This is a genomic window from Asaia bogorensis NBRC 16594 (genome assembly GCF_001547995.1).
GTDB lineage: Bacteria > Pseudomonadota > Alphaproteobacteria > Acetobacterales > Acetobacteraceae > Asaia > Asaia bogorensis.
Genome location: NZ_AP014690.1, coordinates 817202 through 874122, shown reverse-complemented (window position 1 = coordinate 874122; position 56921 = coordinate 817202). Strand labels below are relative to the sequence as shown.

At 61.1% G+C, this 56921-nt stretch carries 55 protein-coding genes (2 of these 55 running past the window's edge); 21 read left to right on the top strand and 34 right to left on the bottom strand.

Annotation, left to right across the window (positions count from 1 at the left end):
* A protein-coding gene (locus tag Asbog_RS03910; RefSeq protein WP_062164147.1) for an NADH-quinone oxidoreductase subunit B family protein crosses the window boundary here: on the bottom strand, positions 1 to 369 show its 5' portion. Its footprint begins 114 nt before the window's first position; 369 of the gene's 483 nt are visible here — the first part of the coding sequence; its start codon is at positions 367 to 369; the stop codon falls past the left edge of the window.
* Positions 370 to 434: 65 nt separating this feature from the next.
* Between Asbog_RS03910 and Asbog_RS03905 the strand changes: the two genes are divergently transcribed.
* The 4 genes from Asbog_RS03905 to Asbog_RS03890 all read left to right on the top strand — a co-directional run bounded on the left by Asbog_RS03905 (position 435) and on the right by Asbog_RS03890 (position 3581).
* Positions 435 to 1112, top strand: a complete 678-nt coding sequence (locus tag Asbog_RS03905) for an NUDIX domain-containing protein (protein WP_062164146.1) — start codon at positions 435 to 437, stop codon at positions 1110 to 1112.
* A 122-nt stretch (positions 1113 to 1234) separates the two neighbouring features.
* Positions 1235 to 2041 (top strand): 3'(2'),5'-bisphosphate nucleotidase CysQ family protein, encoded by an 807-nt coding sequence (locus Asbog_RS03900; RefSeq protein WP_062164145.1) that lies wholly within the window; start codon positions 1235 to 1237, stop codon positions 2039 to 2041.
* A complete protein-coding gene (locus tag Asbog_RS03895; RefSeq protein ID WP_023978945.1) occupies positions 2038 to 3051 on the top strand; it encodes an L-threonylcarbamoyladenylate synthase in 1014 nt (337 codons plus the stop codon). The genes Asbog_RS03900 and Asbog_RS03895 overlap by 4 nt, the downstream gene beginning before the upstream one ends.
* On the top strand, positions 3051 to 3581 hold the full coding sequence (locus Asbog_RS03890) for a hypothetical protein (RefSeq protein ID WP_062164144.1): 531 nt from the start codon (positions 3051 to 3053) through the stop codon (positions 3579 to 3581). Before Asbog_RS03895 ends, Asbog_RS03890 begins: the two co-directional genes overlap by 1 nt.
* Positions 3582 to 3706: 125 nt before the next feature.
* On the opposite strand, the gene Asbog_RS14805 is transcribed toward Asbog_RS03890, so the two are convergent.
* Both Asbog_RS14805 and Asbog_RS03885 read right to left on the bottom strand, forming a co-directional pair.
* Positions 3707 to 3910: a DUF7830 domain-containing protein gene (locus Asbog_RS14805; protein ID WP_456303621.1), complete on the bottom strand. Its 204-nt coding sequence runs from the start codon at positions 3908 to 3910 to the stop codon at positions 3707 to 3709.
* A gap of 260 nt (positions 3911 to 4170) precedes the next feature.
* A complete protein-coding gene (locus Asbog_RS03885; protein ID WP_062164143.1) occupies positions 4171 to 4695 on the bottom strand; it encodes a hypothetical protein in 525 nt (174 codons plus the stop codon).
* A gap of 457 nt (positions 4696 to 5152) precedes the next feature.
* On the opposite strand from Asbog_RS03885, the gene Asbog_RS03880 reads away from it, so the two are divergent.
* The 3 genes from Asbog_RS03880 to Asbog_RS03870 all read left to right on the top strand — a co-directional run bounded on the left by Asbog_RS03880 (position 5153) and on the right by Asbog_RS03870 (position 10327).
* Positions 5153 to 6007 (top strand): ABC transporter ATP-binding protein, encoded by an 855-nt coding sequence (locus Asbog_RS03880; protein ID WP_062164142.1) that lies wholly within the window; start codon positions 5153 to 5155, stop codon positions 6005 to 6007.
* On the top strand, positions 6004 to 7386 hold the full coding sequence (locus tag Asbog_RS03875; protein ID WP_062164141.1) for a hypothetical protein: 1383 nt from the start codon (positions 6004 to 6006) through the stop codon (positions 7384 to 7386). The genes Asbog_RS03880 and Asbog_RS03875 overlap by 4 nt, the downstream gene beginning before the upstream one ends.
* Positions 7387 to 7534: 148 nt before the next feature.
* Positions 7535 to 10327 (top strand): M16 family metallopeptidase, encoded by a 2793-nt coding sequence (locus Asbog_RS03870; RefSeq protein ID WP_062164140.1) that lies wholly within the window; start codon positions 7535 to 7537, stop codon positions 10325 to 10327.
* Positions 10328 to 10470: 143 nt separating this feature from the next.
* Here Asbog_RS03870 and Asbog_RS03865 read toward each other — a convergent pair whose 3' ends face one another.
* Genes Asbog_RS03865 through msrB form a run of 3 tightly spaced genes read right to left on the bottom strand, consistent with a single transcriptional unit; the run spans position 10471 to position 11773 of the window.
* Positions 10471 to 10698 (bottom strand): hypothetical protein, encoded by a 228-nt coding sequence (locus tag Asbog_RS03865; protein WP_062164139.1) that lies wholly within the window; start codon positions 10696 to 10698, stop codon positions 10471 to 10473.
* A gap of 2 nt (positions 10699 to 10700) precedes the next feature.
* On the bottom strand, positions 10701 to 11342 hold the full coding sequence (gene upp, locus Asbog_RS03860) for a uracil phosphoribosyltransferase (RefSeq protein ID WP_023978953.1): 642 nt from the start codon (positions 11340 to 11342) through the stop codon (positions 10701 to 10703).
* Positions 11343 to 11374: 32 nt separating this feature from the next.
* A complete protein-coding gene (gene msrB, locus Asbog_RS03855) occupies positions 11375 to 11773 on the bottom strand; it encodes a peptide-methionine (R)-S-oxide reductase MsrB (protein WP_023978954.1) in 399 nt (132 codons plus the stop codon).
* A gap of 385 nt (positions 11774 to 12158) precedes the next feature.
* Here msrB and Asbog_RS03850 point away from each other — a divergent pair, with 385 nt between their 5' ends.
* From Asbog_RS03850 to Asbog_RS03830, 5 genes are all read left to right on the top strand, one after another.
* On the top strand, positions 12159 to 13097 hold the full coding sequence (locus tag Asbog_RS03850; RefSeq protein ID WP_062164138.1) for an SMP-30/gluconolactonase/LRE family protein: 939 nt from the start codon (positions 12159 to 12161) through the stop codon (positions 13095 to 13097).
* A gap of 181 nt (positions 13098 to 13278) precedes the next feature.
* A complete protein-coding gene (gpmI, locus tag Asbog_RS03845) occupies positions 13279 to 14817 on the top strand; it encodes a 2,3-bisphosphoglycerate-independent phosphoglycerate mutase (RefSeq protein WP_062164137.1) in 1539 nt (512 codons plus the stop codon).
* 7 nt (positions 14818 to 14824) lie between these two features.
* Positions 14825 to 16411, top strand: coding sequence for a murein hydrolase activator EnvC family protein (locus tag Asbog_RS03840; protein ID WP_146926477.1), 1587 nt, complete (start codon positions 14825 to 14827; stop codon positions 16409 to 16411).
* Positions 16412 to 16603: 192 nt separating this feature from the next.
* On the top strand, positions 16604 to 18145 hold the full coding sequence (locus tag Asbog_RS03835; RefSeq protein ID WP_083510935.1) for a S41 family peptidase: 1542 nt from the start codon (positions 16604 to 16606) through the stop codon (positions 18143 to 18145).
* An 81-nt stretch (positions 18146 to 18226) separates the two neighbouring features.
* Positions 18227 to 18715 carry an RNA pyrophosphohydrolase gene (locus Asbog_RS03830; protein ID WP_062164135.1) on the top strand — a complete coding sequence of 163 codons (489 nt, stop codon included), beginning with the start codon at positions 18227 to 18229 and terminating at the stop codon, positions 18713 to 18715.
* Positions 18716 to 18826: 111 nt separating this feature from the next.
* On the opposite strand, the gene Asbog_RS03825 is transcribed toward Asbog_RS03830, so the two are convergent.
* From Asbog_RS03825 to Asbog_RS03815, 3 genes are all read right to left on the bottom strand, one after another.
* The gene (locus tag Asbog_RS03825; RefSeq protein ID WP_231944689.1) at positions 18827 to 20599 is read right to left on the bottom strand and encodes an ABC transporter ATP-binding protein; all 1773 of its coding nucleotides are present in this window, start codon (positions 20597 to 20599) and stop codon (positions 18827 to 18829) included.
* Positions 20600 to 20680: 81 nt separating this feature from the next.
* Positions 20681 to 21952 carry a CCA tRNA nucleotidyltransferase gene (locus Asbog_RS03820; protein WP_062164134.1) on the bottom strand — a complete coding sequence of 424 codons (1272 nt, stop codon included), beginning with the start codon at positions 21950 to 21952 and terminating at the stop codon, positions 20681 to 20683.
* 69 nt (positions 21953 to 22021) lie between these two features.
* Positions 22022 to 22744, bottom strand: coding sequence for a DUF1285 domain-containing protein (locus Asbog_RS03815; RefSeq protein ID WP_371861663.1), 723 nt, complete (start codon positions 22742 to 22744; stop codon positions 22022 to 22024).
* A 98-nt stretch (positions 22745 to 22842) separates the two neighbouring features.
* Here Asbog_RS03815 and Asbog_RS03810 point away from each other — a divergent pair, with 98 nt between their 5' ends.
* From Asbog_RS03810 to Asbog_RS03790, 5 genes are all read left to right on the top strand, one after another.
* Positions 22843 to 23871, top strand: a complete 1029-nt coding sequence (locus tag Asbog_RS03810; RefSeq protein WP_023978963.1) for an AAA family ATPase — start codon at positions 22843 to 22845, stop codon at positions 23869 to 23871.
* A 2-nt stretch (positions 23872 to 23873) separates the two neighbouring features.
* On the top strand, positions 23874 to 24809 hold the full coding sequence (locus tag Asbog_RS03805; protein ID WP_146926475.1) for a DUF58 domain-containing protein: 936 nt from the start codon (positions 23874 to 23876) through the stop codon (positions 24807 to 24809).
* Positions 24806 to 27610, top strand: a complete 2805-nt coding sequence (locus Asbog_RS03800) for a DUF4159 domain-containing protein (protein WP_062164132.1) — start codon at positions 24806 to 24808, stop codon at positions 27608 to 27610. Before Asbog_RS03805 ends, Asbog_RS03800 begins: the two co-directional genes overlap by 4 nt.
* Positions 27607 to 29676 (top strand): glutamine amidotransferase, encoded by a 2070-nt coding sequence (locus tag Asbog_RS03795; RefSeq protein ID WP_062164131.1) that lies wholly within the window; start codon positions 27607 to 27609, stop codon positions 29674 to 29676. Before Asbog_RS03800 ends, Asbog_RS03795 begins: the two co-directional genes overlap by 4 nt.
* Positions 29677 to 29766: 90 nt before the next feature.
* Entirely contained in the window at positions 29767 to 30360 is a 594-nt protein-coding gene (locus tag Asbog_RS03790) for an ankyrin repeat domain-containing protein (protein ID WP_369794245.1), read from the top strand.
* Positions 30361 to 30531: 171 nt separating this feature from the next.
* On the opposite strand, the gene Asbog_RS03785 is transcribed toward Asbog_RS03790, so the two are convergent.
* The 4 genes from Asbog_RS03785 to Asbog_RS03770 all read right to left on the bottom strand — a co-directional run bounded on the left by Asbog_RS03785 (position 30532) and on the right by Asbog_RS03770 (position 35354).
* A complete protein-coding gene (locus Asbog_RS03785; protein WP_171840657.1) occupies positions 30532 to 32760 on the bottom strand; it encodes a beta-glucosidase in 2229 nt (742 codons plus the stop codon).
* A gap of 371 nt (positions 32761 to 33131) precedes the next feature.
* Positions 33132 to 34220, bottom strand: a complete 1089-nt coding sequence (locus tag Asbog_RS03780) for a site-specific DNA-methyltransferase (protein ID WP_023978969.1) — start codon at positions 34218 to 34220, stop codon at positions 33132 to 33134.
* Complete coding sequence (locus Asbog_RS03775) at positions 34220 to 34861, bottom strand: ribonuclease HII (protein WP_062164130.1); 642 nt, start codon at positions 34859 to 34861, stop codon at positions 34220 to 34222. The genes Asbog_RS03780 and Asbog_RS03775 overlap by 1 nt, the downstream gene beginning before the upstream one ends.
* A 199-nt stretch (positions 34862 to 35060) precedes the next feature.
* Positions 35061 to 35354, bottom strand: a complete 294-nt coding sequence (locus tag Asbog_RS03770) for a CsbD family protein (RefSeq protein ID WP_062164129.1) — start codon at positions 35352 to 35354, stop codon at positions 35061 to 35063.
* 263 nt (positions 35355 to 35617) lie between these two features.
* Between Asbog_RS03770 and Asbog_RS03765 the strand changes: the two genes are divergently transcribed.
* Genes Asbog_RS03765 through Asbog_RS03750 form a run of 4 tightly spaced genes read left to right on the top strand, consistent with a single transcriptional unit; the run spans position 35618 to position 44929 of the window.
* The gene (locus Asbog_RS03765; protein WP_062164128.1) at positions 35618 to 36931 is read left to right on the top strand and encodes an efflux RND transporter periplasmic adaptor subunit; all 1314 of its coding nucleotides are present in this window, start codon (positions 35618 to 35620) and stop codon (positions 36929 to 36931) included.
* 8 nt (positions 36932 to 36939) lie between these two features.
* Positions 36940 to 40119, top strand: coding sequence for an efflux RND transporter permease subunit (locus Asbog_RS03760; RefSeq protein WP_023978973.1), 3180 nt, complete (start codon positions 36940 to 36942; stop codon positions 40117 to 40119).
* Complete coding sequence (locus tag Asbog_RS03755) at positions 40116 to 43394, top strand: efflux RND transporter permease subunit (protein WP_062164127.1); 3279 nt, start codon at positions 40116 to 40118, stop codon at positions 43392 to 43394. The genes Asbog_RS03760 and Asbog_RS03755 overlap by 4 nt, the downstream gene beginning before the upstream one ends.
* On the top strand, positions 43391 to 44929 hold the full coding sequence (locus Asbog_RS03750; RefSeq protein WP_062164126.1) for an efflux transporter outer membrane subunit: 1539 nt from the start codon (positions 43391 to 43393) through the stop codon (positions 44927 to 44929). The genes Asbog_RS03755 and Asbog_RS03750 overlap by 4 nt, the downstream gene beginning before the upstream one ends.
* 95 nt (positions 44930 to 45024) lie before the next feature.
* On the opposite strand, the gene Asbog_RS14165 is transcribed toward Asbog_RS03750, so the two are convergent.
* The 21 genes from Asbog_RS14165 to rpmC form a co-directional block, all read right to left on the bottom strand.
* On the bottom strand, positions 45025 to 45198 hold the full coding sequence (locus Asbog_RS14165; RefSeq protein ID WP_023978976.1) for a DUF1328 domain-containing protein: 174 nt from the start codon (positions 45196 to 45198) through the stop codon (positions 45025 to 45027).
* Between the two features lie 87 nt (positions 45199 to 45285).
* Positions 45286 to 45699 (bottom strand): ASCH domain-containing protein, encoded by a 414-nt coding sequence (locus tag Asbog_RS03745; RefSeq protein ID WP_062164125.1) that lies wholly within the window; start codon positions 45697 to 45699, stop codon positions 45286 to 45288.
* A 73-nt stretch (positions 45700 to 45772) separates the two neighbouring features.
* Complete coding sequence (locus Asbog_RS03740; protein ID WP_062164124.1) at positions 45773 to 47086, bottom strand: MFS transporter; 1314 nt, start codon at positions 47084 to 47086, stop codon at positions 45773 to 45775.
* 356 nt (positions 47087 to 47442) lie between these two features.
* The gene (rplQ, locus tag Asbog_RS03735) at positions 47443 to 47868 is read right to left on the bottom strand and encodes a 50S ribosomal protein L17 (RefSeq protein WP_062164123.1); all 426 of its coding nucleotides are present in this window, start codon (positions 47866 to 47868) and stop codon (positions 47443 to 47445) included.
* A 38-nt stretch (positions 47869 to 47906) separates the two neighbouring features.
* Complete coding sequence (locus Asbog_RS03730; RefSeq protein ID WP_023978980.1) at positions 47907 to 48926, bottom strand: DNA-directed RNA polymerase subunit alpha; 1020 nt, start codon at positions 48924 to 48926, stop codon at positions 47907 to 47909.
* A gap of 156 nt (positions 48927 to 49082) precedes the next feature.
* On the bottom strand, positions 49083 to 49475 hold the full coding sequence (gene rpsK, locus Asbog_RS03725) for a 30S ribosomal protein S11 (RefSeq protein WP_023978981.1): 393 nt from the start codon (positions 49473 to 49475) through the stop codon (positions 49083 to 49085).
* A gap of 92 nt (positions 49476 to 49567) precedes the next feature.
* Positions 49568 to 49945, bottom strand: a complete 378-nt coding sequence (gene rpsM, locus Asbog_RS03720) for a 30S ribosomal protein S13 (protein WP_023978982.1) — start codon at positions 49943 to 49945, stop codon at positions 49568 to 49570.
* A gap of 223 nt (positions 49946 to 50168) precedes the next feature.
* A complete protein-coding gene (locus Asbog_RS03715) occupies positions 50169 to 50744 on the bottom strand; it encodes an adenylate kinase (protein ID WP_062164122.1) in 576 nt (191 codons plus the stop codon).
* A complete protein-coding gene (gene secY / locus Asbog_RS03710; protein ID WP_023978984.1) occupies positions 50741 to 52120 on the bottom strand; it encodes a preprotein translocase subunit SecY in 1380 nt (459 codons plus the stop codon). The genes Asbog_RS03715 and secY overlap by 4 nt, the downstream gene beginning before the upstream one ends.
* A 107-nt stretch (positions 52121 to 52227) precedes the next feature.
* Positions 52228 to 52713 carry a 50S ribosomal protein L15 gene (rplO, locus tag Asbog_RS03705; RefSeq protein ID WP_023978985.1) on the bottom strand — a complete coding sequence of 162 codons (486 nt, stop codon included), beginning with the start codon at positions 52711 to 52713 and terminating at the stop codon, positions 52228 to 52230.
* Position 52714: 1 nt separating this feature from the next.
* Positions 52715 to 52900, bottom strand: coding sequence for a 50S ribosomal protein L30 (rpmD, locus tag Asbog_RS03700; RefSeq protein WP_062164121.1), 186 nt, complete (start codon positions 52898 to 52900; stop codon positions 52715 to 52717).
* Positions 52893 to 53474 (bottom strand): 30S ribosomal protein S5, encoded by a 582-nt coding sequence (gene rpsE / locus Asbog_RS03695; RefSeq protein WP_023978987.1) that lies wholly within the window; start codon positions 53472 to 53474, stop codon positions 52893 to 52895. Before rpsE ends, rpmD begins: the two co-directional genes overlap by 8 nt.
* A 13-nt stretch (positions 53475 to 53487) precedes the next feature.
* Positions 53488 to 53850, bottom strand: a complete 363-nt coding sequence (gene rplR / locus Asbog_RS03690) for a 50S ribosomal protein L18 (protein ID WP_023978988.1) — start codon at positions 53848 to 53850, stop codon at positions 53488 to 53490.
* On the bottom strand, positions 53850 to 54386 hold the full coding sequence (gene rplF / locus Asbog_RS03685) for a 50S ribosomal protein L6 (protein WP_023978989.1): 537 nt from the start codon (positions 54384 to 54386) through the stop codon (positions 53850 to 53852). The genes rplR and rplF overlap by 1 nt, the downstream gene beginning before the upstream one ends.
* Positions 54387 to 54396: 10 nt before the next feature.
* Complete coding sequence (gene rpsH, locus Asbog_RS03680; protein ID WP_023978990.1) at positions 54397 to 54795, bottom strand: 30S ribosomal protein S8; 399 nt, start codon at positions 54793 to 54795, stop codon at positions 54397 to 54399.
* Between the two features lie 11 nt (positions 54796 to 54806).
* Positions 54807 to 55112 (bottom strand): 30S ribosomal protein S14, encoded by a 306-nt coding sequence (gene rpsN, locus Asbog_RS03675; RefSeq protein ID WP_023978991.1) that lies wholly within the window; start codon positions 55110 to 55112, stop codon positions 54807 to 54809.
* 115 nt (positions 55113 to 55227) lie between these two features.
* A complete protein-coding gene (gene rplE / locus Asbog_RS03670) occupies positions 55228 to 55794 on the bottom strand; it encodes a 50S ribosomal protein L5 (RefSeq protein WP_023978992.1) in 567 nt (188 codons plus the stop codon).
* Positions 55795 to 55804: 10 nt separating this feature from the next.
* Positions 55805 to 56125 carry a 50S ribosomal protein L24 gene (rplX, locus tag Asbog_RS03665; RefSeq protein ID WP_025840917.1) on the bottom strand — a complete coding sequence of 107 codons (321 nt, stop codon included), beginning with the start codon at positions 56123 to 56125 and terminating at the stop codon, positions 55805 to 55807.
* A complete protein-coding gene (gene rplN / locus Asbog_RS03660) occupies positions 56125 to 56493 on the bottom strand; it encodes a 50S ribosomal protein L14 (protein ID WP_023978994.1) in 369 nt (122 codons plus the stop codon). Before rplN ends, rplX begins: the two co-directional genes overlap by 1 nt.
* 14 nt (positions 56494 to 56507) lie before the next feature.
* A complete protein-coding gene (gene rpsQ / locus Asbog_RS03655; protein WP_023978995.1) occupies positions 56508 to 56789 on the bottom strand; it encodes a 30S ribosomal protein S17 in 282 nt (93 codons plus the stop codon).
* 13 nt (positions 56790 to 56802) lie between these two features.
* Positions 56803 to 56921: the 3' portion of a 50S ribosomal protein L29 gene (gene rpmC, locus Asbog_RS03650; RefSeq protein WP_023978996.1), read on the bottom strand. Its footprint extends 115 nt past the window's final position; the window shows 119 of its 234 coding nt (coding positions 116–234); its start codon lies beyond the right edge, outside the window; it ends in the stop codon at positions 56803 to 56805.

Here is a 56921-nt window from a genome sequence, read left to right as displayed (position 1 = left end):
CGCCTCCATGATACCGCCCAGCACGGCGTAATTTACCCCGAACGGCCCCATGCCGAGCGCACAATCGCCGATCGCCACAATGCCCTTTGGCCCCGGCATGGCCTCCCAGCGGGCCTGAAGCCCGGGCAGCATGGCGCGCGTCACAACGCCGGTGACGAACAGAAGCTCGGCATCATGGGGTGTATCGACAAAACGGATGTCGTGACGGGTCAGATCATAGGCCGCGCCCTGAAGGGCCTGCGCCTCGATACGACAGCCATCGCAGCCACCACCTGCCACGATATGAAGCGTGAGTGGACGCGGCGCGGGTGGCAGGGAATCACGGGGTCGCCATCTATTGGCGTCCAGCAGGGCGCGCAGAAAAATCATGGACAGTTCCGGTCATCTGGTTCGTTGTGAGTAAAACCATAAACCGGCTCAAGGAAAAACCCCGCATGGTTCTGGCCTTTGCGTCCCATATTCCACAAGACTGGCACGACGCCATTGCCAACGCACCCCATGTGCGTCGCTGGATAGAGGGCGTGGAACGGGAGTTCGAGGTTTCCTCTCTCACGATCCGTGATGCCGTGAAGTTCGGAAGCCGGATCGGCTTTGTCTTCGCCGAGGCGCAGGCCCGTCATGAGGGGGTTTCCGTACCCCGCTATGCCTTCCTGCGCGGGGACTCTGTCGGTATTCTCGTGGTGCTGCGTCATCCCGATCACCCGCCAGGAACCGTGCTTACCTGCGAGCCGCGCCTCCCGATAGCCACCGCAGAGTCCCTCTCCCTGCCCGCCGGAATGGTCGATGACGGCACAGTACAGAGCACCGCGCTGCGCGAATTTGCCGAGGAGACGGGCATCACATTGGCGCTTGCGGAAAAGGACCTGATCTCGCTCGGCACCGTCACGCTTTCACCCGGTGGTTGCGACGAACATCTCACGCTTTATGCGCTGGAAATCGATCTGGAGCCGTCGGAACTGGCCAGTCTCGACAATCGCGCGACGGGGCTGGAGGGCGAGCACGAGCATATCAGACTTCGCGTGTTACCCCTCGACGCCATACCGACCCTCCCGCAGCAGGACGCCAAGCTTCTTCTGGCCTTCCATCTGTATGGTGCCCGCCCGCACGGCTGACGCACAGACACGCGGGGCGTGCTCAGGCAAAATGCAGGCCGGATCATAGCGACGCGCAAAACAACGCGTCAGCGCCTCTTTTTGCTCATGACGATATCCTGAACTTCGGGTAAGCCGGATCCATGACCCAGACCGAAGCCCTTCCCCCTGATGCTGAAGCCCTGCTCGCCCTCGCCGCTCGCCTGGCCGATGAGGCCGCCACACTTATCAACGAAATTCGCGACCGGGGCTTCGAGACAATCATCAAGGCGGACAAATCGCCGGTAACTGAGGCCGATCAGGCGGCAGAGCGCCATATTCTGGCAGGGCTGCGTGCCGCTCGCCCTGATATACCGGCTGTGGGTGAGGAGGAGATCGCCAATGGCGCCTTTGCGGAGCCAGGCGAGATCTACTGGCTTGTCGACCCACTTGATGGAACGCGTGAATTTGCCGCAGGACGTGACGACTTCACGGTCAATATCGGGCTGATCTATCGCAACCGGGCTGTTCTCGGGGCGATGGCCCTTCCCGCTTATGGGCAACTCTATACCGGCCTCGTGGGGCAAGGTGCCTGGCGTCGTGACAGCAAGGGGATGACCCCTATTGCTGCGGTCGTGCCGCCCGAGAACGGGCTGCGTATCCTGGCTTCGCGTCACTACGCCGATGACCCGCGCCTCAAGGAATGGCTTGCCGGGCGAAAAATCGGAACGCTGGGCAATATCGGCTCGGCCGCCAAATTCGCGCGTGTCGCAGAGGGTGAAGCCGATTTCTACCCCCGCCTTGGCCCGACCATGGAATGGGACACGGCCGCCCCGCAGGCGATTGTCGAAGCCGCAGGCGGCCATGTGCTCGATGAAAAAGGCGCGCCCCTGCGCTACGGCAAGCCGGGCTGGTTCAATCCGCCCTTTCTCTGCACCGGACGCCACGCCACACAAGGGCAGGACGCATGACAGAAATTCTCAAGGCCGATCCTGAGGCCATCCAGCGCGCCGCGACACTTTTGCTTGATGGCAAGCTCGTGGCTTTCGGGACCGAGACGGTTTACGGTCTGGGCGCGCTGGCCACGTCCAACGCTGCCGTTGCTCATATCTTTGCCGCCAAGAACCGGCCGCGGTTCAACCCGCTCATCAGTCATTTCGCCAGCGCTGAAGCTGCTTTCGAGCATGTCGAGGCCAATGACATGGCCCGCCGTCTGGCCGAGATCTTTTGGCCGGGCCCCCTTACCATGATCCTGCCGCGCAAGAGCGGCTCGACCATCTGCGATCTGGCGACGGCCGGTCTGCCAACCATCGCGGTGCGCGTTCCACGCGGCAAGACCGCTCTGGCGCTACTTCAGGCTGTTGGCCAGCCAGTAGCAGCGCCCTCGGCCAACCCGTCGGGGCGTGTCAGCCCTTCCGATGCCTTTCATGTGCTGCGCAACATGCATGGTCGCATCGACGCCATTCTCGATTCCGGCCCCTGCTCGGTCGGGCTAGAAAGCACCGTCATCGACCTCTCTCGCGAGGTGCCTTTCCTGTTGCGTCCGGGCGGCATCACGCTGGAACAGCTTGAAGCCGTATGCGGCACGATCCGCAATCCGGACGATTACGCCACCAAGCTTCCCTCCTCCCCCGGCATGCTTGCCTCTCATTACGCGCCCGGCCTTCCGGTCCGTCTGAGCGCCGAGAGCGTGGATGAGCATGAGGCGCTTCTGGCCTTCGGCCCGGCCCTGAGCGGCGCGGGACTGGTTTACAACCTCAGCGAGCGCAGCGACCTTGAGGAGGCCGCTTCGCGCCTCTTTGCCGGGTTGCGCTTTCTGGATGGCGAGGGGCAAAGGCGTGGCCTCAAGACCATCGCCGCCATGCCGGTGCCCCGCCAGGGCCTTGGCCTCGCCATCATGGACCGGTTGCGTCGCGCTGCCAGCCCTCGACCGACGGCGTCGGGTGATGACGATGATGATCTGGAGAGCATGATCGGCTGATGTCCGGCTCGTTCGACCCCAAGGAACTCAAGGTTCTCTCGGATATCCTCGCTCTGGTTCTTGAAGAACAGGAAGGGCAGTCCATTGCCGCGCTCAATGCGCTGCGCTCGCGTGCGCGCAAGAGCGGTACGACAGGCGGTGCCCTCAAGAACCTCTTTGTCGCCATTGCGCCCAACCCACCACCACGCGCCAAGCCCAGGCCACGAACCACCAAGGCGGAGAGCGGCCCTGACGTGCTGGCGGCCAGACAGCAGATTGTGACGCTCACCAACAATCTGCGTCAGATGGACCTTGAGTTACGCAATTCACGTGCCCGTCTCGAATCCGTGCGTTCAGAGCTGTATCAGACCCAGCAATCCCGCGCTGAAATCCAGTCCAAACTATTGGCCCGCGATGCGCGCAAGCCTTTCTCCAGTACCTTGATCTGGTGCGGCTTCGCCGTCGGCATCCTTATCGGGATCGCCAGCACGCAGTTCATCCATTCCATAGTGGATGTCCCCCGCGTCGATCGCTCGATCTTCCTGCGCTAGGCTCTACAAGCAGCGTAATCGGAAACAAGACAGCCCCGCATTGCGGGGCGTCTCGGTCCAGTGTGCGTATAGCTGCTACGCGCCTCACCAAATCTGTGCACGTTATGGAGCGTCGGCCTCAGCCTTCAGCGGCTCACATGCGAGAGGGAACACTCTGCCACTCGCATCTTGTGCTCGAAATGACCATCCTGATCGGCATCCTTGTGAATTCTCGCGGGCGTTCCACATTCCGGGCAGGCATAGATATAGCCTTTTTTCCCAGTCCTCTCTCGATAAGTGATGGCATCAGCAGCGCTTATCGGATTCCCGTCTAGCTTGGCCACTTTCATTGCTCGGATCTCCAGACTTATGAATGGAGAAACTCTACCTTACACTGAGGAATCTTTTCATAGTGGGTGAGATCAACCTTCCGTTGGCGTGATTTACATGAACAGTTCATCCGCTCAGTTGCCGCCGGCTGCATACTGATCGCAACGCGTCCAGGCATCACTCTCGATCGCGATAAAATCCCAGGATCCAGTAAATCAGGTGCGGTGCGTCAGTGACTCAACCGCACTGTGCAGGCACGAATTTGCTTAGTCCTGCCCCCCTAATCCTGCACACCGCCCATGATGGGGGTCAGATGGGCGCGGCTCTTGCTCGTGCGGCGTGCCGGAGGGCGTGGCTGGCAAGAGACGAAATACAGCCCGATCACAAAAATCAGGTTGGTGATGTTGATGAACAGATCAACCAGCATGATCAGGCCACTGCCCGACACGCCATTCCACAGGGATACCCCAAGCCAGACGATACCGAGCGGCCTCATGCCCAGCAGGAAGCTGCGCAGCGGGTTGGCCTGACCGGCGCGTACCAGCGGGCGCATACGCTGGATCGCCATGTAGAAGCAGACGAACAGCACCCAGTTGAGGATGTTGAACATCGATCCGCTGAGTGATGTGGCACCTGTGAAGATCAGAATGGCAATGGCTGCCAGAAAGAACAGGATCGCACCAAGCTGGAGGCTCATCCCGAGTTCGGCAGCAGAAAGCCGTTCGGGCAACCTGTCGGATACAGGCTGGAAGATCTTATCGAGTAGCCAGAGATCGGCCTGATTGACGCGTTCGACAAAGGACATGACGCTGACTTACCTCGCCGCTACGGCGGGCGCATCTGTTTTCTGCGCCTCACCGTGCAAGGGCTAGGCCCTGAAGAAGAAAAGCCCCCTCCCACGCACCACCAGCGCCCCGTGTCGCAACCTGAAACAGCCCGAGCCGTGAAAAGCAGACCCGCGCAGACAGAGGCTCACGCCAGTGCGCGTTATGATCGCAATTGAGTGGAATGTGCTCATTCGTCCGGTACAGATCGTCATCCAGACTGCAAATTGAGGCATGGTTCGCCTCGACATAAGCGCACGAGAAATGAGTCTCTGCCCGAAAGTCAAAAGGCGCTGCTCCCGTTCGAGGTCTAGCCCGCGCACAGGAAGCGTTACTCCCAATAAATCGGCCCGACAGACTCCGTTTATCGGTTTTCTAACGGAACAATATGGAACATGATCGCAGTCAATCGACGCTAAACAGGGTGGCCGGATCGTCATGTTTCCAGTTGTGATAGAGAGCCTTTCCAAAAACTACGGCGCAAAGCGCGTGCTGGATCAGGTCTCTCTCACTCTGGAACCGGGCAGTATTACAGCTCTGCTTGGTCCCAACGGAGCGGGCAAGACCACCCTGATTGGTTGCCTGCTTGGCTTGCTGCAACCGGATTCTGGTTCGATCAGGGTCTGGGGCCAGTCAGCGGATGCGCTTACACCATCACTCCGTGAGCGGATTGGTTTTGTTCCGCAGACAATGACCGGCCTTACCTGGTTTCGCGTTCAGGAATTGCTCGATTATCTGGCGGCCTTCCATAACAGCCAACCACGAGCAGACGCAGGCAGTACAACGCAGCCATGCGAGGATAAAAGCTGGTCGCAATGGGCCAGCCTTGATCCGAAATCGCGTATCTCGGCTCTCTCAGGGGGCGAAAGACAGCGTCTGGCCATCGTGCTGGCCTTGCGCTTTTCACCCGATCTTATCGTGCTGGATGAACCCGTTGCCAGCCTCGATCCCCTCGCCCGCCACGATTTCATCGCCCTGCTGGCAGAAACCGTGAAGCAGCGCGGCGCAACAGTGCTGCTTTCATCGCATATCATCTCCGATCTGGAGCGGATCTGCGATCGCTTTGTAACACTGAACAAGGGCCAGATCATCAGTACGGTCGATTCCTGCCAATTCAACAGCCATATTCGCCATCTCGCCCAATGGCCCGACGCGCATCACGGACTTCGCGTCCTTGTCGATCTTCCTGACGGAAGTGTCTGGGTTGAAGGCTGGACACCCGCCCATGAAGCTCTTGGCCTGACAGTGCTACCCGGCGATCTGGAAGCCTTCTTTCTGGCGCTGACGCGATGAGGGATACCCTGCGTGCCATGAGGCTCTACGCCTCACCGATTTTCCTGCGCGAAAATCCCATGGTTCTGCTCGGACTGCTTTATGCCGTCATATGCTATAGTATCGCGGTCTGGCTCCGTCTGGCGCCACCGCATGTCGATGGCCTGCCCATGCTGGTCAACCTTGTCATGTCCGCCTGGTGGGTCTTGCTGCTGAGCGCGTTCAGTTCCGTCAACACCCATTACTGGCGTCAGATACGCTCACCCGTCACGTTCATGCTGCCTCGCCTGCAACACGGTGAGTATTGCGCAGTCCACGCGATTATCGCCATCGCCTTCACCGTTCTCTGCGCCCCGCCCCTCTTGATGGGGGCCCCTCTTCTCAACACGCTTTCCGTCGAGGCATTGGCTCTAGCCCTGTGGTCGGGCGCGGATCAGACAGGTCCCAAGTCGATGCGGCGCGCGACGCGCATCATGCGGCGTATTGTCTCGCGTATCGGGTTCATTCTGCTGCTGGTCCCAAAAATCCAGCTTCTGATCTTTACAGCCTCTTGGCCCGTAGCGCTCGGGTTGCTCCTGGCTGGTCTGGGCATTGCCCTGTACGAATACCGGTTTCGCGATTACCGCCTGGACCCACTGCCGGAAACCGGCTTAGTCGGCAGGGATCATTTCCCAAGGCTGCTGCAGCCTGTCATTTCCTGCCTCATGTGGCGGCCAGGCTTTCTGCCACATATCCCGCTGCAGGATCAGTTCCTGACAACACGACCTGTGATCGTCGCCCTTGTCCAGATTGGCGGCACCCTGATTTTCGCTGCGCTGAGCGCCATTATGCTTTTGGTCATGGACGGTCATCTTCCGACAATTGATGCGTTCCGCCACAGCCTGCCCGGCTATGCCCGACAGGCCACGCTCCTTGTGGCCATTGGTGTGTGCCAGAAATTCCAGAAGCGCACGGACTGGCCCTTTCTCGTTGCGCTTTGCCCCTTTGGCGACAAGGCAGCCTTTACCCGCAAGCTGCTTCAGCTCCACCTCATGACGGCCGTCTTTGCCGGAGGCGTGTCCGGCCTGTGGCTCGGGCTGGTGAGCTGGTATGGCAAAAACCTTCCCGTCTTCCATTGCCTGACATGGGGACTTGCCGCGGGTATTCTTCTGGTTGGGACCGTATGCGTGCCATGTCTTGGCCTGCTCTCCGCCCGCCTTAACCGGCCTGCCGTCAATATGGTTCTCACGATCAGCGGCGTTGTCATCGTGCTTCAGGCCTGCACAGCTCTAATGATCGAGAGTGCTTTCTGGTGGCGTGGGTTGCTGCCCCTGGGCGCCATCGTTGTCGTGGCCCTGCTCTACATCATAACGCCGCATGCGCTGGCTCGGCAGGACTGGCCACTGGAACCGCCGCGCTGACCGGGCAGCCCGCCAGACGCCCATCAGTGGGCGGCGCCATAAGGCACGCGGCATGGACAGATCATGCCAAGCTGTTACGCTGCGTCCGTTACATAGTATCATTCCATGTCGATCCGCCTGACTGAACGAGACCCCAAGGGAGTTATGAATGTCCGTGCTGCCCCCACTGCGTAAGGCGCTACTGGCGTCCAGCCTGCTTGTTGCCCCGACGCTGTCTGTCGCGGTTTCAGCGCCCTCGATGGCTGCCGAAGCAACAGTCCAGCAGGGCGCTGCTACCGGCACCTCCACGAGCAGCCCTTCTGCGAGCCGCAGCGGGGGGACAACATCTCCGCATGGCGCGACGGCAATGGACAGCGCAGTGCGCGAGACCCTCTCCAACGGGCTGCGGGTTGTCATCGTGCCCGACCGTCTGGCCCCTGTCGTTCAGACACAGGTGATCTATCTCGCGGGCTCCGCTTCTGCCCCGGCAGGCTTCCCCGGTACCGCTCATGCGCTTGAGCACATGATGTTCAACGGGTCAAAAGGGCTGAGTCGTGACCAGCTTTCAACGGTCAGCGCCCGTATCGGGAATGTGAGCAACGCCTTCACCACTGAGGATACAACCCAGTATTACTTCCAGGCCCCGTCTCATTATCTGGATGTGCTGCTCAAGATCGAAGCCGATCGTATGCGCAACGTCCTGCTGAGCGACGCTGACTGGTCGCATGAGCGCGGTGCCATCGAGCAGGAAGTCGCGCGTGATGTATCGATGCCCTTCGAGCGCTTTACCATCCAGCAAAACCTCGCCCTGTTTGCTGGCACGCCCTACGAGCATGACGCCCTTGGCACACGCGAGTCTTTCGACAAGACCGACGCCAAACTGCTGCACGGCTTCTATGACAGCTGGTACCAGCCCAATAACGCGATCCTGCTGATCGTGGGGGATGTCGATCCAAAAACCACGCTCGAGAAGGTAAAAGCACAGTTCGGTGCCATTCCGGCGGGCAAGTTGCCTGCACGTCCGGTCATCACCCCGGCCCCGGTCAAGCCCCGCACCATCACGCTCGATAGCGATTATGCCACGGGCATATTGAGCATCGGCTTTCGTATGCCCGGTGCCGGCAGCCCCGATGCGGCGACGGCCCAGATCCTGGCCGATGTGCTTGGCAGCCAGCGCGGCGCGCTATTTGCGCTTGTGCCGCAGGGCAAGGCGCTGGCGACCGAATTCTCCTATAATGCCCGCAAGCAGGCAGGGGTTGGCAATGCGCTTGCTGCCTTCCCCAAGGGCCAGAACCCCGAGGCCCTTCTGGGCGAGATACGCGCGATCCTCTCAACCCTGCGCAGCAAGGGTGTGCCTGCCGAACTCGTCGAGGCCGCCAAGCGCAAGGAAATCGCCGCGCTCGAATACAACGCCAACAGCGTAACCGATCTGACCCAGAGCTGGGCCAGCGCCCTCGCCTATAATGGCCTGGAATCCCCTGCCGAGCTGGTCAAAGCCTATAACGCCGTAACACCCCAGATGGTGAATGCGCTTGCGGCAACCATCCTCGACCCAGACCACGCCGTGACTGGTATTCTGACCCCGTCGGGAGGGAAATCGCCGAATATCAGCAGCAACAAGGGGCCCGAATCCCTCCTGCCGCCACCGGGCAAGAACATTGCCCTGCCCGACTGGGCCGCGACAGCACTGGCCGATCTGCCAGCCCCCAAGCCGCTTGCCCAGCCTACACGATACACGCTCAGCAACGGCATCACCCTGCTGGTCCAGCCCGAGCATGTCAGCCATACCATCGTGCTTTATGGCAGCATCCGCCATAACAACGACCTGCAACAGCCCAAGGGCAAGGACGGTGTGGCCGGTTTGACGGGCGATCTGTTCCTTTATGGCAGCAAGACCCATGATCGCCTTGCCATGGCAGCGGCGCTGGACGATCTGGCCTCCGATGCCGATGGGGGCACCTCCTTCTCTCTCAGCACGCTCACACCCAATTTCGAGAAGACACTGTCGCTTCTTGCCGAGATGGAGCTCCATCCGGCTTTTCCGGCGCAGGCCTTTGCCATTCTCAAGCAGCAGGCGGTAGCGTCGCAGGCCGGGGTGATGCAATCGCCCGGCTATCGCTTCCAGCGCGCCCTGACCAGAGCCCTTGCACCGGCAAACGATCCATCACTGCGTGAAACCACCCCACAGACGCTGTCCTCCATCACGCTTGCTGACGTGCAGAATTTCTACAAGGCGGCCTATCGTCCCGATCTGACGAGTATCTTCGTCATCGGTGACATCACCCCCGAAAAGGCGCGCGATGCGGTCGAGAAGGCCTTTGCAGGATGGAAGGCAACCGGTCTCAAACCCGCCGTCGATCTGCCCGACCGCCCGCTGAACAAGCCGTCTCAGGCCGTCATTGATGATCCGGGCCGTGTGCAGGATTCTGTCTATCTCGCCCAGACCGTTCCCGGCGGCATTCATAACCCGGACCGCTATGCGCTTGAGGTCGGCAACGAGATTCTCGGTTCCGGCTTCTCCTCGCGTCTCATGCAGGATCTGCGCGTGCGCACCGGTATGGTCTATACAACCGGGAGTGATTTCGGCTGGTCGGTCAATCGCGGCGCGTTCGTGATCACCTACGGTTCCGATCCCGACAAGACCCTCAGGGCACGCGATGCTGCCCTGCGTAACGTCCGCGATATGCAGACCCATCCCGTGACCGATGATGAGTTGCTGAACGCCAAGGCCTCGATCCTGCGGGCCATTCCGATGGAACGGGCCAGCTTCGGGGGCATTGCCGGGCAGTATCTCTCACTGATCGGTCTCGATCTGTCGCTGGACGAACCCGATAAGCGCGCTCAGGCCGTTTATGACATGAAGCCCGCCCAGGTTCAGGATGCCTTCCATCGCTGGGCGAGACCGCAGGACATGGTGCAGATGATCCGCGGCCCCGCACCGATCAAGAGCACAGGGAAATAAGATCCTGTTTCTCTTGCCCTCTTCCCCCGCTCATCACCGGTGGGAGAGGGCCATCAAGTTCGCTCTACCTGTGTACGGCGGGGCAGAAGACAAAAAAACCTGCCCGGATCGGGCAGGTTCAGGGGCTCACCATAAAGGTGCTGTCAAAAGCCTTCGGGCGCTTCATCTGATGCTTCGGCAATCGCTTCGGCTTCTTCCTGAAGATAGGTCTCCAGATCACCATTGGCCGCGTCGTTCAGATCACGCGGGCTGATGCCGCTTTTTTCGGCGTCGGCCAGACAGGCCGCGACAGCCTGCGAGGGCTCACCCCAGTTCTGGTGGTGGGCTTCGATCCAGCTATCGAGCCATTCATCAATATCTTCGCCCGTCATGCTCAGCGTGTCCCGAAGAGACGATCGCCTGCATCACCGAGCCCCGGGCGGATATACCCTTTTTCATCCAGCCCACGATCGACAGCGCAGGTCACGATACGCACATCGGGGTGTCGTTCATTCAGGCAGATCACCCCCTCGGGTGCAGCCAGAAGGCAGACGAAGATGATCTTGCGCACGCCGCTCGCCTTGATGCGATCGATGGCCGCTGCGGCGCTATGGCCCGTCGCCAGCATCGGATCGACCACGATACATTCACGATCGGCCACGTCTTCGGGCAGCTTCATGTAATATTCGACGGCTTCGAGCGTATCGTGGTCGCGATAAAGCCCGACATGGCCAACGCGGGCTGCCGGAATCAGGTCCAGCATTCCATCGAGGATGCCATTGCCTGCGCGCAGGATGGACACGAAGCAAAGCTTCTTGCCGGAAAGCTGACGGCCTTCCATGCGCTCCAAGGGCGTCTCGATCTCGACCGGTTCGGTGCTGAGGTCGCGCGTCGCCTCGTAGCACATCAGAAGGCTGAGCTCGCGCGTCAGCCGCCTGAAGCCTGCAGTCGAGGTCGACGCCTGGCGCAGGCGCGTCAGCTTGTGTTGAACGAGCGGGTGGTCAAGCACGACCAGGGAGGAAGGAAGGGCAGTCATGAGGCGTTCCTTAGCGTGAATTCGTTGCGCTGTCAGCTTGGTTCAAAGCGCAACGCCACACCATTCATGCAAAAGCGCAGCCCCGTCGGCTTTGGCCCGTCTGGAAACACGTGGCCAAGATGCCCCTTGCACTTGGCGCAATGCACCTCGATGCGTGTCATGCCATGCGTTTTGTCGACCGTCGTTTCAGTCATGCCATCGCGCGGCTTGAAAAAGGACGGCCACCCGCTGCCGCTCTCATATTTGGTGTCTGAATCGAACAGCGCCTCGCCGCAGCCTGCACAGTAATAGACACCCTCACGCTTCTCATCATTCAGCGGGCTTGAGCCCGGACGTTCAGTGCCATGCTCACGCAAGACGCGATGTTGTTCGGCGGTCAGGGGCAGGCCACAGCTGGGCATTGCGCCGCTCTCTCGGGTGTCGTCGGTCATGGAAACGCTTCCTTCGCAAATCATCGGCCATGCGGGAGAAATCCCGCTCGGGCCCACAGGATATGGCGTCTCAACGCGCCGCTTCCAGAGTGTTTCATCCAACCTCCCTGCCAGTTGCTTCAATGATTGTCCTCCCGGCTCAAAGCCGTAGGGCGCGCGCTGGAGGATGCGTGGTGTCTGCCACAAGCAGGCCGTGATGCCCCATATGGCGATACCCTAACAAACCACCTCCGGGACCACAGGCGAAGTTCTTCACAAAGCTTCCCGAGCCTGCCCTTGCTCCATTGGCCCAGAAGCGGGGGATGCAAACGGTGATCGCGCAAACGCGTCTTGGCGGGCGCTCCATGCAGGGTTTCAATGGTGCCATCAGCAAGGAGCAGGCATCATGAGCCGCAACACCCCGCACTCTTTCACAGGCAGCGCCGAAGAAACCGGGACCACCCCGCTCGATGCCTATGACGTGCTCTATACGCTGGAAACCGATCCGCCCCAGATCACGGCGCTTCTCACGGAGACGGGTGTTGTCGTCTCACGGTGCGATGCGCGCTGGGGCACACCCGACGGCATCTGGCTCGACCGGACACATATCTACTGGACCAATATGGGCGCCGATTACAATGTCGCCGATGGCACCATAGAACGCGCCCGTCATGATGGCAGTGCTCATGAAGTCCTGGTTGGACACGGGCTTGTCGTCACGCCAAAACAGCTCGCGGCAGACCCGCAGGCGGGTTGGCTCTACTGGTGCGATCGCGAGGGCATGCGCATCATGCGCAGCCATTTCGATGGTGCCGATTTGCAGGTTCTGCTCCAGAACGGGACCTACCCCAGAGACTCACGCGATATCACACGCCACTGCGTGGGCATTACGCTCGACCCTGAGCGCCAACACCTCTACTGGACCCAGAAGGGGCCACCCAAGGGAGGCAAGGGCCGCATCTTCCGCATGGCGCTCGCCCTGCCCGAAGGGGCCGATCCTGCTTCACGTGACGATGTAACCCTTCTGGCCGATCATCTGCCTGAGCCTATCGACCTGCATTTCTGCCCGGCCTCAAACCGTCTCTACTGGACGGATCGTGGCGCGCCGCCAGACGGGAACAGTCTCAACGTGGCCGAGGTGACTGCCGATGGCCTGTGCAATCACAGGGTCATTTTCAGTGGGCTGGATGAAGGAATCGGACTGGCTATCGATCCGCAGGAGAAAACGGCTTTTGTGAGTGATCTGGGCGGCAACATACGTCGTATTGACATCGCGAGCGGGGAAGCGGTGATCCTGCGCCATCAATCCCCCACAACCGGTGTCTTTCTGGTTCCCCGGCGCTGACGGAACGCGCCTCATGATGAGCCACCCTGCCCTGATGCATCAGCATGCGAATACCGACAGGGTGGCCACCATTCGCCACTCACAGCATTCTTAGCCAGAAAATGGCGTGAACCCGCCGGGGGAGAGTTCGCAGAGCACGCAAAATGCGGCATCATGGGCGCAAAATTGCAGGAGACTACTCATGTCCGCATCCCCTTCCAGCGTGCCGCGCCCGGTCATGCTCGTCATCCTCGACGGTTTCGGCGATAGCGCCACCCGCGAGGACAACGCCGTAGCTCTGGCCAATACGCCGAATTTCGACCGTCTCTGGGCAGGCTCCCCTCATGCCTATCTGAAGGCGTGCGGTGAGGATGTCGGCCTGCCGGAAGGGCAGATGGGCAATTCGGAAGTCGGCCACCTCAATATCGGTGCTGGTCGCGTCGTCATGCAGAACCTGCCACGCATCAGCCGCGCCGCGCGCGATGGGTCGCTGGCCAGCAACACTGCCCTGTGTGCCTTGATCGACGCGCTCAAGGTCAGCAAAGGCACCTGCCATCTGATGGGGCTGGTTTCCACGGGCGGCGTCCATGCCCATATGGACCACGTCATTGCGCTTGCCGAAATCGTGGCACAGGCCGGTATTCCCGTGGCCGTGCATGTGTTCTCCGATGGGCGCGACACTGCACCCGATTCCGGTGACGGCTTCATCCGCACTCTTGCTGCTGCCCTCCCGGCTGGCGCAAGCATCGCCACGGTCAGCGGGCGCTATTATGCCATGGATCGCGACAATCGCTGGGAACGCGTCAGCCGCGTCTATGATGCGATCGTCTCCGCAACTGGCAATCACGCGGATGACGCGCTGAGCGTTCTGCCCGCCAGCCAGGCCCAGGGCGTGACAGACGAGTTCGTCGAGCCGACCGTGATCGGGTCCTACGCCGGTATGAAGGATGGCGATGGCATCCTGTCCGCGAATTTCCGTGCCGACCGCATCCGCGAATTGCTCGATGCGATGGTTTTCCCCGATTTCGATGGCTTTGCGCGCTCGAAAACCATCAAATTTGCCGCTGTATGCGGCATGACCGCCTATAGCTCGGCTCTGGCACCGTTCATGAGCGTCATGTTCCCCAAGGAATCGATGGAGCACCTGCTGGGCGATGTCGTTTCACAGGCTGGACGCGCGCAGCTGCGCATGGCCGAGACCGAGAAATATCCGCACGTCACCTACTTCCTCAATGGTGGCCGCGAGGCTGTTCTGCCCGGTGAAGAACGTATTCTGGTCCCCTCACCCAAAGTGGCCACCTATGACCTGCAACCGGAAATGTCTGCCCCGGAGCTGACCGACAAGGCCGTAGCTGCCATCGAAAGCGGCAAGTTCGACCTTATCGTTCTGAACTTCGCCAATCCCGACATGGTGGGCCATACCGGCGTGCTGGCAGCCGCCATCAAGGCGTGCGAAACCGTGGATACCGGGCTCGGCCGTATTGTCGATGCCATCGACAAGATGGGCGGCGCGCTGATCGTCACAGCCGATCACGGCAATTGCGAGACCATGCGCGACCCGGTTACCGGTGGCGCTCATACGGCCCACACCCTCAACCGGGTGCCGGTGCTGCTTCACGGTGCGAAGGGCGTCACAGCCATCCATGACGGACGTCTGGCTGATCTGGCTCCCACGCTGCTCACCCTGATGAACCTGACCAAGCCAGCCGAGATGACCGGCAAGTGCCTGATCAACGGCTGAATCCGCCGTGCCGGTCGCGAGCCTCATCCTGACCGGCTGTTCAGCCCTCGGTAAAATGCGCTTCACGGGCGGGTGGGTTCATCCTGCCCGTCTGAGAGCCCGTTGGGGAGAAAAACCTCGCGAGACACTAGGTCAGAGCGGGGGCTTCTCTCAGGACACCTCCCACTCGCCCTCTGTTCCGATTTCGTCCAATTGGCGCTGCACCATCGCCCTCTTCGCGCCTCTGCATCCCTCAGGGCGAGATACCTCACGAGAGGATGCCTCTTTTCCTGCCGATACCCATCATGCCGCTGCCGCGCCTGAAGCTGCGTCTTTGTGCGCAACACGTTTCGCAAGGGCGTTTCGCCTTGGTAGCGTGACGCTGGGCTTTGGGTTTGCGCTGGCCGCGTTATCGCCAGCAACGGGGGCGACACCCCATACGAAACAGGGCAATGCCAACCAGAAGGCGCTCGACAAGGCCATTGCAGACAAGAAGGCCCTGATGGCCCGTCAGGCCAATGAGGCGGCCCTTATTGAAACCCGACGCAAGGATCAGGCCCGAGCTGCTCAGGAGGCTGCGTTGCAGGCCCAGAAGGCCCGACGTTACTCTGCCCTGACCAATCAGGCCGAGAACGAGCTGGACGCAACGCAAAAGCAGATCGACGCCCTGACAACCGATATTGCCTCACTCACGGCAAGACAGAACGATCAGCGTCTGGCGCTTGCCCGACGCCGCGCTGCCCTCCAGACCATTCTGCCTGTCGCCCTGCGCCTTGCCCGCTATCCCGGCACGTCTGTCGTTGCCCTCTCGGGGCAGGCCGATGATGCGGTTCAGGGCCTGAGCGTGATTGCGGGGCTGACACGCCTGACCACCCGGCAGGCGGAAGATCTGCGTAGCCAGAAAACGCTCCTGGATCAGACGGCTCACGAACTCGCAGACCGGAACACGGCGCTGGAAGCCGCAAAACGCAAACTGGCCGCTCTGCGCGATCTCAACGCCAGCCGGATGGAAACCGCTGCCCACCAGCAGGCCGAGGCTGAGGCAAGAGCCCGGCAGGCTCATGATGAAATCGCAGCGGCAACGGCAAAGGCCGCGACGCTCGAGGATGCGCTGACAGCCATCGACAAGGCGCAGGCCAGCATCAAGGCACGAATGGAAGCCGAGGCCAGAGAACTGGAAAGGCAGAACCAGCAGGCAAAGGCGCGCGCGCTTAGCACGCAGGCCCGCGCCCTGAGCAGTTCGGGCAATGGCGTGACACGGGGCGGCGGACATGGCCCCGTAGCCGGTCGCATACTCACCGCCTGGCACCAGACAACCGAGAGCGGCCCGGCGAGTGGCATAACCTATCAGGCAAGCGCCGGGAGTTCGGTCAGCGCGCCCTGTGCAGGACAGATCGACTTTGCCGGACCGTTCCGGTCATTCGGCAACATGATCATTCTCGATTGCGGGCATCATTTCCGTTTCGTGCTCTCAGGATTGGGAGGGCTTTCCGTCTCGACGGGGCAGACTATCAGCCGCCATGCTGCGCTCGGCACCATGGGCGGTGGCGGCGGGGCACTCTTCGTGCAACTGCGCTCGGGAAGTAAAATCATCGATCCCGGCCCCTATCTCTGAAGGGTAACCTCACGCGACGCCAGAACCCCTCTTGGCGATTCTGTGTTGTTTCGACAGACTGCGTTAATATCGCTATAGATTTCAGATCTTAGTGCGGTGGAGGCTCTGGTGTTCAGGCTCCGCTGAAAGACAGACGCTAACAGGATCGGCACCGGACCTCAGGCTCCGTACCGGATTCAAGGGATGAATTGCATGAAGCTCCGCACTGGTCTGCTGCTCGGAACGGCATTCCTGGCCGGAATCACCGCCGGTCCGGCGTTGGAAGCCGCCATGGCCCCGAGCCTCGGGCAGATGATCAGCAGCAAGGCCTTCGCCAAGGAAGTCGCGGCCGACCCTGACAACCACAGCGAAACCCTGCGCCTACTCACCTTGTTCGGAACCGTGCTCGACCTTGTTCGCGCCGAATATGTCGAGCCTGTCAGCGACAAGGATCTGATCAACAACGCCCTCGATGGCATGGTGGGCGGTCTCGATCCCCACAGCTCCTACATGAACGAGAAGCAGTTCAAGGAGATGCAGATCCAGATCAGCGGCAAGTTCGGCGGTCTGGGCGTGCAGGTTCAGCAGCAGAACGGCCATATCCGTGTGGTCTCGCCCATCGATGGCACCCCTGCCTCGCGCGCAGGGCTCAAGCCGGGCGATTACATCACCGAAGTCGATGGCAAGTCGCTTGAGGGTCTGACCCTCGATCAGGCCGTGACCAAGATGCGCGGCGATCCGGGCACCAAGATCACCCTGACCATCATTCGCGCGAAAGAGCCCAAGCCGCTCAAGGTCACCATGACCCGCGAGGTCGTGCATGTGCAGGTCGTGCGCTCGTCGCTTTATGGCAATATCGGCTATATCCGCATTTCCGAATTCGACGACGACACCGAGACCGCACTGCATGAGGCCTATGACAAGCTAAAGGCAAAGTCGGGCAACAAGCTGCAGGGTCTTGTGCTCGATCTGCGCCTGAACCCCGGCGGCAAACTGGATCAGGCCATTGCTGTGAGTGACGATTTCATCCCCGAAGGCGAGATTGTCTCGATCCGCGGGCGTCACGCCGAAAACAACCGTCGCTGGGATGCCAAAGGCACCGACATCACAGGCAAGCTGCCGATTGTCGTGCTGATCGATGGCGGATCGGCCTCGGCCTCCGAAATCGTGGCCGGTGCGCTTCAGGACCATCGCCGCGCCGTTCTGGTGGGCGAGAAATCCTTTGGCAAGGGCTCCGTGCAGTCGCTCATTCCCGTGCCGGGCCATGGTGCCGTGCGTCTGACAACGGCGCGTTACTACACGCCATCGGGCCGCTCCATTCAGGCTTTGGGCATCGCGCCCGATATCGTGGTCAAGGAAAGCAAGGACGACGATGGCTACGGCTATCGTGAAGCCGATCTGGCCCATATCATTACCAATACAGGCGGTAACAAGAACAAGGCCCCGACACGGACCGACCTGCCTTCCATCTCGGCAAGCATCCCCCACGCGCCTGCCGATAACTGGCCTCGTTTCGACCCGGCCAAGCCGGCGACGGACTTCCAGCTGCAGCAGGGTCTGCGTGTGGTCCGCGCCATGGCATCGCTGCCTGATGAAGCCCTTCCTCTGGGGCAACCGGCTGCTGACAAGACTGCTGCAAAAACCCCCGATGCGAAGCCCCCGGAAAAGGCGACTGACGACAAGGCCGCCGGAGAAAAAGCGGCGGGCAAGGATCAGAAGCCCCCTGCTCCGGGTTCTTCTTCCACGCAGCACTGATTTTTTCTGGCACCGGCCCCTTTCGAGGGGCCGGTTTCATATCTTCCGCTTGACGCTTCAACTCCATCCGAGCCCTACGCCATGATCGATCCGGCCACGCTTCCCTATCGCCCCAACGTGGGCATCATGCTGTTCAACCGCGAGGGCGCCCTCTTCCTCGCCAGACGGACCGATCTGCGTGATGTCTGGCAATGCCCTCAGGGCGGGATTGACGAGAACGAATCTCCGGAAGAAGCGGCACATCGTGAATTGCGTGAGGAGACCGGGCTGCGTCATGCCACCCTGCTGGGCAGCTATCCCGGTTGGTTGCCCTATGACCTGCCCGCCCATCTGATTGGCAAGGCACTCGGAGGACGATATCGCGGTCAGACGCAACGCTGGTTTGCCATGCGCATGGCCGAGCCTGACAGCGCCATCGATCTGGCAGGAGATGGCACTGAACCTGCCGAATTCGATCGCTGGGAGTGGGTTCGCCCCCGGGACGTGACAACCTATAATCTGGGCTTCAAGCGTCCGCTTTACGAGCAGATCCTGCCCGCCCTGGCGGCTTTGGCGCCTCCAGCGGTCTAGAAACTTCAATAAAGCCCGGCGCAGACAATAAAGAGCCTGCGCGCCTCAGGCAGTCATCGGGGGAAACAGCTCCCCCGGCTCACACCCGCCCCCTCAGAGGAGACAAGTGCCTCAGGGGGCGTCGATGATCTCGAGCGTGGCGGCTTCCAGCACAACCTCCGGTGCGGCCTCAACCAGATCGAGCGACTGGTTACGCACGAGGCGGGCATAGAGTCCGCCCTGCGCCTGCAACTCGGCATGGGTACCCATTTCGACGGCCGCGCCTTCGCTCATGACGATAATCAGGTCCGCACTCTTAACCGTCGACAGACGATGCGCCACAATGATGGTGGTACGGTCACGGCGCAGATCGGCCAATGTGGCCTGAACCTTGGCCTCGCTCTCTGAGTCCAACGCGCTTGTCGCCTCATCCAGCAGCAGCAGACGCGGATCACGCAGCAGCGCGCGCGCCAGCGCCACACGCTGCCTTTGCCCACCCGAAAGACGCTGACCACCCGGGCCAACCCGTGTATCGAGCCCCTGCGGCAGGGTGTCGGCAAAATCGACTGCCGCCGCAAGGGCAGCCGCCTCGACTTCTGCACGGCTGGCCGTGGGGCGACCGATGCGAATGTTCTCAAGCACGGACATGTCGAAAAGTGTGGTGTCCTGGCTGACATAGGCAATGGCGTCGCGCAACTCGGACAGCTTCAGATCACGCAGATCCACCCCGTCGAGCAAAATCTGCCCAGCGCTGACGTCATGAAGTCTCGGAATGAGCGATAACGCCGTTGATTTACCGGCCCCTGACGGCCCGACCAGCGCCACGGTCCAGCCCGGTCGCACATCAAAGCTTAGGCCACGCAAACCTGTGCGGCCATCGGGATAGACAAACCCGGCCTGATCGAACACTAGGCGTCCATGCCCCGGCGGCAGGAGACGCGCATCCGTGCGTTCGGCCACGGCTGGCGGTTCGTCGATGACCGAAAAAACACGCTCCAGCCCACCGAGACCTTCCTGCAGGGCTGCATTGAGCGACCCAAGGGCGCGCAAGGGGCGCGAAGCCGCAAAAAGAGCGGCAATGAAGGCCGTGAAATCACCCAGCGTCGCGCCACCCATCGCGGCACGCCAGCCGGCGAAACCGAGCACCGCAGCAATAGCCGTGCCACCCAGCACCTCAAGCACAGGATCGACACGCGCCCGCCCGCGTGAAATCCGCCAGAAAGCGTTGTGCAGCAGGTCCAGCGATCCATCCACACGTCGTGCTTCGCTATCCTCCATACGATACACGCGCACCTGACGGGCCAGCGCAAAGCTCTCATTGAGCAATGTCGCCGTCTCACCGATCTGCTCCTGCATACCTCCCGAGGCGCGACGCACACGCTTGCCAAGTTTCTGTATCGGCACAGCGGCCACCGGATAGAGCACGAGCGCGATCAGGCTCAGCTCCCAATCGGTATAGATCATGGAGGCAACAAGCCCGACCACGGTCACGACATCTCCCAGCGCATTGACGGCGCGGATCATGGCCTCACGGATCGAGACCGCATCGGTGGTAAAGCGCGCAGCCCACTGCGCGGGTGCTTCTTTTTCGATACGGGCGATATCGGCTGTGAGAGCATGGGCGAACATGCGTGACTGCAAGCCGCGTATGACCACGAGAACGAGCCCCTGTACGGACAGGGTCTGGCCATATTGCGTGGCGGCCTTGAGCCCTGTCACCAGCACCACCAGAGCAGGCACCTGATAGAGAATACGCGGGTCATGCACCGCAAACATATCCACCGCGCGCTTGATAACGAGCGGATACAGAGCCGTCAGCCCGGCGGTCAGAACCGTAAGCACCACGACGGCGGCCAGACGCCCGACATGATGACGGACTTCCTCACGCCAGATGCGAAAGATCATCTGGCGTCCCTGCACCCCCTGCGGGTCGATGCGTCGCAAAGGGGTCTGGGCTGCAGGCTGCGCTGTTTTCATTCCTGCGGTTTACCCCCCTGCGCCCTGTGACGAAAGAGGCAGGCGCGTTTTCAGTTCGGCAAGGCAGTCCATCCGGTCGGGCAGACAGCCCTGGCTGCGCCACCAGGCAGCCAGATGGGCAAGAGTCTCTCCTATGGCCGGCCCCGGTCGCACACCAGCGGCCATCACATCACGCCCGGCCAGCGGAAAAACCGGACGCTCAAGCTGTGCAAGCCTGTCTCTCAATGTGTTCCATGCCTTGGACGAGACATCGGCTATCCTCTCAGCCTGTGCAAACCAGCTACGGTCGGTCAATGTCTGCCGGTCATGACAGGACAGCAGCATGCGAAGCGCGTGGTCGCCCAGTGAGGGGGCGAGGATCAACGGGTTCTGCGTTTCATACCCTTGCACATCGAAACCATGCAGCGGGGTAGATGGGCTCATACGGTCAAGGCGCTGCGCCTGTCTGCCCGACAGCCGAAGCCGCTCGGCCAGATCGGGCGTGTCAGCAAGCAGCCCAAGACGCAGGATGTCATCGGGCGGGACATCGGCATCGAGTGCACGGGCCAGACGCGGCAAGTCTGCCGAAGGCAGGAGGCGAGGCAGGATACCGGTATCGGCCATCAGATGCAGGCTGCGCATGAGATTGGGCCCTGTGAGAATACGCAGTATCTCGCTGGCCACACGCTCGGCGGAGAGCCCATCGATCAGGGCAGCATGGCTGGTGATTGCCCGTATCGCTTCCGCATCGGGCCGATCCTGCGGGCCGGTGCCTCCGAAACGCGCCTGAAAACGGAAAAACCGTAGGATACGCAGCGCATCTTCCTCAATGCGGCGGGCGGCATCGCCCACAAAGCGCACATGATGCGCCGCGAGGTCCTCAACCCCCCCGAAATAATCATGTATGTCGCCATGACGGTCACAGAAGAGCGCATTGATCGTGAAATCGCGTCGCGCTGCGTCCTCCTGCCAGTCTGTCGTCCAGGCAACCTCAGCATGACGTCCGTTCGTTTGCACGTCACGCCGCAATGTCGTGATTTCATAGGGCACATGATCGATCAGCGCTGTGACGGTGCCATGAGCCAGCCCGGTCGGTATCGTCTTGATTCCCGCCGCTTCGAACAGGGCCTGAACCGTCTCGGGGGGCTCCGGGGTTGCCAGATCGAGATCATGCACCGCATCACGCCCGATGAGCAGATCGCGCACCGATCCACCAACGAGACGCGCCTGCGGCAAGATATGCCAGAGGCGATCGAGGCCCGAACGATCAGGCAGTTTGTCGAGAAGGCTCAGATGAGGCACGGCTGTTGATCAGGTTCCGGAACAGAAGAAAAAACGGCTGTCGTGCCCGCCGCCCCACGCCAAGCCCGATCAGGGCATGGGGGCCAGCGGGAAAAAGCGATTATGGCTCCATACGCCCATGCAGGGGCGACAGCCAACATGACCGGGCACAGCAAGGGCCACGAGTTCGTAATAGACCGGGCGCGACAGCCGGGCGAGCACGGGCTGGTCGCCCTCGCCGCGACGGACCTGAACATAGGGTATGGCCGCGCAATCTTCCGATGGCGGATGGTCCCAATCGACAATCAGGGGATGGGCGGGCCCAACGCAAAGCAGCTCATCCATATTGGTGCGCAGGCACAGATTTTGCTGACGGCCGCAGCCACCACGAAAATCGAGTTCCCGCACGATGAACGGGGCATCTTCCACCTGTATGATACCAGACTCAGTCGGCGTCCTCAGCCAGAACTGCCCCTGGGCGTCACGTGTCAGCATGGAGCCAAACAGACACAGCATTTCCTTGCGGCGTATGGGCGAGCCCCGATACAGCCACGTCCCGTCGCGTCGGATGACAAAAGGCAGGGCACGAGGTGCCTGCTCGCCCCCTGTCCTTTCCAGCGGGGCAAGCCCGATATCGGACGCGCCCTGATCTGCGATCCCTTCCGCTCGCATCGCGCCGGCACGATCCACGCCGGAAGGAACTGAACCAGCGGATGACCGGCCCTCGCAACCTGCACGGGTCGGGAACCCGGCTTCATGAGTCGCAGAACGCTCTGCGCCGTCTGTCGCCTGTTTAACCACGCCGTCCTTCAAGGTTCTCTCCGCTCACGGTCCAAAAAATTTGGTCTCCTGCTGCAAGTTGGGTCGTCTTATGGCTTGATGAAACCCCCGGAACTGTCAGATTGGCAAATATGAGCCAGAACGATCTCTCTTCCTTCCCCGCCGGATACCGCCCGGATGAAAACCCGGCTGATCTCGCTTATGTCGAGCAACTGACCGCCCAGCTGGGTGCCGTCAGGCAGGCCATAGGCCAGGTTGTTCTGGGTCAGCGCGATGTCATCGACCGTCTGCTGGTCACGATCCTCTCCGGGGGTCACGCGCTTTTGATCGGCGCACCGGGCCTCGGCAAGACGCTTCTTGTCAGTACCGCAGCCCGCGTTCTGGGCCTCGATACACGCCGCGTGCAGTTCACGCCGGATCTGATGCCATCGGACATCACGGGCAGTGATATTCTCGACGAGGACGAAAACGGCCGTCGTTTCTTCCGCTTCGTCCGCGGGCCGATCTTCACGCAGCTTCTCCTGGCCGATGAAATCAACCGTGCCAGCCCGCGGACGCAATCCGCCCTGCTTCAGGCCATGCAGGAATATGAAGTGGCCCAGGCAGGCACAAATCACCCTCTGCCTCGCCCTTTCCATGTTCTCGCAACACAGAACCCCATCGAGCAGGAAGGCACCTACCCCCTGCCTGAAGCCCAGCTTGACCGCTTCATGCTGCGTATTGCGCTCACCTTCCCTGAGCGCGATGCCGAGCGCGACATGCTGCTCCAGACAACCGGTGCTGTAACAGCGAGCGCCCCGACCCTTCTCACCCCGGCCGATCTGATCGAGGCGCAATCCCTGGTGCGGCGTCTGCCCGTAGGGGAAAAAGTCCTCGAAGCCATCCTGACCCTCGTACGTGGTCTGCGCCCCGAAACGGCCTACAAGCCCGAAATCGGCACGTCGCTGCTCTACGGGCCGGGCCCGCGCGCGGCGCAGGCGCTCATGCTTGCCTGCCGTGCCCAGGCGCTTCTCGATGGGCGTCTGGCACCCAGCCTCGATGATGTGGCGGAACTGGCAGAGCCGGTTCTCGCTCATCGTATGGCGCTGAGCTTCCCCGCGCGCGCCGCGGGACAGAAGGTGGAAGCGCTGATTGCCTCGGCTGTCGAGGCGCTTCTCTGATCGTGAGCGGTTTTTTCGGCAAATGGCGGCGTAGCGAGGCAAAGCCATCTCCCGCTGCGCAGGCCGGGTCATACCCGGAGGCGGAAGCCCTCCTCCCGTCCCTGGTCATCGAGGCAGAGCGCATCGGGCGGCAGTTGCGTGCTGGCGTGCATCATCAGCACCGCGCTGGCGCAGGTGAGGATTTCTGGCAATACCGCCCGGCCCATGACCACGAACCGGCGCATCGTATCGACTGGCGTCAGTCCGCCCGCAGCGACCAGCTCTGGGTCCGTGAGCGTGAGGCCGAAGGGGCGCAGATCCTCTCCCTCTGGTGTGACCCATCGCCCTCGATGAACTGGCGCTCACGCCCCGAATTGCCGCTCAAGACCACGCAGGCCCAGCTTGCCACTCTGGCGCTGGCCTCCGCCGCGCTGCATGGTGGCGAGCGCGTGACGCTGCTCAATGGGCCAGAACAGGGACGCTCCGTCAGCGGGCCGCACTCCCTCTCACGCCTCGGACAGAATCTGGCGTTTGCCGCCTCGACGCCCCTGCCCCAGCTCGACACGCTGCGCGCCTATGGGCAGCTCGTTCTGGTCAGTGATTTCCTGATACCCCCCGAGACCCTGGACCGGATCCTGCGCGATATTGCAGCCCGACCAGCCCGTACGGAGCTTCTCTGCATCCTCGACCCCGCCGAGCGAAGCCTGCCTTACGCAGGCCGTATCAGCTTTGACAGCCTTGAGGATGAGGGACAGCTTGTTCTGCCAGCGGTCCAAACTCTGGCGGAGCCCTATGAACGTGCCATGCAGGCCCATCTCGATCAGCTGGCGACCCTGGCCGAGGCGCATCGCACCGGCTTTACCCTTCATCATACGGACCAGCCACTCATGCCCGCCCTTCTGGGCCTGCATGCAAGGTTGAGCGGGGGCCATACGAGCGGGGGAAGCCTGCGTCCATGATCTTCCTGACCCCCCTTGCCCTGGCGGGGCTGATCGCTCTGCCCCTGCTTTACTGGCTGGTGAAGGCGACCCCACCGCCGCCGAAGGATCTGGCTTATCCCTCGCTCCAGATCCTGCGCCGTCTGCAAGCCAGAAACACCGATACGGCGCGTTCACCGCTCTGGCTGCTCCTGCTGCGCCTGCTCGCTGTTGCCCTGCTGATCCTCGGTCTGGCGCAGCCCGTCTGGCTGGGGCGCGAAATCAGCGCAGGCGGCGGCCATGATCTGGTTCTGGTGCTCGATAATGGCTGGGCCGCCGTGCCGCACTGGCAGGAGCGCATCCGCGCAGCGCGCAGTCTGGCCGAGCGCAGCTTTCGCGCAGGACACGCCGTCACGCTGGTTCTGACTGCCCCTGACCCCGATGGGACGTCCCCTGCGCCCTTCACCACGCGTGATCGCCCGCGTTTCGAAGAGCGTCTTCTTGCCCTCGCCCCCCATTCATGGCCCACGGATCGCGTCCATACGGCCAGCCAGATCGATACTCTGAGCCACAGCGCCGCGCTGACACAGTCCGATCTCGTCTTCATCTCGGATGGCGTAGCAACAGGCGGCGATACGAGCCTTGCTAAGGCGCTCGCCAGCTTCAATGGCACGGTGAGTGACATGCGCTGGCCGGGCTGCGACACGATGATGCTGAGCGTTCATCGCGCTGCCGATAATAATTTCACCGCGACCACAAGCGGGTTGTCCTGCCCCGCCACAGCATCGGGCGGACTGCAGATCAGGGCACGGTCGGAAAATGGTGGCACGCTCGGGATTTTTCCGCTGCCCACCGGTCAGACCACGCCGCTGGACCTGCCGCTGCCCCCGCTTCTGCGTAATCGCGCCGCCCGCTTCGTTCTCGAACGCGATGCAACGCCTCTCCCCGGTCCCGCCGCCATTGCCCTGCTCGATGCAGGTGAGCACCGGCATCCGGTCGGTCTGCTCACTCCCGGCACGCAGGATACCCCGCTGACGGGACAGGGGTTCTTTCTGTCCCAAGCCATCAGCCAGGTAGGTGAATTGCACCGTGGCGCTGCTGATGACCTGCTGCGAATGAAGCTCTCGGTACTGATCGCGACAGATGGCACCCTCGCCGACGAGCAGACACGCCAGCATGTGGCGGAATGGGTGCGTCACGGTGGGGTGCTGATCCGTTTCGCCGGCCCCGTTCTGGCGGCCGATGCACAGGCCAGTGCACATGACATGGCGCGTACCCTGCTGCCGGTGCCGCTCATGAGCGGCATGCGACAGCTTGGTGGCCCGATGTCATGGGGCAAGCCACAGGTCCTTGCCGCCTTTGCCGAACATTCCCCTTTCGAGGGCTTGCCCCTGTCCCATGAGGTGACAGTGACGCGACAGGTTCTGGCTGAACCCACCGCCGATCTCGGTGCGCATGTCTGGGCCCGACTGAGTGACGGCACGCCTCTGGTGACGGCCAGTGCGTTCGGACAGGGAGAGCTGGTCCTGTTCCATGTTACCGGCACCTCAGACTGGTCGAGCCTGCCGCTTTCCGGTCTGTTTCCTGCCATGCTCGAACGTCTGGTTGAGCGCTCGCTCGGCCAGCAGAACGAGACAGCCCTGCGCCAGCTTGTTCCGTTCACCATGCTCGATGCCAATGGCCAGCTTGTTCCACCCCCCGAAGCTGCCCGCCCTCTCGATGTGGGCACACTCGCCACGACGCGCCCTGACGCCCAGCACCCGCCGGGTTATTATGGTCCGCATCTGTCGCGCCGGGCCTTCAATCTGGGTAATCATCTGCCCCCGATCGCAGCAGCGCCTCTGATGGGGCGCAGCCTCACCCCCGACCATGTTTCGCCCGACCGGCCTCTTGCGCCGTGGCTTCTGGGCATGGCGCTGGTGATGCTGTTGGCCGACTGCCTTGTGGCATTGTGGCTGCGTGGGCTGTTGGGGGGCCCCGGCCGGGGTCATACCGAGAGCAGAAACCGCACTGGCGCGAAAGGCGCAGGCCTTACTCTGTCAGCCCTGATCCTGCTCGGCACTATGTATGCCTCTCCGGCGACCGCGCAGGAAGATGACGAGAGCCCGAAACATGCCGGGGTGACCCACGGCGTCGTTCCCGGTGCCGCGCTTGAAACACGGCTTGGCTATGTGCTGACGGGTCATGACGATATCGACGAGACCTCCCGTGAGGGTCTGCAAGGCCTGTCCAACTACGCGTCCGATCGCTCCTCCGCCGTGATGGGCCATCCGGACGGGCTGGTCCCCGGCAAGGATGATCTTGCCTATTATCCCCTGATTTACTGGCCGATCACCGACGATGTGCAGGAAGATTCCAGACGCTCGGCGGCCCTCAACAGCTTCATGGCGCATGGCGGTATTCTCATGCTCGACACACAGGGCACGGGCTCCGATCTTTCCACGCAGGATGAAGGGCAGATGCGCTCGGCCCTGCGGCGCGCCACGGCAGGTCTGGTGGTCCCACCACTGTCAAAGCTCGATGATCATCACGTTCTTGCCCACAGCTTTTACCTGCTGCACGATTTCCCCGGCCGTGTTCAGGGCCTGCCTGTTTGGGTGGCCCGCAGCGGCGATGACAGCAATGACGATGTCAGCCCCATCATTATCGGTGCCGGTGACTGGGCGCATGCCTGGGCGATGGATGCCCAGGGCAACACCCCCTACGCCGTGATCCCCGGTGGTGACGAGCAGCGCACACAGGCCTATCGCTTTGGCGTCAATCTGCTGCTCTATGCCCTGACCGGCAATTACAAGGCCGACCAGATGCGCGTGCCCGAACTCCTGAAGAGGATGGAGCAATGATCCATCTCACCTTCATGCCGCTCCTGCCTTTCTGGCTGCTGACAGGTTCTGCCGCGCTGGTTGTGGTGGTCGGTGCCTATGCGCTTTTTCGTGGCGCACCGGGCAGTGTGCCACGCCTGCTTGCGCTTCTCCTTGTGCTGTTCTGGCTGAGCGGCCCACGGCTGAGCCGGCCATTTTTCGAGGCAGCCCCGCAGGATGTGCTGCTGGTGGTGGATCATTCGCCGTCCATGGCCCTTCGTGGCCGCATTGACAGCGCGGATAAGGCCGCCCGCACACTGCAACAGGCAGCCCACGACATTCCCGGCCTGACGTTGCATGTTGTCGATGTTGCGGGCGGTTCAGGCCATGGCACACGTCTGTTCGATGCCATCGCCCAGGCCGATCTGCCGCCGGGACGGTTCAGCGGTGCCATTATGGTCACTGATGGCATGGTGCATGACATCCCGTCAGCCCTGCCTTCGGTTTTCACACGCGATGGCAGGACCCTGCCGCTTCATGTCCTGCTTACGGGCAAGGGCGAGGAAACAGATCGGCGCCTGCGCGTATTGCAGGCTCCCCCCTACGCCCTTGTCGGCAAGGAAGCCCAGCTGCGCGTCGTTGTGGATGACCTCGGTGTAACGGGCAGGCAGCCTGTCACCCTTACCGTGCATCAGGGCGATGAGCCGCCCCGCCATATCGACGCCCTGTCGGGTGAACCCGTCGATATTACCGTGGCCGTGCGGCACCCCGGCGAGACACTGGTCACCCTCGATGCCGCGCCGCTTGCCGGTGAAGTCAGCACGCGCAACAACAGCACCATCGTGCGCATCAATGGCGTGCGCGACAGGCTGAAGGTGCTTCTAGTCTCGGGAACACCCAATCAGGGTGAGCGCGTCTGGCGAAGGCTGCTGAAGGCCGATCCCTCGGTCGATCTGGTGCACTTCACCATTCTGCGTCCGCCCGACAAGGATGACGGCACCCCGCTTTCCGATCTTGCCCTGATTCCGTTTCCTATCAAGGAGCTGTTTCAGGACCGTATCAAGCAATTCGACCTGATCATTCTGGACGGGTTCCACAATGCCGGGATCCTGCCACAGGATTATCTCGCCAATATCGCGGATTACGTGCGCGAAGGGGGTGGATTGCTGCTGACTGCCGGACCGGAATTCACCGAGGACGGCACACTTCAGGACACGCCTCTTGCCGATATCCTGCCTGCCCATGTGCCTGGCGATGGTGTGATCAGGGAGCGTTTCGTTCCGCAGCTTACGCCATCGGGCAAGCGTCATCCGGTGACGGCGGGGCTGCCGACCAATTGGGGCCCCTGGTATCGGGCGCTCGCCTCCGACCGCGTCAAGGGCACCCCCCTGCTGACCGGGCCGGAGCAGCAGCCACTTCTGGTGCTCGATACGGTACAGAAAGGGCGCGTGGCGCTGCTGCTTTCCGATCAGCTCTGGCTGTGGTCACGCGGCGAGGGCGGCGGCGGCCCGCAGGCCGAATTGCTCAAACGTCTGTCGCACTGGCTCATGAAGGAGCCGGACCTGGAAGAGAACCAGCTGCGTGCGACAATTGGCGAGGACAGCCTGCACGTCGAGCGTCACAGTGACAGCGAGCATCTCTCGGGGCCTGCCATGATCACGGCACCCGATGGGCGCACCTTCCCCCTGATGCTCAAGCCGTCGGGCAATGGCGTATTCGAGGCCCGTTATCCCGTCACGGATCAGGATGGGCTCTGGACCATCCGGCAGGATGGTCTCACCGCCTTTGCGGCGCAGGCCAGCCGCAACCCGATCGAGGATGCCGATCTGCGCGCCACTGCCCTGCGCCTCTCGCCTCTGGCGAAAGAGTCGCATGGAGCTGTCCTCTGGCTTGGCCCTGATACCGCCACCCCTGCGATCAGGCAGATTGCCGATGCTGGCCGCGGTACGGCCATGTCTGGCGCGGGGTGGATCGGTTTTCCACGTCAGATGGTGCCTGTTGCCTCGTCGAGCCGCCTGACAGAGATTGTCCCGTCCTGGCTCGCGCTGTGCGGGGTTCTGGCGCTTCTTTTCCTGGGCTGGTGGCGCGAAGGGCGGCTTCGCCGCTGATAGGGAGTCGCCAGCTTGTTAACGATCATTTATAGTCAACCCATGCGCCACTCGAGACTTCACATGAATGTCCCACGATTCTTTCCCCTGATGCTGACGGCTGCCCTTGCGGCAACGCCAGTCCTCTTCGTTCCCTGGCATGCTGCGCATGCGCAGTCTGCAGATGATGCGGAAGCGGAACAGGAGGCCGAAGAGGCGCAGAAGAAGGCTGAAGCCCGTCGGGCCGCCAAGGCGGCAGCGCCGCCTTCCGCCCTGCCTGGCGCTGACTCTCAGGAATCCGATGCGGGCCACGCCAATGTGGACCTGAACCCGACCGACGCCCTGTTCGATGCCATCAACCGTGGCTCGCTCAATGCGGCGAAGGAGGCTCTCAACCGCGGCGCGGACATGAATGCCAAGAACGTCCTGTTCCAGACTCCGCTGGACATGGCGATCGACCTCAACCGCAAGGATATCATGTTCCTGCTGCTGTCGATGCGGACCTATGGCGATGACAGCCGATTCGCTGCAGAAACGACCCACTCGCAGATCGAAACCGATGCCAAGGGGAACGGGCACCTGACCATCAAGGGCAAGGGTCGCAAGGGGACCTCGGCCGTGGCCGCATCCACCAAGCCGCGTTTCGATGTTTCCGGAGGCCAGGCCCAGCCGGATATCGGGTTCCTCGGCTTCGGCGGTCGCTGATCGCTTCCTGCCCCCGCCTCGACGAGCCTCTGCACCAGACGATCCTCTGGTCGAGCGCACGAACTGCAAAAAGCGTATCGGTCTCCCGATACGCTTTTTTTTGCGACTGCCCTCATGCCAGCAGAAAGACGGAGCCGGATATCTCACCCGGCTCTCGCCCTCGCCTGAGCATCAATCGATCGCCGCTTCATGACGCACGGGACGGATCCATTCATCGAGCGTCAGGCTTTGTCCGGTAATAGGCGTCACCGCGTCACGACGCAGATCGAAACGATAGCGCCCCGCGTTGCGCACCCAGTTCTCTCCCTCGACCCGCGCCAGCAGACGCGGCTCTAGCGACACCTGCACTTCCTCCGTCTCGCCCGGTGCGAGCATGACCTTTGCAAATCCCACGAGACGGGGCTGGAACGAGGAATCACCTTCGAGGGTGGCATAGATCTGCACGACTTCTGCCCCGGAGACGGGCCCGGTATTGGTAACGGGCAAGCGCGCCACGAGTGCCTGTGGGTCAATCGCCACATCACCGTAGTCGAAATGCGTATAGCTCAGGCCGAACCCGAAGGGATATGCGACAGGCTTTCCGGTCCGTGAGAACCAGCGATATCCTGTATCGGCGCCCTCAATCGCGTAGTCGCGATGCACAATCGGTTTGTCCACGGGCTCACCGGGATTGGAGATGACCGTCTGCGGATCGATCTGTCCGGGGCGCGGCAGATCGCTCTCACTCAGGGGAATGGTGAAGGGCAGACGTCCCGAGGGAGTGACGCGCCCGAACAGGATGGACGCCATTGCCTCTCCCCCGCCAGACCCTGCGTAGAATGCGTGCAGGATAGCAGGCACCTTGTCACGCCAGGGCATGAGAACCGGGCCGCCGGTTTCAAGCACCACGACCGTGTGGGTATTGGCCGCCGCCACACGTTCGATCAGGCGTTCCTGCTCACCGGGCAGCGAAAGCCCCTGCACATCCTGCCCTTCGGTACGCCACAACTCCGCGAAAATGACCACGATATCTGCTGTCGCCGCCAGACCGGCAGCACGGTCGATATCCTGACCGTCATCATAACTCAGATGCGCCTGCGGCGCTGCAGCGGCGATGGCCCGCATGGGAGAGGAAGGATGATAGACTTTTTCCAGCGGCACACCGGCAAAAGTCGCGCCCTCCATCTGCAGGCTGCCCTTGGGTGTAACCGAGGACGAACCACCTCCTGAAAGAACACCCTGATCTGCGCGGGCACCGATCAGCAGAATATTCTGAGCCGCCGCCTTGAGCGGCAAGAGCGCGTTTTCATTGCGCAGCAGGACAATACCGCCTTCAGCGGCACGCTGGGCGATCCGCTTATGCGCCTCAAAATCGATGTTCCCACCCGGCTCGGCAGGATCGTCAATGGCTCCCACGGCGAAGAGACTGCGCAGCTGCCTCTGAACCGACTGATCAAGACGCGCCCGCGGCACCTCACCAGCGGCTATTGCCTCGTCCAACAGCGCACCAAAGAACGGCTTGGGGTCGATATTGGCGCCGGATTGCACATGGAGCCCTGCCGTAATGGCCTTGACGGTGGTGTGGGTGGCTCCCCAGTCCGACATGACCCAGCCACGATAGCCCCAGTCCCGACGGAGCACCTCGCTGAGCAAAAAGGTATTTTCTGACGCCCAATGGCCGTTGACGAGATTATAGCCAGGCATGACGGCGCCTGGGCTGCCGATCTCGATGGCAATCTCGAACGCCAGAAGGTCGCTCTCCCGCAAGGCTGCCTCATCGATATCCGAGCTGATCATCACCCGACCGGTTTCCTCGGGGTTGATCGCATAATGCTTGATGGTCGAGACCACCTTCTGTGACTGGATTCCCTCAATGGACGCACCAGCGATCTGACCGGTCAGCAGAGGATCTTCAGATATATATTCGAAAATGCGCCCCCCGCGTGGTTCGCGCACGAGATTGGCACCCCCACCGAGCACGACATTGAACCCCTTCGCACGTCCCTCGCACCCAACCACGCGGCCCGTCTCGCGGGCAAGCTCAGGGTCGAAAGAGGCACCGAGCATAAGGGACGATGGCAGCGCCGTAGCGTTGTCATTGGGGCGGACATTATTGAGATTGCCTATGCCCAGGCTTGCATCGCTCTGCTGCTGCGCCGGAATACCCAGCTCTGGCATCGCCGGGAAATAACCGGCGGAACCAATAGCGCCTTCGGGTTTGCTCTCATCGCCAATCGGGATAGCCATCGGGCCGGCCATCCATGACATCTTTTGCGTATGGCTCATGGCTTCGGTGGCCGCGCGGGCACGCGTATCGGGATCCAGCGTCGGGTCGAGCCACAATGGCGTGCCCTCTCTTGGCCCTGTGCAAGTGGCAGTGCCAGTGCCCTGGGTATCTGCGCGGGATGTCGTCGTATCCATGATCGATATCAGCCTCATCATCTTCAGCGGATACTCGCAGGACGGAAAACGCGCACACCATCCCTGATGGATCGGCATTGCGCTCCAAAGACGCTTGCCCGCGAGCCTGATCTATAAACGCGCCAGCATGTTACAGATGCAAAGTCACAGTAACGCGACATAATTTGTCAATAAAACCAACGAATACACGAGCGCCGGATTGCACCGGCCTGATGCCGGTTCTGTCTGCACAATCAGGGTGCGACACCTTCCCGAGCCCTTTGACGTACCGCTATGCCATCAGCACAAGAGGCGTGCCGGGCAGCCTGATCTTGCCCAGTTTTACAAATCAGACCCCACGGACGCAGAGCCTTGCGGCAGGACGGGCGAACCTAGCCGACGTTACGCAGGGGCGTCTGCGCCATTTCGGTGCGCAGGATATCAATCTGAAGCACTTCGCCCTGACGTTCAAAATACCAGAACGTCCAGCCGTTGCAGGATGGGGCGTTGGTCAGCAAGGCGCCCATCTTGTGAATGGAGCCACGATGCGAGCCGGAAACGAGGCTGCCATCGGGCATGACAATCGCGCTGACACGACGCTGGCGGTCGAACAGTTCGGTCCCGGCAGGTAAGGCCCCCTGCTCGACGAAGCTGCCAAACGGCACGCGCGGCATCTCGCGCTTGGCCGGAGTGATCGCCAGTTGCTCGTCAGAAAGACGCACCTCCGCTTCGACACGGGCACGTGCCGCCTCGATATAGTCGGGGTGCCGCTCGATACCGATAAACCGGCGCCCGAGGCGCTTTGCCATCGCCGCCGTTGTCCCGCTACCCGAGAACGGATCAAGAACAATATCATCCACGATAGTGGACGCAATCAGGACGCGATGAAGCAGGCTTTCCGGCTTTTGGGTCGGATGCAGCTTCAGCCCGTGCGCGTTGCGCAGGCGCTCATTGCCGGTGCAGAGCGGCAGATACCAGTCGCTTCGCATCTGCATGTCATCATTCAGCGCCTTCATGGCCTGATAATTGAAGCGATATTTGCTTTCAGGCCCGCGCGCGGCCCAGATCAGGGTCTCGTGGGCATTGGTGAAACGACGCCCCCTGAAATTGGGCATAGGATTGGCCTTGCGCCAGACAATGTCGTTCAGGATCCAGAACCCCAGATCCTGCATGATTGCGCCCAGCCGGAACACGTTGTGATAGGACCCGATTACCCAGATCGTCCCGTCCTTGGTCAGGAGGCGACGGGCTTCGGTCAGCCATTCACGCGTGAAATTGTCGTAGGTCGCGTAATCGGCAAATTTGTCCCAGGCATCGTCCACACCATCGACCACGCTTTCATCCGGGCGGCGCAGTTCGCCGCGCAGCTGCAGGTTATACGGCGGATCGGCAAAAATGCAGTCAATGCTGGCATCAGGCAGGCCACGCATCGTGTCGATGCACTCACCACACAGGATCTGATCGAGAGGAAAATCCTGCATTAGATGGCTCCAGCCGAATGGGTGGCACCCGCAATATGGGCACGTATAGGGGCAAAATCGCGTCGGTGATGCGGCGTGACACCGGCTTCACGCAGACCGGCCATATGGACAGCCGTGCCATAGCCCGCATTTTTCTCCCAGCCATAAGCGTTATGGCGTTCCGAGAGGCGAGCCATGAGGCGATCCCGCTTGACCTTGGCGATGATCGATGCCCCGGCAATGGAAAGGCTCTTGCGGTCGCCGCCAATGACAGCGATGGCAGGACAACCCAGTTCAGGCAGGCGATTGCCATCGACAAGGGCGAGATCCGGGACGGCACCGAGATGCGTCAGGGCGCGCTGCATGGCAAGGTGGCAGGCTTTGCCGATATTGATCTGCTCGATTTCAGCCACCGATGCCGCTCCAAGCCCGATCCGGACTGAAGGGTGATCGATCAGCGCCGCATAAGCTGCCTCGCGACGACGGGCGCTCAGCTTCTTTGAATCATCGATCAGCACAGAGAGCGCCGCATCGGGCGGCTCGAGAAACATGAGTGCTGCCGCGATGACAGGTCCAGCAAGCGGGCCACGGCCCACCTCGTCCAGGCCGGCGACCCTCTTCTCCGGTGCCCCATTGGCAAGTTCGAGAGTGAAGTCCGGCATGGTGCAGTTACATGATCCCTGGCAGCTTGAAACAAGACAGACTGCCCGAGTCGCACAGTCCTGCGAATCGCTTTTGAATCACCCGAATCGCGCTGTAAACCCCTGTAATGCGTGAGTGAATCATTTTTGCCCGCAAAATGACAAAAGGGAGACCACATCGCTGCGATCTCCCTTCCTCCATCAGGTCTGCCCTGAGGTCTTACTTCTTCTTGGAGCGTCCGAAGAAAATCGCGCCAAGAATGGTGCCGACCAGAATGGCAACGCTGAGTGAAATCAGCGGGCGGTCCTGCACGAAGGCAGTCGCCTTTTCCAGAGTGGTCTCGGCATCGTCGTAAAGATCGGCGAATTCCTGCTGGGCCATGCCGGAAAGCTGATCGATCTTGCCTTCAGCCTGAAGCTTGGCATCGCCTGTCAGACCGCCGGCAGCGTCCTTCAGACGGCCTTTGGCTTCATCAAGCAGACCTTCGCCCTTTTTTTCTACTGCATCGGCCATTGTCATAATCCTTTCACTTAACGGTGCTCTAAACATCCGTGACGTTAGGACGAACGGCGCATGAGCAAAACGGTTTCCTCGACATCTTCGCCAAATTCCGTCTTCCCGAGCGACCGCATGTAACGTGGGATATTGTGAATTGTTTCGTGTTTGAACTAGAATTTAGCTGACGTCATGTTACGGCGGCCTCAAATAACGTATGTCTCAAACTCCAGTAGGCGCATGTGTTCGCCTTTGGTTTGGGTGATGGAAGACGAGAAGAGATGACTGATCAGACGGGCCCTGACCGGACCCAGCCTGCGCGCCATGCTGCGCCCCACCCTTCCGCCTCGCCCGCGCCGGCAAGACCCCGGCGCAAGCGGCGCCTGCTTTTCATAATCGGCGGTCTGATTGTCCTGCTTCTTGCCGTCGCCTTCCTGCGCCCCCATTCACGCACGCATCATGCCGGTCGCGGTGGCCATCGCACCGGCGCCACCGCACAGGGCAACAGCGAGGCAACACCTGTCGCCGTGGCTGTGGTCAAGACGGGTGACATGCCCGAGGTCCTGACAGAGCTCGGTACGGTCGTGCCGATCACCAACGTGACCGTGCAGGCCCGCGTAAGCGGCTACATCATGAATGTGGCCTTCAAGGAAGGGCAACACGTCAAGGCCGGTGACGAGCTGGTGCTGATCGATCCGCGCCCCTATCAGGTAGCGCTGGAACAGCAGCTTGGCACACTGAAGCAGGATCAAGCCCAGCTGGCCGATGCCCGCATCAATGCCGGGCGTTACGACAAGCTGATCAAGCAGAACTCGATTGCCGCCATGACGGCCATCGATGCGCAGTACAAGGTCCAGCAGCTTGAGGGCACCGTCAAGCTCGACCAGGCCAATGTCGATAATGCCCGCCTGAACCTCTATTACTGTCACATCATTGCGCCTGTTGATGGTCGTGTTGGCATCCGCGCCGTCGATATGGGCAATTACTTCACGGCGGGACAGTCAGGCGGTTTGACCATCCTCACGCAGATGCAACCGATCTCCGTGATCTTCACCCTGCCGCAGGACCAATTGCCGCAGGTCATGGACAGGCTGCGCGCTGTGGGCCAGCTTCCTGTCGATGCGTGGGATAGCGCGAACCTGAACAAGATCGCCTCCGGCACCGTCAAGGCGCTGGACAGCCAGATCGATACGGCCACAGGCACGGTGCGTATGCGCGCCATCTTCAGCAATGAAGACGAGCACCTGTTTCCGAACCAGTTCGTCAATGCCCGTCTGCTGGTCGACACGCTGCATAACGTCATCCTGCTCTCGTCCAACGCGCTTCAGACTGGGCCCGATGGCCAGTTCGTCTATGTTGTGAAAGACGACAACACGGTTGAGGTCCGCAACGTCACGACCGGCATTGCCAGCAATGACGTGACGGTCATCAAGACCGGGCTCAAGCTGGGCGAGCGCGTGGTGACCGATGGCACCAATCATCTGCGCCCCGGCGCCAAGGTGAGCATCCCTGCTGACAATGCCAATGCGTCGGATAACGGGAACAAGGCCGACACCAGCGCCACTCCCGCTCCTGCCGCCAAGCCCGCGCAGTAAGCCCGCCCATGAATCCTTCTCGTCTCTTCATCGATCGCCCGGTCGCCACATCGCTCCTGATGCTGGCGATCATGCTGACCGGCCTGCTCGGCTATCACTTCCTGCCGATCTCGGCCCTGCCCCAGGTGGAATATCCGACCATCACGGTCTCGACCTTCTATCCGGGCGCGGGTCCGGATGTGATGGCGACATCGGTCACGGCGCCGCTCGAAACCCAGCTTGGCCAGATGCCGGGCCTCGACCAGATGACCTCGCAGTCATCGGGCGGCGCTTCGGTCATCACGCTGCGCTTCGGGCTCGACATGTCGATGGATATTGCCGAGCAGGAAGTCCAGGCGGCCATCAACCAGTCCAACTCGCTTCTGCCAACCGACCTTCCGGCCCCGCCGATCTATGCCAAGGTCAACCCTGCTGACACTCCCGTCCTCACGCTGGGCATCACCTCGCGCACCATGCCCCTGACCGAGGTGCAGGATTATGTGAACACGCGACTGCAGCAGCGTGTCAGCCAGATTTCGGGTGTGGGCCTTGTCACGCTCTCGGGTGGCAATCGCAAGGCCATACGTGTTCGAATCAACATCCCCAAGCTGACCTCCTATGGCATCGCCATCGATACGGTGCGCACCACCATCGGCACGGTCAACATCAACTCACCAACCGGCACGTTCGACGGCCCACACCGCTCGACCACGCTGCGCATCGACGGACAGATTTCCTCTGTCGACCAGTTGATGAACCAGATCATCGCCTATCAGGATAACGGCCCGATCCGCCTGCGCGATGTGGGCACCGTGGTGCAGGGCCCCGAGAATGACCAGCTTGCCGCCTGGTCCGACAAGACACCAGCGCTGATCCTGAACGTGCAGCGCCAGCCCGGTGCCAATGTGATTTCAGTGGTCGATAACGTGCTGGCGGTCCTCCCGCAGCTGCGCAAGACCCTGCCGCCCGGTATCGAGATCACACCGCTCACCGATCGCACCACCACCATTCGCGCCTCGGTGGCGGATGTGGAATTCGAGCTCGGCATGGCCATGCTGCTCGTGGTGGCCGTGATCTTCGTGTTTCTGTTCAACGTGCCCGCCACCATCATTCCAAGCCTGAGCGTGCCGCTCTCGCTTATCGGCACGCTGGCAGTAATGTATCTGCTCGATTTCTCGCTCGATAACCTCTCACTCATGGCCCTGACCATCGCGACGGGCTTCGTGGTGGATGACGCCATTGTGGTGATCGAGAACATCGCGCGCTACATCGAGATGGGAGAAGACCGTTACACCGCGGCCGTCAAGGGCTCTCAGGAGATCGGGTTTACCATCATCTCGCTGACGGTCTCGCTCATTGCCGTGCTGATCCCGCTGCTTTTCATGAGCGATGTGGTCGGTCGCCTGTTCCATGAATTCGCCATGACGCTGGCCATCACCATCGTGATCTCGGCCATCGTTTCAATCACGCTCGTGCCCATGATGTGCGCCCGCCTGCTCAGCGAGCGCGCCCATGACGAGCATGCCACCACCCGCTTCCAGCGCGTCGCCGCACGGGTTGGCAATGCCATCGAACGCCTGATCGCCACCTATGCGCGCTGGCTCGATTTCGTGCTGCGTCACCAGACAGCGACCCTGCTCGTGGCGCTGGGCACCTTTGTGCTGACCGTGTTCCTCGCCGTAATCATCCCCAAGGGGTTCTTCCCCCGTCAGGATACAGGTGTGGTGCAGGGCATTACCCAGATGGCGCAGGCCATCTCATTCGACAGCATGAAGAAGCATCAGGAGGCGGTGATCGCCGCCGTGCTCGAAGATCCTGACGTTGCCAGCGTGTCGAGCTTCGTCGGTATCGACGGGCAGAACATGACGCTCAATGTCGGGCGTATGCTGATCAACCTCAAGCCGCTGGACCAGCGCAGCAGCGGGCTTTCTGCCATCCTCAAGCGTCTGGCCGAGCGGGGAAGCTCGACACCCGGTGCGCGGCTGTTCCTCCAGCCCGTGCAGGATCTGTCTCTGGATTCCACGGTGTCCGCCACGCAGTATCAGTTCCTGCTCGAGAACCCGGATTACGATACCTTCAAGACCTGGGTGCCCAAGCTTCTTACTGCCTTGCAGCAGGAACCCGCTCTGGCCGATGTCACCTCCGACCTGCAGGCCGAGGGGCTGGTTGCGCATGTCGACCTCGATCGTACCAATGGCGCGCGCTACTCCATCACGCCGCAGACCATCGATAACCTGCTTTATGACAGCTACGGCCAGCGCCAGATCTCGACCATCTATACCCAGTCCAACCAGTATCGCGTGATCCTCGAAACTGAGCCGCGTTTCCAGCATGACCTAGCCAGCCTCGGCCAGCTTTACCTGCCTGGCATCTCAAGCGAAGCTGGCCAGAGCTCATCCGGCCCGACCCGTCTGCCCACCTCAGGTCTGGTGCCGCTGCATCAGGTGACCACCATCACCAAGGGCCTCGCCCCGCTGCTGATCACGCATTTCGGCCAGTTCCCGGCAACCACCGTGTCCTTCAATGTGGCCGAGGGCTATTCGCTGGGTGCTGCGACGAATGCCATCGACCATGCAGCGTCGAGCATCGGTCTGCCTCCTGCTTTCCAGACGGCGTTCCAGGGCACGGCAGCTGCGTTCCGCTCCTCGCTGAGCAATGAGCTTTATCTGGTGATTGCGGCACTTGTGGCGGTCTATATCGTGCTGGGCGTGCTCTATGAGAGCTTCATCCATCCGATCACCATCCTCTCCACCCTGCCCTCTGCCGCCATCGGCGCGCTACTGGCGCTCTCGCTTTGCGGCATGGATCTGGATGTCATGGGGATCATCGGCATTGTGCTGCTGATCGGCATCGTGAAGAAAAACGCCATCATGATGATCGACTTCGCGCTCGAGGCCGAACGACTGGATGGGCTGGCGCCTTTCGATGCCATCCGTCGTGCAGCGCTGCTGCGCTTTCGCCCGATCCTGATGACCACGCTGGCGGCCTTCTTCGGTGCCCTGCCACTGATGCTCGGCCATGGCGTAGGGTCCGAACTGCGTCGCCCGCTCGGTGTGTCGATTGTAGGCGGGTTGCTGCTGTCGCAGCTTCTTACCCTCTTCACCACACCGGTCATCTACCTGATGATGGATCGCATCGCCGCCGCAACGCGTCGTCGTTTCGGGCTCCGCTCCATGTCTGAGCGCCTTGCGGAACAGGGTGGCGAGTGAATATCACCCGCCCCTTCATTCTGCGGCCCGTTGCGACCTCGCTCCTGACGGCCGCCATGCTCATTGCCGGAATGCTGGCCTACACCATGCTTCCGGTGGCCGATCTGCCCAATGTGGACATGCCGGTCATCATGGTGCAGGCGCAGCAATCGGGTGGCTCGCCTACCGAGATCGCGAGCACGATCGCAGCGCCGCTCGAGCGTCATCTGGGTGCTATTGCCGGGCTAAGCGAGATGACCTCGCAATCCATGGTCAATCAGGCCCGGATCATCCTGCAATTCGATCTGTCACGCGACATCAACGGCGCCGCGCGCGATGTCGAGGCGGCCTTGCAGGCCGCCCGTGCCGACCTGCCCACCACGCTGCGCACCAACCCAAGTTATCAGAAGGCCAATCCGAACGGCGCGCCCATCCTCGTGATGGCGCTCACCTCCCCTACCAAGACCCCGGCCATGCTGTACGATCAGGCCACAAACGTTCTGCAGCAGCAGCTCAGTCAGGTTCAGGGTGTCGGAGAGGTGGAAGTCGGTGGCGGTGCCCTCCCTGCCGTGCGCGTCGAGGTCAATCCGCTCCTGCTCTACAAATTCGGGATCAGCTTCGAGGATGTGCGTGCATCGCTGGCCTCGGCCAATGCCCATACGCCCAAAGGCTTCATCGATCAGGGCGGCTATCGCTTTACGCTGGACACCAACGACCAGGCTGAGAAGGCCCAGGCCTATCGCGACCTGATCATCGCCTATCGCAATGCCCGCCCTGTCCGCCTGTCGAGTGTGGCCGAGGTCAATGACAGCGTGGAAAACCTGCGTACGCTCGGCGTCTATAACGGACAGCGTGCCGTGGTGGGGCTGGTCTTTGCTCAGGCAGGGGCGAACGTGGTCAAGACCACCGACGAGATCAAGGCGCGTCTGCCCCTCATCCGGGCTGCCCTGCCCCCCGATATCGACCTTCATATTGCCGTCGATCGCTCCAAAACCATTCGCGCTGCGCTGGATGACACCAAGCTGACGCTCATCCTTGCCGTCGTGCTGGTGGTACTGGTCGTGCTGGTGTTCCTGCAATCGGCCCCGGCCATTCTGGTCCCGGCGATTGTGGTGCCCACCTCCATCATCGCGACCTTCGCTGTCATGAAGCTGCTGGGCTACCAGCTCGACAACATGTCACTCATGGCGCTCACCATCTCCACCGGCTTTGTGGTGGACGATGCCATCGTGGTGCTCGAGAACATCACCCGTTATCTGGAGCAGGGTCTCTCGCCACTCAAGGCGGCGCTGATCGGCGCGGGTGAAGTGGCCTTTACGGTCGTCTCCATCACCCTCTCGCTTATTGCCGTGTTTGTGCCGATCATCCTTCTGGGTGGGATTGCCGGGCGACTGTTCCACGAATTCGCCATGACCATTTCGATCACCCTTGTGATCTCGATGATCCTGTCGCTGTCACTCACCCCCATGATCTGCGCCCTGCTGCTGCGCCCTGCAAAAGAAGGGCATCAACGCGCACGTATCGCCATCTTCCTCGATAGGCAGATCACCCGTGTTACCGATGGCTATGTCGCCTCGCTCGACTGGTCCCTGCGCCATCGCTGGCTGATGCTTCTGACCCTGCCAGCCACCCTGTTCATCGCAGGTGCGCTTTTCGTGAAGATGCCCAAGGGCTTCTTCCCGGATGAAGATACCGGCATGATGATGGGCCATATCATCGGCGATCAGTCATCGTCATTCAGCCAGATGAGCGGCAAGACCTATGAAGTGGCCAAGACCGTCTCGAAAGATCGCGATGTTGCCGCCATCGTCGGCTTTCTGGGCGGTCGTCAGGCCAATCAGGCCAATCTCTTTGCCTCACTCAAGGACAAATCCGCTCGCAACGACACGGTCACCCAGACCATCGAGCGCCTGGGCCGCAAGTTCAGCCATATGGTGGGCGCCGAGATTTTCTTCATGGCACCCGGTGCCGTAAGGGCGGGTGCCCGCGGCGGCAATGCCTCATACCAGTATGCCCTGCAAGGCCCCGATGCCGATGAGCTTTTCACCCTCACCCCCAAGGTGGTGGAAGCCTTCCAGAAAATTCCGGGGCTTATGGATGTCTCCTCCGATCTGAGCGAAGGCGGCTCGGCGCTGGATGTGAAGATCAACCGCGACCTGTCGTCACGTTTCCAGATCACCCCACAACTCGTCTCGAACATCCTGTTCGACGCCTATGGCCAGCGCGCTGCCTCGGTCATCTACAAGCCGATCAACCAGTATCGTGTGATCATGGAGGCGGCGCCGCGCTTCTGGCAGGACCCCAACACGCTACAGCAGGTCTGGATCAGCACCGCGGGCGGTACAGCCTCAGGCAGCGTCGCATCGAACCGCATCCGCGTTGTCACGACCAGCACGGCCTCAAGCAGCATCTCGACCGCCGATTCCAACTACCAGAACCAGATGGCCAACAGTCTGGCCGGCGGTAGCAATGCGTCCTCGGGCTCGGCAGTAGCGACCAGCGCAGAGACCATGGTGCCGCTCAGCCTGACTTCGCACATCATTCCGGGCACCACAGCCCTAAGCGTGAACCATCAGGGGCAATCGGTGGCCACCACCATTTCGTTCAACCTCAAGCAGGGCGTGTCGCTGGGCGATGCGGTGACGGCCATCAATGCCGCACTCGTCAAACTGCATGTGCCCTCAGACATTCAGGGTGGCTTTGCCGGTAATGCCGCCCTGTTCCAGAAATCGGTCAATGACGAGCCCCTGCTCATCCTCGCGGCCCTGGCTGCGGTCTATATCGTGCTGGGCGTGCTCTACGAGAGCCTCGTGCATCCGCTTACCATTCTCTCCACGCTACCTTCCGCCGGGGTCGGGGCCATTCTGGCGCTCCAGATCTTTGGCGAGGAGTTCTCGCTGATCGCGATGATCGGCGTGATCCTGCTGATTGGCATCGTCAAGAAGAACGCCATCATGCTGATCGATTTCGCCATGCAGGCCCAACGCGACGGCGCCACCCCCGAAGAAGCGATCCGTGAGGCCAGCGCCCTGCGCTTTCGCCCCATTATCATGACCTCGCTCGCCGCAGCGCTGGGTGCAGTTCCGTTGATCATTGCCAATGGCTATGGTGCAGAATTGCGCCGCCCTCTGGGTATTTCCATTCTTGGCGGTCTGGTCGTCAGTCAGGCCCTCACCCTTTACAGCACGCCTGCCGTTTTCCTGACGCTCGATGCGATGGGACGCAGGATCTCACGGTTCTTCCACTCCACCTCCATGCTTTTCCGCCGGCACCATCAGGATCAGACCCAAGGATGACTCTCTTCCCGTCTCGCTCAGCCCGACGCCTGTCCCTCCTTGCTGCATGCTGCACGCCCCTGCTTTCAGGATGCTTCATGGTGGGGCCTGATTACCATCGTCCCCATGCGGTGATTTCGGCCAAGTTCAAGGAAGCCCCCAAGCCGCCTGCGGGCTGGGGCGTCGCCCAGCCCCAGCTGGCCGAAGCGCCGAAAGGGGCGTGGTGGGAGGTCTATCACGATCCCCAGCTGAACTGGCTTGAGTCGCAGGTCGCGATCTCCAACCAGAACGTGAAGCAATATGAGGCGCAGTATCGCAAGGCCGAGGCAACCATCGACTCCATTCGTGCCCAGCTCTTCCCCACGCTTTCCGGCTCATTCAGTTTCAGCCGTAACGCCCAAGGTAGCGGCTCACGAAGCGCCAGTTCGGGATCGGTAGTCAATTACTCCACCACGACCACAGTCAATACATGGAATACCGGGCCTTCTGCCTCCTGGACGCTCGATGTCTGGGGCCGTATCCGTCGCCAGATCCAGCAACAGGTGACGGCCACCCAGGCGAGCGCGGCTGATCTCGCCAATGCGCAGCTGTCCTATCAGTCCCAGCTGGCCAATGCGTATTTCAACCTGCGTTATCAGGACAGCCTGAAGAAGCTTTACCTCGATAATGTGGGCTATTTCCGTCAGGCGCTCAGCATCGTGCAAAATCAGGTCGATGCCGGCGTAACGGACCCGAGCTCGCTCTGGCAGGCACGGTATCAGTTGCAGCAGACCGAGGCCCAGGCCACCCAGGCCGGGATCACGCGGGCCCAATACGAACATGCCATAGCCGTGCTGATTGGTCGTGCGCCTGCCGATCTGACCATTCCCGTCGGGGCTCTGCCCCTTACCCTACCCACAGCGCCCAGTGCCGTGCCGTCGGTGCTTCTGCAGCGCCGCCCTGATATCGCAGCCGCCGAACGCAACATGGAAGGGTATAATGCCGAGATCGGCTATTATATCGCCGCCTTCTATCCGGAGATCTCGGTCAGCGCGACCTATGGCTATAGCGGCAACCCGCTTCAGACACTGATCCAGGCAGCCACGCGCTTCTGGTCGCTCGGCGCGTCATCGACCGAGACCCTGTTCAATGGCGGCGCACGCAGCGCGGCCGTGCTCAGCGCCCGGGCCGATTACGATGCCTCGGTGGCGACCTATCGCCAGACCGTGCTGAGCGCGCTGCAGGGTGTTGAGGATAATCTGTCGAACCTGCGTATTCTTGAAGAGCAGCTGGCTCAGCAGGATGTCGCCGTCAAGTCCGCTCAGGAAGCCGTCCGTGTCTCTCTCAACGAATACATGGCAGGCACCCAGACGTACACGACCGTCCTGACCAGCCAGCAGAATGCCCTGAATTACGAAGTTCAGGCTCTTGGTATTCACCAAAGCCAGGCTATCGCCCATGTCGATCTGATTGTGGCCCTCGGCGGCGGCTGGGATGTCTCGCAGCTCCCCAGCAAGGCCTCACTGCAGACCAATAATCCATTGCTGCCGGAATTCCTGTCCAAGACGAAGCAGTAAGCCCCATCCTGCGTTTTCGGCTCGGCACTACGAGCAAATAAAAAAGGGGAGAGCCTCTCGGCTCTCCCCTTTTTGGGGTGTCGTCTCTGACAGGCTCAAGTCACGGCCTTGCCGACAAAGACGGCGATGACCAGGAAAAGCACAAACAGGGCGATAAAGAGGAAGAACAGGATTTTCGCGATCCCCGCCGAAGCTGCCGAGATACCGGTGAATCCGAAGAGCCCTGCAATCAGGGAGATGATCAGGAAGAAGATGGCGAGCTTTAGCATAGCGAAACCCTTTTTAGTTCTGTCCGGGGTCAACGCGAAGTCGCAACGAAAGTTCACCCTGCCGCCGTACTGGTGACAGACGCCCGGTCAGTGCGTGTGAGGAAACACAAACACGACAGCAAATTCCTCGCACCATAGCTCCATCGTCTCGCTGAATTGGTTTAGACGACGGAAATAACGCTCATGCTCGCCCCGCCAATAGGCGAGGCTCCGGTCGCCCTCCCCTTCCTTGGCCGCAAAAGCCTCATCCACGTCACAATAGCGTCGTTTCTCGAGAGCCACGGTGCGGGTGATGGCACGGGGCTGGTCCCTGCCGTCACAAATGACGCTCAACTTCCCAATATGGGTTTGCTGCCCGTCGCAGGCAGCCCAGCATGTGCCGGTCTTGATCCCGCGGATAACGAGGCCAAGAAGCTCATCGGCAAGCGCCGGACTGTCGCCGAAGGAAAAGCGATCGAAGCTTTCCCATCCTGATGGTGGTGAAGAGACAGGGTCAGTCATCCAGACAGAGAAAAGGCGCCGTCGACGGATGTCAACGGCGCCTCGCCATGTCGGTACAGGAGGAATTGAGCCCTTAGTGTCCGACGGCCGTCATGTTCTCACCACGGGCAAGCGCTTCCTGCGTATAACGACGCGCCTCGTCCGAGATACGGAGCGTGATCGTCATACCGGCGGCTGCCAGATAGATCAGGGCAAAGGCCCAGATGATCCCTTCCATGCCGAAACCGAACACACTCTCGCAGATGCCGGCAATGGCCGGGCCAACCCAGGTGCTCGCACCGGCACCCAGACCAAGGATCGACAGCGCGGCCGCCTTCTCCTTGGGGCAAATCTGCGGCATCAGGCCGGAGAGCGGAACGAAGGCAGCGACGGTCGCGCCGTAGAAAATGCCTACAGCCGCAGCAGCCGCGAAGTTACCAGGATACCAGACCGGGATATAATAAAAGAGCGGGATCGAGACGAAGCCACCAATGCCGCCGAACACGGAAACGATGAAGCGGTGTCCGAGCGCATCGGCCAGCATACCCGAGACCAGATTGAACAGGATGTTGCTGAGGAAGATCAGCGACAACAGGTTCAGCCACTGGCCTTGCGTGAAACCAAGGTGATCGATGAAGAACGCCGGCATAATCGCGAGGAACGCGTATTCCGACGACGTGTCGATGGTGCGCACGATACCGGCGATCAGTGTCTTGGGCTCGCGCCACATGATACTGATCGACCCGAAGAAAATGTCGCGTGTGCTCACATGATCGGGCAGCAGGCGCTTCTTCCCGGTTGGTTCATGGGTAAAGAGCAACGCCACTAGGCCGCCAAGGACTACGAGACCAAGCGAGCACCAGAACGTGGCCAGCTCGCCGATTGCAGGGATGGCATAACGCGCGAACTGCGAACCGAGTGTCGGCAAACCGGCAGAGAAGGAGAACCAGAACCAGCCAGCCGCCGAGCCCAGCATCGTCGCCGGTGTCGCTGCCGCAATCCAGACGAGGAACCCGTAGGCGAAGAGCGGATAGGCGAAGCCGCGCAGCGTGTAGAAGAGGAGCGTCATTGTGAAGTTATTCGGGCCGAGACCCAGAGCAAGAAGCCCAACCTCAAGCACGGACCAAAGGATCAATCCAATCCACATCACACGTTTTGGGCCATACAGGTCCGACAGCGGCCCGGAAAACCAGGCCGAGATCATGACCGTGATACCATAGGTCGTGAACAGAAGGTTCACGTCGCCCTGGGTGTGCCCGTTATGGAGCATGAATGTATCAAGGTATCCCGCCTCGACACCGTCACCGATCATGAACAAAAGCAGACCGACGAAGCCGAAAAAGAGAGGGCGTGGAATACCGAGGATCTCTGCGATCCCGCGTCTCTGGGTGGTGCTTGCCTCAGACAAAGAAGCTCTCCTGTATCTACACGCAGCGCGAGCGTACCGGGCCTCATTGCCCGGATCGGCATGGGATGCGTGGTGACTGGTCCTACGAGAGTGCTCGGACCGTTGAAAAAGCCAGATCCCGCCAACGCAGGAAAACGTCCGGATATCCATGCAGAATATCGAAACTGGCCCCCCGACCCCATGATAGGAAGGATCGGTATCGAAACTGATCAAAAATCCTGCTTTGAAAGGTAGGATTGATGTGTTTGCGTATTGGAGGGTTGTTTAAACGATTGGACAGAATTTTGTAAGTCCAAATGAAAAAGGCCGGGCAGTTTCCTGCCCGGCCTCTCCATTGGCGTTCCGATCCTTCAGGATCAGGCAGCCATCGGCTCTTCACCGGACTGGTTGAACACCGGGCCGCTATCCTTGCCCTTGGCATCAACGTCACGGTCGACCATCTCGACAACGGCCATGTCAGCGTTGTCGCCGTAGCGGACGCCGGCCTTCAGGACGCGGGTGTAACCACCCGAACGGCCCTGATAGCGCTCTGCAATGGTCGAGAACAGCTTGGTGACGATGGTCTCGTCGCGCAGCTGGGCAAAAGCCTGACGGCGAGCGTGCAGCGTGCCACGCTTGCCGAGGGTGATCAGCTTCTCGACGATCGGGCGAATTTCCTTCGCCTTGGGCAGCGTCGTCGTGATCTGCTCGTGCTTGATGATAGCCACGGCCATGTTGCGGAACATGGCTGCGCGGTGGGTCGAGGTTACGTTGAGCTTACGCCCAGCAACACCATGACGCATGATCGGGTTTCCTTACTCTGCTTTCTACCGGATAGGGCTCAGAACGTCTCGTCGAGACGCTTTGCCAGATCCTCAATGTTCTCGGGAGGCCAGGCCGGAACATTCATGCCCAGCGACAGACCCATGGAAGTCAGGACTTCCTTGATTTCATTCAGCGACTTACGACCGAAATTCGGCGTACGCAGCATTTCCTGCTCAGACTTCTGAACCAGATCGCCGATATAGACGATGTTGTCGTTCTTCAGGCAGTTGGCGCTACGCACCGACAGCTCGAGCTCATCAACCTTGCGAAGCAGGTTGCGGTTGAACGGCAGATCGTCACGCGGCTCTTCCTGACGCACCGGACGCGGCTCGTCGAAGTTGATGAAGAGCTGGAGCTGGTCCTGCAGGATGCGGGCGGCCAGAGCCAGGCTGTCTTCCGGCGTAACCGCGCCATTCGTCTCGACCGTAAGCAGCAGCTTGTCATAGTCGGTGACCTGACCCACGCGGGTCGGCTCAACCTTGTACGACACTTTGCGCACCGGGGAGTAGATCGCATCGATGGGGATCAGCCCGATCGGCGCGTCTTCCGGACGGTTGGCAGCGGCCGGAACATAGCCCTTGCCCATATTCACGGTGAATTCCATGCCCAGCTTCACACCGTCATCGAGCGTGCAGATGACCAGGTCAGGGTTCATGATCTCGATGTCATGACCGGCCTGAATCTGGCCTGCACGCACTTCGCCGGGGCCCGTAGCCGTCAGCACCATGCGCTTGGGGCCTTCGCCGTGCATGCGCAGGGCAAGCTGCTTGATGTTCAGCACGATGTCCGTCACGTCCTCACGGACGCCCGGCACGGACGAGAACTCATGCAGCACGCCGTCGATCTGGATCGCGGTGACGGCAGCGCCCTGCAGCGAGGAGAGCAGCACGCGACGAATCGCGTTGCCGAGCGTCATGCCAAAACCACGCTCCAGCGGCTCGGCAATCACCGTGGCTGTCTGCGTGGGCACGGAGCCGGGCGCGACTTCCAGCTTTTCCGGCTTGATAAGGGACTGCCAGTTCTTCTGGAGGACCAATGTCGTGGCCTTTCAAACAACTTGTCCCGCTGGGGACCAACGGAACATCAACCGCGCCGGAGCGCGGTCAGAACGTGCCGGTGGCCTCCCCCGAAAGAGAAACCACCTACGGACGGGTGGTGACAGACAACCGGCCCCCGAAGGGGCCGGAGCCAATCAGACGCGACGACGCTTGCGCGGACGGCAGCCGTTATGCGGCACCGGGGTCATGTCGCGGATCGACGTGATGGAGAACCCGACGGCCTGAAGGGCACGCAGGGCGCTCTCACGGCCCGAACCCGGACCCGAAACTTCGATTTCCAGCGTCTCCATGCCGTGGTCGCGTGCCTTGCGGCCTGCGTCTTCGGCGGCAACCTGAGCGGCATACGGCGTGGACTTACGCGAGCCCTTGAAGCCCTGCGCGCCAGCCGAAGACCATGCAATCGAGTTGCCCTGGGCGTCGGAGATGGTGATCATGGTGTTGTTGAACGTCGAAAGAACGTGCGCGACACCGGAGATGATGTTCTTGCGCTCCTTCTTACGGATACGCGGAGTTGCGGCCTTGGCCATGATGAGGTCGTCCTGTCAAACTTGGCAATGAGCGAAGGGCAGAGGACAGCCTGAGGGCCGCCACTCGCCACGATCCGCCTAAGATGCGCGAATTAGCGCGTCGCTTTCTTCTTACCGGCAATCGCCACGGCCTTGCCCTTACGGGTACGGGCATTCGTGTGCGTACGCTGGCCGCGCACCGGCAGACCACGACGGTGACGCAGACCACGATAGCAACCAAGGTCCATCAGACGCTTGATGTTCATCGCGGTTTCGCGGCGGAGGTCACCCTCGACGCGGTAATCGCCGTCAATCAGTTCGCGGATCTTCACGATCTCATCGTCGCTCAGCTCGTTGACGCGCTTCGCTTCAGGTACTTCGAGCTTCGAGCAGATTGCCTTCGCCGTCGACGGACCAATGCCGTAGATGTAGCTCAGGGCAATGACTACCCGCTTGTTCGTCGGAATATTTACGCCGGCAATACGCGCCACGCCACTCACTCCCTGCCTGACCGGAAGGCCAAGCTCTCTTTCTGCTTCGACCCATGTCATGGGCCAGTTCAATCGAAACTGTTCAATCCGCCAAAGAATCGAACGCCTCACGGGCGACGATTAACGCGACTGACAGCACCTGTGTCGAGGGCGCGCAATATATCGAGCACCCCCCTTGAGTCAAATAAAACCGTTCACTTTTGCGTGATCGGCCTCATCCGACTTATTTTGTAAGCCCAAGGACCGCGACGATAGCCTGATGCACCGTCTCGACATTCTGCATACCATCGATACGGCGCAGGCGCCCCGCATTCTCATAATAGGGCAGAATGGGCGCCGTCTGGTCACGATAGACCTGTATACGACGACGAACCGTGTCAGGTTCATCATCGGCACGTCGTGAGCCATCCGGTGCACACCGCTCAGCCAACCGGGCCACGATCTGCTCGGCATCGACTTCGAGCAGCAGCACCGCATCGATTCTCATGTCGCGCGAGGCCAGCATCGCGTCCAGCGCCTCCGCCTGGCTTTCAGTGCGCGGGAATCCATCGAGGATGAACCCGTTCGCGCAATCAGCCTGCAGGGTGCGGCTCTTGATCAGGTCGATCATCACCGGGTCCGGCACAAACTGCCCGGACTCGACGATCGACTTCACATTGAGACCTAGCGGCGTTCCTGCGGCCATCTCGGCGCGCAGCATATCGCCCGTCGAGATCTGCTTCAGGCCGTATTCCTGCTCAAGACGCTGGGCCTGCGTTCCCTTGCCCGCACCAGGCGGGCCAAGAAGGATAATGTTCATCGACGGCGCACTCCCCTGCCAGCCTCAGCCTTGCCGTTCCCACGACCACGCTGCTTGCGGATAAGGCCCTGATAGCGATGAGCCACCAAATGTGACTGTACCTGAGTCATCGTGTCGATCGTGACCGACACGATGATGATCAGACTCGTACCACCGAAGTAGAACGGCACGTTGTAGCGGCTGATCAGAATCTGAGGCAGCAAGCAGACCGCAACGAGGTAGAGCGCGCCGATGGTCGTGAGGCGTGAGAGGATACGGTCGAAATAACGCGCCGTGTTCGAGCCGGGCCGAATACCCGGAACGAAGCCACCCTGCTTACGCAGATTCTCGGCAGTCTCTTCAGGGTTGAAAGTAACCGCAGCATAGAAATACGAAAAAAACAGGATCATTGCTGCATAGAACAGCATGTAGAGCGGCTGCCCCTGCCCCAGTTCCTGACCAAGGGTGTTAAGCCAGCCCGGAAGCCCCTTGCCGTTCATGAAGCCCGCAATCGTCACAGGGATCAGTAGAACGGAGGAAGCGAAAATGGGCGGAATCACGCCAGCCGTATTGACCTTGAGCGGCATGTGCGAGGAATCGCCACCGAACATGCGACTGCCGACCTGACGCTTGGGATACTGGATGACTACCCGGCGCTGCGCCTGCTCCATGAACACGATGAACGCAATGGTCGCCCCGGCAAGCACCAGGAACAGCAACACGAAGAACGGCGAGAGCGCGCCCGTGTAGCCAAGCTGGAACAGGCTGGCGAGCGCGTGAGGCAGGTTGGCGACAATACCAGCAAAGATGATCAGTGAGATGCCGTTACCCACACCACGCGACGTAATCTGCTCACCCAGCCACATCAGGAACATGGTTCCGCCAACAAGCGTCACCACGCACGACAGGATGAAGAACGGACCGGGCGCCACAACAGCCAGAGCACCGGTCTTGCTGGTCATGTGCTCGAGCCCCATGGCGATGCCATAGGCCTGGAACAGGGCGATCAGCACAGTCAGGTAACGCGTGTAGGCGTTAAGCTTCTTGCGGCCCTGATCACCCTCTTTCTTGAGTGCCTCAAGCGAAGGCAGCGCCGTCGAAAGCAACTGCACGATGATCGACGCGCTGATGTAAGGCATGATGTTCAGGGCGAACACAGTCATACGCCCAAGCGCACCACCGGTGAACATGTCAAACATGCCGATGATGCCGCCCTGATTCTGGTTCAGGAGCTGACCCATCACGGTCGCATCGACGCCAGGAACCGGGATGTAGGTTCCCAGACGATAGATGATGAGCGCGCCCAGGGTGAACCAGATGCGCTTTTTGAGTTCGGTCGCCTTGGAGAACGAACTCAGATTGAGATTGGCGGCAAGCTGCTCGGCTGCGGAGGCCATCCACCGGTCCTTTCAACAAAAACAGCGTCGCCGCAGGCGCGGGACGCTGTTCAGGATTACCGTCGTTCGTCGCGCACGAAAAGCTGCGCGATGAGCGTTTCGGGCGATCAGGCTTCTGCCGGAGCTTCAGCCTTGGCGGCAACCTTGACAGAGCCACCAGCCTTCTCGACAGCCGCAATCGCGGTTGCCGAAGCGCCGGAAACTTCAACGGTCACGGCGCGGGTCAGCTCGCCCTTTGCCAGCAGGCGGATACCGGCATACTTGCCAGTGCCCACCAGACCAGCGGCGCGCAGAGCCTCTTCCGTGATCGTCGCGTCTGCCTGAAGCTTGCCATCAGCCAGTGCACGGTCGATCGCGCCCAGGTTCACAGGAGCAAATTCCTTGCGGAAGATGTTCTTGAACCCGCGCTTCGGCATACGACGGTACAGCGGAAGCTGACCACCCTCGAAGCCGTTCAGCGAGACGCCTTCACGGGCCTTCTGACCCTTGACGCCGCGACCGGAGGTCTTGCCTTTGCCCGAGCCGATACCACGGCCCAGACGCTTCTTGCGGTAACGCGCACCGGCGTTATCGCGCAGTTCATTAAGGTTCATATCAACCCTCCACCTGGATGAGGTGGGCAACCTTGCGGATCATGCCGCGAACCGAAGGCGTATCCTCCAGTTCACGAACACTGCCGATGCCGCGCAGGCCCAGACCCACGAGGGTCTCAGCCTGGCCGGGCTTGCGCCCGATAGCCGAAGCGATCTGCTTGACGCGAACAGCCTTGTTCTCAGCCATTGGTCGCCTCCACTGCCTCGTCAGACGATGCATCACGCTTTGCAAACAGCTCAGAGGCCTTTTTGCCACGGCGGCTTGCGACGGCGCGGGGGCTGCTGCAACGCTCGAGAGCGGCAAAGGTCGCCTTGACCATGTTGTGCGGGTTACGGGTCCCGAGGGACTTCGCAACGACGTCATTCACGCCCAGCGATTCGAAAACGGCGCGCATCGGGCCGCCTGCGATGATGCCGGTACCGGCTTCAGCTGCACGAACCACGACCTTGCCAGCACCAAAATGCCCGTAGGAATCGTGATGCAGCGTGCGGCCTTCCTTCATCGGAACGCGGATCATCGTGCGCTTGGCGCGCTCGGTGGCCTTGCGGATTGCTTCCGGCACTTCACGGGCCTTGCCCGCACCGTACCCGACGCGACCCTTCTGGTCACCAACGACAACCAGGGCAGCAAAAGCGAAGCGACGTCCACCCTTGACCACTTTGGCCACGCGGTTGATCGTTACCAGCTTGTCGACCAGATCGTCGCCTTCGCGTTCCCGCTCGCGACCACCACGGCCGCCTTCTCTTGGCTCACGTGCCATGTGTGATCCTTCCTTAGAACGAAAGGCCGCCCTCGCGGGCAGCTTCGGCCAGCGCCTTGACGCGACCATGATAGAGATACGCACCGCGATCGAACACGACCGCCGTCACGCCAGCGGCCAGAGCGCGCTCTGCAACCAGCTTGCCGACAACCGAAGCCGCATCGACATTTGCACCCGTCTTGCCGGACTCGCGAAGAGTCTTCTCGAGGGTGGAAGCGCTGGCGAGGGTAACGCCCTGGGCGTCGTCGATCACCTGTGCGTAGATGTTCTTGCCAGAACGGAAGACCGACAGACGCGGCCGGCCACCGCTCTTGCGGCGAAGCTGGAAGCGAAGCCGCTGACGGCGCCGTTCCTGCAATCCATGCTGCGTAGCCATTATTTCTTCTTGCCTTCCTTACGACGGAGAACTTCGGTCTCGTAACGCACGCCCTTGCCCTTATAGGGTTCCGGCTTGCGGAAGTTACGGATGTCGAGCGCAACCTGACCAACACGCTGCTTGTCGTTTCCTTCGACCGTGATGGCCGTGGGACGAGGCGTGGTGATCTTCACGTCGGCGGGGATCGGATAGACGACGTCGTGGGAATAACCCAGGTTCATCACCAGGTTCGAACCCTGCACGCTGGCGCGGAAACCCGTACCGGTGATTTCGAGCGTCTTGCTGAAACCTTCGGAAACGCCCTTGACCAGGTTGGCGACGATGGCGCGGGTTGTGCCCCACATCGTCCAGGTCTCACGCGAACGGTTACCCACCGGAAGGATCGAAACCTTGCCGTCTTCCACCTTCGCCTGAACGAAGCGGGTCAGAGGCATGCTCAGCGAACCGCGCTTGCCCTTGGCAGTCAGGGACCCATCGGCAATGGAAACGTCCACGCCAGCAGGAATGACGACCGGATACTTGCCTACTCGTGACATGTGATCCTCCTCAGAAGACGCGGCAGAGGACTTCGCCACCGACATTCGCGGCGCGAGCCTCGATATCCGAAAGGATACCGCGCGGGGTGGACAGGATCGACACGCCGAGACCGGCATACACGCGCGGCAGTTCCTTGATCTTGGAATACACGCGACGGCCCGGCTTGGACACGCGGTGGATTTCCTTGATCACGGGCTGGCCGTCTGCATATTTCAGCTCGATGCGCAGCTGGGAGACGCCGGCGCGCAGTTCTTCCGTGGTGTAGCCACGGATGTAACCTTCGCGACGCAGCGCTTCCAGAACGTTCGCACGCAGCTTGGAAGCCGGTGCGATGCAAGCCGCGTGACGTGCACGCTGGGCATTGCGAATGCGGGTGAGCATATCACCCAACGGATCGGACAGGGACATTCGCTTCTACCTTACCAGCTCGACTTGACCATACCGGGGATCTGGCCGGTGGAGGCCAGGTCGCGCAGGGCGATACGGCTCAGCTCGAACTTGCGATAGTTCGCGCGGGGACGTCCCGAAACCTTGCAGCGCAGACGGAAACGAACGCGCGACCCGTTGCGCGGCATTTCTGCCAGCTTCAGGGTTGCGTCGAAACGCTCCTCTACCGGAAGGCTCCGGTCCTTGATGATATCTTTCAACGCGGTCCGCTTCGCCTTATCGCGCGTCGCCATGTAGGCGCGCTTGGCGTTGCGGTTCACGGCGGAGATTTTTGCCATGCTAAATCTTCTCCCGGAACCTGTCGGGCCAATCCCAACGGTTTTCCAAACAGCGTGTGTATATAGGGAGCCGGGCTTCCTTTGAAAAGGAAAAAACCCGGCTCAACCCGATAAATCAGGCAGTGAAGGGCAGATCGAACGCCTTGAGCAGCGCTTTTGCCTCTTCATCGCTCTTCGCCGTGGTGACGAAGATGATGTCCATGCCGCGTACGGAGTCGATCTTGTCGTAGTCGATTTCCGGGAACACGATCTGCTCCTTGATGCCCATGGCGAAGTTGCCACGACCGTCAAAGCCCTTGTTGGGGGGCAGACCGCGGAAGTCACGAATGCGCGGCATCGCGATCGTCACGAGACGATCGAGGAATTCGTACATGCGTGCGCGACGCAGGGTCACCTTGCAGCCGATCGGCAGGCCTTCACGGATCTTGAAGCCTGCGATTGCCTTGCGAGCAACCGTCTTGACGGGCTTCTGACCGGAGATGGCTGCCATTTCGGCAACGGCGGCATCGAGCTTCTTCTGGTCGCCGGCGGCTTCGCCCACGCCCATGTTCAGCACGATCTTTTCCAGCTTGGGAACCTGCATGGCGTTCTTGTAGCCAAACTGCTCACGCAGCTTGTCACGGAGAACGTCGTTGTAACGCTGCTGCAGGCGCGGCTGGATGCGGGTAATAGTCTCGCTCATTGTCGCCCCCTTAGCCTTCGATCACTTCGCCGGTCACCTTGGCGACACGAACCTTGCGTCCATCCTCAAGCTGACGGAAACCGACGCGAGTCGGCTTGCCGCTCTTCGGATCGACGAGCTTCAGGTTGGACAGATGAACCGGCATTTCCTTGGCGATGATACCGCCTTCCTGGTTCATGCGGGTCGGCTTCTGGTGACGCTTAGCCACGGCAACGCCACGCACGATGGCCTTTTCGACCTTCGGCAGAACGGCCAGGACTTCGCCACGCGTGCCGCGCGACGAGCCGGAGAGGACCAGAACCTGGTCACCCTTCTTGATACGAGCAGCCATTATAGCACCTCCGGAGCCAGGGAGATGATCTTCATGAACTTGCGCGCACGCAGCTCACGAACCACCGGGCCAAAGATACGCGTGCCGATCGGTTCCATCGACTTGTTGATCAGCACAGCCGCATTCTTATCGAAGCGGATGGCGCTGCCGTCAGCACGACGAACGGGGTAGGACGTGCGAACGATGACGGCCTGATGCACGTCACCCTTCTTCACCTTGCCGCGGGGAATCGCTTCCTTGACGGACACGACGATCACGTCGCCGACCGAGGCGGTTTTCCGCTTGGAGCCGCCCAGCACCTTGATGCACTGCACCTGACGTGCGCCGGAATTATCGGCGACGTCCAGATTGGTCTCGGGATGGATCATTTCTCAGTCCCCTCTTACGCTGACGCCTGAGCCGGTGCCGCAGCTGCTGCCTCAAGGGCCGCACCGTTGCGGGTAATCACCGTCCAGGTCTTGCGCTTGGAAATCGGAGCGCATTCTTCGATGCGCACCGTGTCTCCGATCTTGCACTCGTTCAGCTCGTCATGCGCCGCGTACTTCTTGGAACGACGAATGAACTTCTTATAGAGCGGGTGCATGATACGACGATCAACAAGAACGGTAACCGTCTTGTCCATCTTGTCGCTCGTCACTCGCCCTGTCAGGACGCGCCTTGGCATCGTCCGTCTCCTCTCAGGACTCTGCGGCGGACGTTTTTGCGCCCGCCTTGTTCTTCGATTGATGCGCCACCGTCTTGATGCGAGCAATCGCACGACGGAGAACGCGAACGCGTCCGACTCCCTCTGACTGGC

Bases quoted from the DNA above. Each gene is read 5' to 3' on its own strand.
- Asbog_RS03850 (WP_062164138.1), top strand. From the start codon at position 12,159: ATGAGCCGCAACACCCCGCACTCTTTCACAGGCAGCGCCGAAGAAACC.
- Asbog_RS03870 (WP_062164140.1), top strand. From the start codon at position 7,535: ATGTCCGTGCTGCCCCCACTGCGTAAGGCGCTACTGGCGTCCAGCCTG.
- rpsK (WP_023978981.1), bottom strand. From the start codon at position 49,475: ATGGCCAAGGCCGCAACTCCGCGTATCCGTAAGAAGGAGCGCAAGAAC.
- rplN (WP_023978994.1), bottom strand. From the start codon at position 56,493: ATGATCCATCCCGAGACCAATCTGGACGTCGCCGATAATTCCGGCGCA.
- Asbog_RS03875 (WP_062164141.1), top strand. From the start codon at position 6,004: ATGAGGGATACCCTGCGTGCCATGAGGCTCTACGCCTCACCGATTTTC.
- Asbog_RS03830 (WP_062164135.1), top strand. From the start codon at position 18,227: ATGATCGATCCGGCCACGCTTCCCTATCGCCCCAACGTGGGCATCATG.
- Asbog_RS03750 (WP_062164126.1), top strand. From the start codon at position 43,391: ATGACTCTCTTCCCGTCTCGCTCAGCCCGACGCCTGTCCCTCCTTGCT.
- rpsQ (WP_023978995.1), bottom strand. From the start codon at position 56,789: ATGCCAAGGCGCGTCCTGACAGGGCGAGTGACGAGCGACAAGATGGAC.
- Asbog_RS03810 (WP_023978963.1), top strand. From the start codon at position 22,843: ATGAGCCAGAACGATCTCTCTTCCTTCCCCGCCGGATACCGCCCGGAT.
- upp (WP_023978953.1), bottom strand. From the start codon at position 11,342: ATGACTGCCCTTCCTTCCTCCCTGGTCGTGCTTGACCACCCGCTCGTT.
- Asbog_RS03885 (WP_062164143.1), bottom strand. From the start codon at position 4,695: ATGTCCTTTGTCGAACGCGTCAATCAGGCCGATCTCTGGCTACTCGAT.
- Asbog_RS03800 (WP_062164132.1), top strand. From the start codon at position 24,806: ATGATCTTCCTGACCCCCCTTGCCCTGGCGGGGCTGATCGCTCTGCCC.
- Asbog_RS03745 (WP_062164125.1), bottom strand. From the start codon at position 45,699: ATGACTGACCCTGTCTCTTCACCACCATCAGGATGGGAAAGCTTCGAT.
- Asbog_RS03880 (WP_062164142.1), top strand. From the start codon at position 5,153: ATGTTTCCAGTTGTGATAGAGAGCCTTTCCAAAAACTACGGCGCAAAG.
- Asbog_RS03835 (WP_083510935.1), top strand. From the start codon at position 16,604: ATGAAGCTCCGCACTGGTCTGCTGCTCGGAACGGCATTCCTGGCCGGA.
- rplF (WP_023978989.1), bottom strand. From the start codon at position 54,386: ATGTCACGAGTAGGCAAGTATCCGGTCGTCATTCCTGCTGGCGTGGAC.
- Asbog_RS03905 (WP_062164146.1), top strand. From the start codon at position 435: ATGGTTCTGGCCTTTGCGTCCCATATTCCACAAGACTGGCACGACGCC.
- Asbog_RS03785 (WP_171840657.1), bottom strand. From the start codon at position 32,760: ATGGATACGACGACATCCCGCGCAGATACCCAGGGCACTGGCACTGCC.
- rplQ (WP_062164123.1), bottom strand. From the start codon at position 47,868: ATGCGTCATGGTGTTGCTGGGCGTAAGCTCAACGTAACCTCGACCCAC.
- Asbog_RS14165 (WP_023978976.1), bottom strand. From the start codon at position 45,198: ATGCTAAAGCTCGCCATCTTCTTCCTGATCATCTCCCTGATTGCAGGG.
- Asbog_RS03825 (WP_231944689.1), bottom strand. From the start codon at position 20,599: ATGATCTTTCGCATCTGGCGTGAGGAAGTCCGTCATCATGTCGGGCGT.
- rpmD (WP_062164121.1), bottom strand. From the start codon at position 52,900: ATGGCTGAGAACAAGGCTGTTCGCGTCAAGCAGATCGCTTCGGCTATC.
- Asbog_RS03890 (WP_062164144.1), top strand. From the start codon at position 3,051: ATGTCCGGCTCGTTCGACCCCAAGGAACTCAAGGTTCTCTCGGATATC.
- Asbog_RS03790 (WP_369794245.1), top strand. From the start codon at position 29,767: ATGCTGACGGCTGCCCTTGCGGCAACGCCAGTCCTCTTCGTTCCCTGG.
- gpmI (WP_062164137.1), top strand. From the start codon at position 13,279: ATGTCCGCATCCCCTTCCAGCGTGCCGCGCCCGGTCATGCTCGTCATC.
- Asbog_RS03775 (WP_062164130.1), bottom strand. From the start codon at position 34,861: ATGCCGGACTTCACTCTCGAACTTGCCAATGGGGCACCGGAGAAGAGG.
- rplE (WP_023978992.1), bottom strand. From the start codon at position 55,794: ATGAGCGAGACTATTACCCGCATCCAGCCGCGCCTGCAGCAGCGTTAC.
- Asbog_RS03780 (WP_023978969.1), bottom strand. From the start codon at position 34,220: ATGCAGGATTTTCCTCTCGATCAGATCCTGTGTGGTGAGTGCATCGAC.
- Asbog_RS03900 (WP_062164145.1), top strand. From the start codon at position 1,235: ATGACCCAGACCGAAGCCCTTCCCCCTGATGCTGAAGCCCTGCTCGCC.
- Asbog_RS03760 (WP_023978973.1), top strand. From the start codon at position 36,940: ATGAATCCTTCTCGTCTCTTCATCGATCGCCCGGTCGCCACATCGCTC.
- rplR (WP_023978988.1), bottom strand. From the start codon at position 53,850: ATGGCTACGCAGCATGGATTGCAGGAACGGCGCCGTCAGCGGCTTCGC.
- msrB (WP_023978954.1), bottom strand. From the start codon at position 11,773: ATGACCGACGACACCCGAGAGAGCGGCGCAATGCCCAGCTGTGGCCTG.
- Asbog_RS03795 (WP_062164131.1), top strand. From the start codon at position 27,607: ATGATCCATCTCACCTTCATGCCGCTCCTGCCTTTCTGGCTGCTGACA.
- Asbog_RS03865 (WP_062164139.1), bottom strand. From the start codon at position 10,698: ATGACGGGCGAAGATATTGATGAATGGCTCGATAGCTGGATCGAAGCC.
- Asbog_RS14805 (WP_456303621.1), bottom strand. From the start codon at position 3,910: ATGAAAGTGGCCAAGCTAGACGGGAATCCGATAAGCGCTGCTGATGCC.
- rpsN (WP_023978991.1), bottom strand. From the start codon at position 55,112: ATGGCAAAAATCTCCGCCGTGAACCGCAACGCCAAGCGCGCCTACATG.
- rplO (WP_023978985.1), bottom strand. From the start codon at position 52,713: ATGAACCTTAATGAACTGCGCGATAACGCCGGTGCGCGTTACCGCAAG.
- Asbog_RS03770 (WP_062164129.1), bottom strand. From the start codon at position 35,354: ATGGCCGATGCAGTAGAAAAAAAGGGCGAAGGTCTGCTTGATGAAGCC.
- Asbog_RS03715 (WP_062164122.1), bottom strand. From the start codon at position 50,744: ATGAACATTATCCTTCTTGGCCCGCCTGGTGCGGGCAAGGGAACGCAG.
- rplX (WP_025840917.1), bottom strand. From the start codon at position 56,125: ATGGCTGCTCGTATCAAGAAGGGTGACCAGGTTCTGGTCCTCTCCGGC.
- secY (WP_023978984.1), bottom strand. From the start codon at position 52,120: ATGGCCTCCGCAGCCGAGCAGCTTGCCGCCAATCTCAATCTGAGTTCG.
- rpsH (WP_023978990.1), bottom strand. From the start codon at position 54,795: ATGTCCCTGTCCGATCCGTTGGGTGATATGCTCACCCGCATTCGCAAT.
- rpsE (WP_023978987.1), bottom strand. From the start codon at position 53,474: ATGGCACGTGAGCCAAGAGAAGGCGGCCGTGGTGGTCGCGAGCGGGAA.
- Asbog_RS03765 (WP_062164128.1), top strand. From the start codon at position 35,618: ATGACTGATCAGACGGGCCCTGACCGGACCCAGCCTGCGCGCCATGCT.
- Asbog_RS03895 (WP_023978945.1), top strand. From the start codon at position 2,038: ATGACAGAAATTCTCAAGGCCGATCCTGAGGCCATCCAGCGCGCCGCG.